General features: G+C 61.9%; 54 protein-coding genes (1 of these 54 only partly in view). 15 read left to right on the plus strand and 39 right to left on the minus strand.

Annotated features, from left to right (window positions below; all coding sequences use genetic code 11):
• From lpxB to tilS, 7 genes are all read left to right on the plus strand, one after another.
• Positions 1-595: the end of a lipid-A-disaccharide synthase gene (gene lpxB, locus DWU99_RS06105; protein WP_115477068.1), read on the plus strand. The gene continues 644 nt to the left of window position 1, outside the view; the window shows 595 of its 1,239 coding nt (coding positions 645-1,239); its start codon lies off the left edge, out of view; it ends in the stop codon at positions 593-595.
• A gap of 66 nt (positions 596-661) precedes the next feature.
• Positions 662-1,258 (plus strand): ribonuclease HII, encoded by a 597-nt coding sequence (gene rnhB, locus DWU99_RS06110; RefSeq protein ID WP_199535721.1) that lies wholly within the window; start codon positions 662-664, stop codon positions 1,256-1,258.
• Positions 1,259-1,490: 232 nt separating this feature from the next.
• Complete coding sequence (locus DWU99_RS06115; protein ID WP_115477070.1) at positions 1,491-1,697, plus strand: hypothetical protein; 207 nt, start codon at positions 1,491-1,493, stop codon at positions 1,695-1,697.
• 206 nt (positions 1,698-1,903) lie between these two features.
• The gene (gene dnaE, locus DWU99_RS06120; RefSeq protein ID WP_115477071.1) at positions 1,904-5,446 is read left to right on the plus strand and encodes a DNA polymerase III subunit alpha; all 3,543 of its coding nucleotides are present in this window, start codon (positions 1,904-1,906) and stop codon (positions 5,444-5,446) included.
• 202 nt (positions 5,447-5,648) lie between these two features.
• Entirely contained in the window at positions 5,649-6,605 is a 957-nt protein-coding gene (locus DWU99_RS06125) for an acetyl-CoA carboxylase carboxyltransferase subunit alpha (protein WP_115477072.1), read from the plus strand.
• A gap of 90 nt (positions 6,606-6,695) precedes the next feature.
• Positions 6,696-7,448 carry an NYN domain-containing protein gene (locus DWU99_RS06130; protein ID WP_115477073.1) on the plus strand — a complete coding sequence of 251 codons (753 nt, stop codon included), beginning with the start codon at positions 6,696-6,698 and terminating at the stop codon, positions 7,446-7,448.
• Entirely contained in the window at positions 7,441-8,745 is a 1,305-nt protein-coding gene (tilS, locus tag DWU99_RS06135; RefSeq protein ID WP_233510891.1) for a tRNA lysidine(34) synthetase TilS, read from the plus strand. Before DWU99_RS06130 ends, tilS begins: the two co-directional genes overlap by 8 nt.
• A gap of 342 nt (positions 8,746-9,087) precedes the next feature.
• Here the strand turns inward: tilS and DWU99_RS06140 are convergent, their stop codons facing one another.
• Positions 9,088-10,383, minus strand: coding sequence for an MFS transporter (locus DWU99_RS06140; RefSeq protein WP_199535703.1), 1,296 nt, complete (start codon positions 10,381-10,383; stop codon positions 9,088-9,090).
• Positions 10,384-10,575: 192 nt separating this feature from the next.
• Between DWU99_RS06140 and DWU99_RS06145 the strand changes: the two genes are divergently transcribed.
• Both DWU99_RS06145 and DWU99_RS06150 read left to right on the plus strand, forming a co-directional pair.
• Positions 10,576-10,833, plus strand: coding sequence for an exodeoxyribonuclease VII small subunit (locus tag DWU99_RS06145; RefSeq protein ID WP_115477074.1), 258 nt, complete (start codon positions 10,576-10,578; stop codon positions 10,831-10,833).
• A 25-nt stretch (positions 10,834-10,858) separates the two neighbouring features.
• On the plus strand, positions 10,859-11,701 hold the full coding sequence (locus DWU99_RS06150) for a polyprenyl synthetase family protein (RefSeq protein WP_199535704.1): 843 nt from the start codon (positions 10,859-10,861) through the stop codon (positions 11,699-11,701).
• Positions 11,702-11,777: 76 nt separating this feature from the next.
• Here the strand turns inward: DWU99_RS06150 and DWU99_RS06155 are convergent, their stop codons facing one another.
• From DWU99_RS06155 to pmbA, 3 genes are all read right to left on the minus strand, one after another.
• The gene (locus DWU99_RS06155) at positions 11,778-12,149 is read right to left on the minus strand and encodes a DUF4870 domain-containing protein (RefSeq protein ID WP_115477076.1); all 372 of its coding nucleotides are present in this window, start codon (positions 12,147-12,149) and stop codon (positions 11,778-11,780) included.
• A gap of 55 nt (positions 12,150-12,204) precedes the next feature.
• The gene (locus DWU99_RS06160; RefSeq protein ID WP_115477077.1) at positions 12,205-12,639 is read right to left on the minus strand and encodes a DUF4870 domain-containing protein; all 435 of its coding nucleotides are present in this window, start codon (positions 12,637-12,639) and stop codon (positions 12,205-12,207) included.
• A gap of 82 nt (positions 12,640-12,721) precedes the next feature.
• Complete coding sequence (pmbA, locus tag DWU99_RS06165; RefSeq protein ID WP_115477078.1) at positions 12,722-14,092, minus strand: metalloprotease PmbA; 1,371 nt, start codon at positions 14,090-14,092, stop codon at positions 12,722-12,724.
• A 105-nt stretch (positions 14,093-14,197) separates the two neighbouring features.
• On the opposite strand from pmbA, the gene DWU99_RS06170 reads away from it, so the two are divergent.
• On the plus strand, positions 14,198-14,428 hold the full coding sequence (locus DWU99_RS06170; protein ID WP_115477079.1) for a DUF1653 domain-containing protein: 231 nt from the start codon (positions 14,198-14,200) through the stop codon (positions 14,426-14,428).
• The gene (gene yjgA, locus DWU99_RS06175; protein ID WP_115477080.1) at positions 14,425-14,961 is read left to right on the plus strand and encodes a ribosome biogenesis factor YjgA; all 537 of its coding nucleotides are present in this window, start codon (positions 14,425-14,427) and stop codon (positions 14,959-14,961) included. Before DWU99_RS06170 ends, yjgA begins: the two co-directional genes overlap by 4 nt.
• Positions 14,962-15,081: 120 nt before the next feature.
• Here yjgA and tldD read toward each other — a convergent pair whose 3' ends face one another.
• From tldD to rng, 3 genes are all read right to left on the minus strand, one after another.
• Positions 15,082-16,521 carry a metalloprotease TldD gene (gene tldD, locus DWU99_RS06180; RefSeq protein ID WP_115477081.1) on the minus strand — a complete coding sequence of 480 codons (1,440 nt, stop codon included), beginning with the start codon at positions 16,519-16,521 and terminating at the stop codon, positions 15,082-15,084.
• Positions 16,522-16,598: 77 nt separating this feature from the next.
• A complete protein-coding gene (locus DWU99_RS06185; protein ID WP_115477082.1) occupies positions 16,599-20,486 on the minus strand; it encodes a YhdP family protein in 3,888 nt (1,295 codons plus the stop codon).
• A 12-nt stretch (positions 20,487-20,498) separates the two neighbouring features.
• Entirely contained in the window at positions 20,499-21,989 is a 1,491-nt protein-coding gene (gene rng, locus DWU99_RS06190; protein ID WP_115477208.1) for a ribonuclease G, read from the minus strand.
• A 187-nt stretch (positions 21,990-22,176) separates the two neighbouring features.
• On the opposite strand from rng, the gene DWU99_RS06195 reads away from it, so the two are divergent.
• The 3 genes from DWU99_RS06195 to DWU99_RS06205 all read left to right on the plus strand — a co-directional run bounded on the left by DWU99_RS06195 (position 22,177) and on the right by DWU99_RS06205 (position 27,296).
• Entirely contained in the window at positions 22,177-22,728 is a 552-nt protein-coding gene (locus tag DWU99_RS06195) for a mismatch-specific DNA-glycosylase (RefSeq protein ID WP_115477083.1), read from the plus strand.
• Between the two features lie 181 nt (positions 22,729-22,909).
• Positions 22,910-26,095 carry an efflux RND transporter permease subunit gene (locus DWU99_RS06200; protein ID WP_115477084.1) on the plus strand — a complete coding sequence of 1,062 codons (3,186 nt, stop codon included), beginning with the start codon at positions 22,910-22,912 and terminating at the stop codon, positions 26,093-26,095.
• 10 nt (positions 26,096-26,105) lie between these two features.
• On the plus strand, positions 26,106-27,296 hold the full coding sequence (locus DWU99_RS06205) for an efflux RND transporter periplasmic adaptor subunit (protein ID WP_115477085.1): 1,191 nt from the start codon (positions 26,106-26,108) through the stop codon (positions 27,294-27,296).
• Between the two features lie 2 nt (positions 27,297-27,298).
• Here DWU99_RS06205 and DWU99_RS06210 read toward each other — a convergent pair whose 3' ends face one another.
• Both DWU99_RS06210 and DWU99_RS06215 read right to left on the minus strand, forming a co-directional pair.
• Entirely contained in the window at positions 27,299-28,585 is a 1,287-nt protein-coding gene (locus DWU99_RS06210; RefSeq protein WP_115477086.1) for a cytochrome c, read from the minus strand.
• A complete protein-coding gene (locus DWU99_RS06215; RefSeq protein ID WP_233510925.1) occupies positions 28,582-29,262 on the minus strand; it encodes a c-type cytochrome in 681 nt (226 codons plus the stop codon). The genes DWU99_RS06210 and DWU99_RS06215 overlap by 4 nt, the downstream gene beginning before the upstream one ends.
• 166 nt (positions 29,263-29,428) lie before the next feature.
• Here DWU99_RS06215 and DWU99_RS06220 point away from each other — a divergent pair, with 166 nt between their 5' ends.
• Entirely contained in the window at positions 29,429-31,045 is a 1,617-nt protein-coding gene (locus tag DWU99_RS06220) for an amidase (protein WP_115477088.1), read from the plus strand.
• A 77-nt stretch (positions 31,046-31,122) separates the two neighbouring features.
• Here DWU99_RS06220 and DWU99_RS06225 read toward each other — a convergent pair whose 3' ends face one another.
• From DWU99_RS06225 to DWU99_RS06370, 30 genes are all read right to left on the minus strand, one after another.
• Positions 31,123-32,493 (minus strand): class II 3-deoxy-7-phosphoheptulonate synthase, encoded by a 1,371-nt coding sequence (locus tag DWU99_RS06225; protein WP_115477089.1) that lies wholly within the window; start codon positions 32,491-32,493, stop codon positions 31,123-31,125.
• Positions 32,490-33,002 (minus strand): disulfide bond formation protein B, encoded by a 513-nt coding sequence (locus DWU99_RS06230; RefSeq protein WP_115477090.1) that lies wholly within the window; start codon positions 33,000-33,002, stop codon positions 32,490-32,492. The genes DWU99_RS06225 and DWU99_RS06230 overlap by 4 nt, the downstream gene beginning before the upstream one ends.
• 153 nt (positions 33,003-33,155) lie before the next feature.
• Positions 33,156-33,539: a 50S ribosomal protein L17 gene (gene rplQ, locus DWU99_RS06235; RefSeq protein ID WP_115477091.1), complete on the minus strand. Its 384-nt coding sequence runs from the start codon at positions 33,537-33,539 to the stop codon at positions 33,156-33,158.
• 206 nt (positions 33,540-33,745) lie between these two features.
• Positions 33,746-34,744 (minus strand): DNA-directed RNA polymerase subunit alpha, encoded by a 999-nt coding sequence (locus tag DWU99_RS06240; RefSeq protein ID WP_115477092.1) that lies wholly within the window; start codon positions 34,742-34,744, stop codon positions 33,746-33,748.
• Between the two features lie 16 nt (positions 34,745-34,760).
• The gene (gene rpsD / locus DWU99_RS06245; protein WP_115477093.1) at positions 34,761-35,387 is read right to left on the minus strand and encodes a 30S ribosomal protein S4; all 627 of its coding nucleotides are present in this window, start codon (positions 35,385-35,387) and stop codon (positions 34,761-34,763) included.
• An 11-nt stretch (positions 35,388-35,398) separates the two neighbouring features.
• On the minus strand, positions 35,399-35,785 hold the full coding sequence (gene rpsK, locus DWU99_RS06250; RefSeq protein WP_115477094.1) for a 30S ribosomal protein S11: 387 nt from the start codon (positions 35,783-35,785) through the stop codon (positions 35,399-35,401).
• A 29-nt stretch (positions 35,786-35,814) separates the two neighbouring features.
• Positions 35,815-36,171, minus strand: a complete 357-nt coding sequence (gene rpsM, locus DWU99_RS06255) for a 30S ribosomal protein S13 (protein WP_115477095.1) — start codon at positions 36,169-36,171, stop codon at positions 35,815-35,817.
• A 122-nt stretch (positions 36,172-36,293) separates the two neighbouring features.
• The gene (secY, locus tag DWU99_RS06260) at positions 36,294-37,616 is read right to left on the minus strand and encodes a preprotein translocase subunit SecY (RefSeq protein WP_115477096.1); all 1,323 of its coding nucleotides are present in this window, start codon (positions 37,614-37,616) and stop codon (positions 36,294-36,296) included.
• Positions 37,617-37,622: 6 nt separating this feature from the next.
• Positions 37,623-38,054, minus strand: coding sequence for a 50S ribosomal protein L15 (gene rplO, locus DWU99_RS06265; protein WP_115477097.1), 432 nt, complete (start codon positions 38,052-38,054; stop codon positions 37,623-37,625).
• A gap of 5 nt (positions 38,055-38,059) precedes the next feature.
• A complete protein-coding gene (gene rpmD / locus DWU99_RS06270) occupies positions 38,060-38,248 on the minus strand; it encodes a 50S ribosomal protein L30 (protein WP_115477098.1) in 189 nt (62 codons plus the stop codon).
• Positions 38,241-38,750 carry a 30S ribosomal protein S5 gene (rpsE, locus tag DWU99_RS06275; protein ID WP_115477099.1) on the minus strand — a complete coding sequence of 170 codons (510 nt, stop codon included), beginning with the start codon at positions 38,748-38,750 and terminating at the stop codon, positions 38,241-38,243. The genes rpmD and rpsE overlap by 8 nt, the downstream gene beginning before the upstream one ends.
• A gap of 75 nt (positions 38,751-38,825) precedes the next feature.
• Positions 38,826-39,179, minus strand: coding sequence for a 50S ribosomal protein L18 (rplR, locus tag DWU99_RS06280; protein ID WP_115477100.1), 354 nt, complete (start codon positions 39,177-39,179; stop codon positions 38,826-38,828).
• 48 nt (positions 39,180-39,227) lie between these two features.
• Positions 39,228-39,755 (minus strand): 50S ribosomal protein L6, encoded by a 528-nt coding sequence (rplF, locus tag DWU99_RS06285; RefSeq protein ID WP_115477101.1) that lies wholly within the window; start codon positions 39,753-39,755, stop codon positions 39,228-39,230.
• A gap of 10 nt (positions 39,756-39,765) precedes the next feature.
• Positions 39,766-40,161, minus strand: coding sequence for a 30S ribosomal protein S8 (rpsH, locus tag DWU99_RS06290; RefSeq protein WP_115477102.1), 396 nt, complete (start codon positions 40,159-40,161; stop codon positions 39,766-39,768).
• Between the two features lie 223 nt (positions 40,162-40,384).
• Entirely contained in the window at positions 40,385-40,690 is a 306-nt protein-coding gene (gene rpsN, locus DWU99_RS06295; protein ID WP_115477103.1) for a 30S ribosomal protein S14, read from the minus strand.
• Positions 40,691-40,707: 17 nt separating this feature from the next.
• Complete coding sequence (gene rplE, locus DWU99_RS06300; protein ID WP_115477104.1) at positions 40,708-41,247, minus strand: 50S ribosomal protein L5; 540 nt, start codon at positions 41,245-41,247, stop codon at positions 40,708-40,710.
• 12 nt (positions 41,248-41,259) lie between these two features.
• Positions 41,260-41,574, minus strand: a complete 315-nt coding sequence (gene rplX / locus DWU99_RS06305; protein WP_115477105.1) for a 50S ribosomal protein L24 — start codon at positions 41,572-41,574, stop codon at positions 41,260-41,262.
• 14 nt (positions 41,575-41,588) lie between these two features.
• Positions 41,589-41,957: a 50S ribosomal protein L14 gene (rplN, locus tag DWU99_RS06310; protein WP_115477106.1), complete on the minus strand. Its 369-nt coding sequence runs from the start codon at positions 41,955-41,957 to the stop codon at positions 41,589-41,591.
• Positions 41,958-41,972: 15 nt separating this feature from the next.
• On the minus strand, positions 41,973-42,233 hold the full coding sequence (rpsQ, locus tag DWU99_RS06315; RefSeq protein ID WP_115477107.1) for a 30S ribosomal protein S17: 261 nt from the start codon (positions 42,231-42,233) through the stop codon (positions 41,973-41,975).
• Between the two features lie 12 nt (positions 42,234-42,245).
• The gene (rpmC, locus tag DWU99_RS06320; RefSeq protein WP_115477108.1) at positions 42,246-42,431 is read right to left on the minus strand and encodes a 50S ribosomal protein L29; all 186 of its coding nucleotides are present in this window, start codon (positions 42,429-42,431) and stop codon (positions 42,246-42,248) included.
• The gene (gene rplP / locus DWU99_RS06325) at positions 42,431-42,844 is read right to left on the minus strand and encodes a 50S ribosomal protein L16 (protein ID WP_115477109.1); all 414 of its coding nucleotides are present in this window, start codon (positions 42,842-42,844) and stop codon (positions 42,431-42,433) included. The genes rpmC and rplP overlap by 1 nt, the downstream gene beginning before the upstream one ends.
• Before the next feature lie 12 nt (positions 42,845-42,856).
• Positions 42,857-43,615: a 30S ribosomal protein S3 gene (rpsC, locus tag DWU99_RS06330; protein WP_115477110.1), complete on the minus strand. Its 759-nt coding sequence runs from the start codon at positions 43,613-43,615 to the stop codon at positions 42,857-42,859.
• Between the two features lie 13 nt (positions 43,616-43,628).
• Positions 43,629-43,964 carry a 50S ribosomal protein L22 gene (gene rplV / locus DWU99_RS06335; protein WP_115477111.1) on the minus strand — a complete coding sequence of 112 codons (336 nt, stop codon included), beginning with the start codon at positions 43,962-43,964 and terminating at the stop codon, positions 43,629-43,631.
• Complete coding sequence (rpsS, locus tag DWU99_RS06340; protein WP_115477112.1) at positions 43,964-44,236, minus strand: 30S ribosomal protein S19; 273 nt, start codon at positions 44,234-44,236, stop codon at positions 43,964-43,966. The genes rplV and rpsS overlap by 1 nt, the downstream gene beginning before the upstream one ends.
• A 12-nt stretch (positions 44,237-44,248) precedes the next feature.
• Entirely contained in the window at positions 44,249-45,070 is an 822-nt protein-coding gene (gene rplB / locus DWU99_RS06345; RefSeq protein WP_115477113.1) for a 50S ribosomal protein L2, read from the minus strand.
• A gap of 17 nt (positions 45,071-45,087) precedes the next feature.
• Positions 45,088-45,381 (minus strand): 50S ribosomal protein L23, encoded by a 294-nt coding sequence (gene rplW, locus DWU99_RS06350; RefSeq protein WP_115477114.1) that lies wholly within the window; start codon positions 45,379-45,381, stop codon positions 45,088-45,090.
• Positions 45,378-45,980 carry a 50S ribosomal protein L4 gene (gene rplD, locus DWU99_RS06355; protein ID WP_115477115.1) on the minus strand — a complete coding sequence of 201 codons (603 nt, stop codon included), beginning with the start codon at positions 45,978-45,980 and terminating at the stop codon, positions 45,378-45,380. The genes rplW and rplD overlap by 4 nt, the downstream gene beginning before the upstream one ends.
• Before the next feature lie 11 nt (positions 45,981-45,991).
• Positions 45,992-46,633 carry a 50S ribosomal protein L3 gene (gene rplC / locus DWU99_RS06360; protein ID WP_115477116.1) on the minus strand — a complete coding sequence of 214 codons (642 nt, stop codon included), beginning with the start codon at positions 46,631-46,633 and terminating at the stop codon, positions 45,992-45,994.
• Between the two features lie 20 nt (positions 46,634-46,653).
• Positions 46,654-46,965 carry a 30S ribosomal protein S10 gene (gene rpsJ, locus DWU99_RS06365; protein WP_014402136.1) on the minus strand — a complete coding sequence of 104 codons (312 nt, stop codon included), beginning with the start codon at positions 46,963-46,965 and terminating at the stop codon, positions 46,654-46,656.
• Positions 46,966-47,362: 397 nt separating this feature from the next.
• The coding region (locus DWU99_RS06370; RefSeq protein WP_484488887.1) for an EF-Tu C-terminal domain-related protein at positions 47,363-47,453 on the minus strand (91 nt) is incomplete at its 5' end.

Raw genomic sequence — 47,453 nt, forward strand, 5'->3', positions numbered from 1 at the left:
ACGATTGGGTGCACCCTTCCTCGATGCAGCCAGGCGCGTCGCCGCCGCGCTGCCTGGTTTGCGCATCGTCATTCCCGCGGCCAATGCGCGTTCGCTCGCGACGCTCAAGACCATGCTCGCACGCGGCCCGCACGACGAAATGATGCCGATCCTGCTCGATGGCCACGCGCATGAAGCCATGCTCGCTGCCGATGTCGTGCTGCTCGCGTCGGGGACCGCCACGTTGGAAGCCATGCTTGCAAAGCGTCCCATGGTTGTCGGTTATCGCGTGTCGCCGGTGAGCTATCGCATCGCGCGCATGCTCAACATGCTCAAGACAGACGTCTATGCATTGCCCAACATCCTGGCTCGCGCCTGCGGCATGGGCCCCAAGGCGATGCTGGTTCCCGAACTGATGCAAGAAAATTGCACCGCTGCAAAACTCGCGGACGCCACGCTGGCCCTGTTCCGCGACAGCGATCGGCGTGGTGCGATCGTCAACGCATTCGAGCAGCTGCACGAAATTCTGCGCGGCGAACTCCATGGCCGCGCCGGCGATCATGCCGCGGCAGCCATTGTCGAGTTGTTGAATGCATCTGCGGCAACGGCCCGATAAGGCAGGCGTTACATGAAGCCGAACGCCAGCCCAGCTCCTTCATCGCAGCACCATCGTCCGAACGACATGAACGAACAAACAGGGCCGTTGATTGCGGGCGTCGACGAGGCAGGACGAGGCCCGCTGGCCGGCCCCGTCGTCGTTGCGGCGGTGATACTCGATCCGCAACGCCCGATTGATGGCCTGAATGATTCCAAGAAACTCAGCGAGGCGAAGCGCGAGTCGCTTTTTCCGCTGATCCTGGAGCGCGCCAGAGCGCATTGCATCGTGGTGATCGAACCGGAAGACATCGATCGCCTGAACATCTTCCAGGCCACCATGACCGGCATGAGCCGCGCCGTGAAGGGATTGTCACTGACCGCCACCGAGGCATGGATCGACGGCAACCGCCTGCCCAAGGATCTTCCCTGTCCCGGTCGCGCCATCGTCGGCGGCGATGCGCTGGAACCGGCCATCAGCGCAGCGTCGATCCTTGCCAAGGTCAGTCGCGATCGATTGATGGTCGCGATGGAAACGCAGCATCCCGGTTACGGATTCGCCGTGCACAAAGGTTATCCCACGCCCGCGCATCTTGCCGCGTTGGAACGGCTGGGACCCTGTCACCAGCACCGTCGCAGTTTCGCGCCCGTCAAGCGTTTGCTGGATCAGGCGAAACTTTTCTGACCGCAAAACGCGTTCGTTTTTCGCGCGGCCCCGTTCATCTATCTATGCAACCTTTCCTATTGCGCGTGCATCCGAGCAGGTATAGGAATGGAGTTGCAACATCGCTGCGGCAGATCGCATGCACTGACGCAACGCTACTTCCGCAAGGACGCCAACAATAATCGTCCTATGCCCGCCCAGCGCGTGGAACGTCCACCGCGTCTCATGCACAGCGGACTCTAAGGAGAGTGTCATGATGCTTCCTTTCCGCCGCCGCCCAACGTCGCCGAAGCCTTCGCCCAAGAACGCCGACACAAACGTCGAAACGCTCGAAGCACCACCGGTCCCTGCTGGCAACGTCAACCCGTACCATCTCGACTACAACCATGAACCACTGAAGGTGGAGGGACTTTCGCACTACTTCCAACCGATAGGTGATGAGCGGTTCCGCGTGCACTGACCACGTCACTGCACGACTCGTCCAATGAGCTGAACCGGCAGATCTCCAATGGCCGGGTGCGCGAAAGGCGCTATCCACCGCCGTTAGTGCCGTTCGCGGCCCGTCGCCGGACCGGGGATAAACCGGCTCCCTCAAGCGCGGGCTTGTCAATTCTTGCCCGCTACCGACCACACCGTTAGGCTGGGGCATTGCTTCGCGTGCGAGCCATGTCCCTCCGTTTCGCTCATCTGCATCTGCACAGCGAGTATTCGCTGGTCGACTCGACCATCCGCATCAAGGCGCTGGTCGACGCCTGCGTGCGCGACGGTGCGCCAGCGGTGGCGCTCACCGACGAATGCAACATGTTCGCGCTGGTGAAGTTCTACAAGGCCTGCAGCGCGGCCGGCATCAAGCCCATCGGCGGATGCGACTTGTGGATCAGCGCGCCGGACGATCCTCGCCCGTGGCGTCTCACCGTGCTGTGCCAGAACCGCGACGGCTATCTCAACCTTTCCCGCCTGGTGTCGCGCGCGTGGCGCGAAGGTCAGCAAGGTGGTCGCGCCCTGGTCGACGCCACCTGGCTCACCGCCGATGCGACGTCGGGTTTGATTGCTTTGCTCGGGCGTGAGAGCGAAATCGGCCGCATCGCAGTCCATCAAGACACCCACACCGCCATGCCGCGCCTGCAAGGGCTGGCACGGCTGTTCTCCGATCGCCTGTACCTGGAACTGACCCGCTGCGGCCGCGAAGGCGAGGAAGCGTGGAACAACGCCGCGCTGACGCTCGCCACGGGACTCGACCTCCCGGTGATCGCCAGCAACGACGTGCGTTTCATCAAGCCGGAAGATTTCGAAGCGCATGAAGCGCGCGTGTGCATCCACCAGGGACGCGTGCTGGCCGATCCCAAGCGTCCGCGCGACTACAGCGAGCAGCAGTATGTGAAGCGCCAGGACGACATGGCCGCGTTGTTCGCGGACGTCCCCGAGGCTCTCGAAAACACCATCGAACTTGCCAAGCGCTGCAACCTCGAGCTGACCTTCGGCACGTACTACCTGCCCAACTTCCCGGTGCCCGAAGGCCACGACCTGGCCAGTTACATCCGCGAGATTGCGCGCGAAGGCCTGAAGGAACGCCTTGCCACCGCACCGCTGGCCGAGGGTTACACGCTCGCCGATTACGAAGCGCGACTGGAACGCGAGCTGGACGTCATCATCGAGATGGGCTTTCCCGGCTACTTCCTGATCGTGGCGGACTTCATCAACTGGGGTAAGCAGAATGGCATTCCGGTAGGCCCGGGCCGTGGTTCGGGCGCGGGCTCGCTGGTGGCGTGGGTGTTGAAGATCACCGATCTCGATCCGCTGCAGTTCAACCTGCTGTTCGAGCGCTTCCTCAATCCCGAGCGCGTGTCGATGCCCGACTTCGACATCGACTTCTGCATGGATCGCCGCGACGAGGTAATCGACTACGTCGCGCGCAAGTACGGTCGCGATCACGTCAGCCAGATCATCACGTACGGCTCGATGGCGGCGAAGGCCGTGCTGCGCGACTCTGGCCGCGTGCTCGGCATGGGTTACAACGCCGTCGACCGCATCGCGAAACTGATTCCGCCACGGCCGCTCGATCTCACGCTGTCGTGCGTCCTGGGCCGCTCGGAAAAGGCGCAAAAAGAACCCGATCGCGTCGTCAAGGAATTCTGCGAGCTGTATGAGCAGGACGAAGAAGCGCGCACGTTGATCGATCTTGCGCTGAAGCTGGAAAACCTTACCCGCAACGCGGGCAAGCATGCCGGTGGCGTGGTGATCGGTCCCAAGCCGCTGACCGAATTCGCGCCGCTGTTCTGCGAACCGGGCGGCGCCGGTGTCGTCACGCAGTACGACAAGGACGACGTGGAAGCCGTCGGCCTGGTGAAGTTCGACTTCCTCGGCCTGCGCACGCTCACCATCATCGACTGGGCGGTGAAAGCCATCAACGCGCGCCGCGAGAAAACCGGCGAAGCGCCCATCGATATCGCCACGCTGCCGCTGGACGATCCCGCGCCGTACGAACTGCTGAAAAAAGCGCAAACCGTCGCCGTGTTCCAGCTCGAATCCTCCGGCATGCAACGCATGCTCAAGGATGCCAAGCCGGACCGCTTCGAAGACATCATCGCGCTGGTGGCGCTGTATCGCCCCGGCCCGATGGATCTGATTCCCAGCTTCGTCGCGCGCAAACACGGCCGCGAGGATGTCGAATATCCCGATCCGCGCGTCGAACCTGTCCTGAAAGAGACCTACGGCATCATGGTCTATCAGGAGCAGGTGATGCAGATGGCGCAGATCGTGGGCGGCTATTCGCTCGGCGGCGCCGACCTGCTGCGCCGCGCGATGGGCAAGAAGAAAGTCGAGGAAATGGCGAAGGAACGCGCCAAGTTCCGCGAAGGCGCCGCCAAGGATGGATTAAGCGGCGAAAAGGCCGACGCCATCTTCGACCTGATGGAAAAGTTTGCAGGCTACGGCTTCAACAAGTCGCACGCAGCCGCGTACGCGTTGGTGTCGTATCAGACCGCGTGGCTCAAGGCGCACTATCCCGCCGAATTCATGGCCGCCACGATCTCGTCGGACATGGACAACACCGACAAGGTGGTGACCTTCCTCGACGAATCGCGTGCCATTGGCCTCACGATTCTTCCGCCGGATGTGAACGCATCGGTGTTCATGTTCGTGGCGGTCGAACCCAGGGTCATCCGCTACGGACTCGGGGCGATCAAGGGTGTCGGCCAGGGCGCCTGCGAATCCATCGCCCAGGAACGGCACCAGGGCGGCGCTTACAAGGATCTCGCCGACTTCTGCCGGCGCGTCGATCCCGCCAAGCTAAACCGGCGCGTGCTGGAAGCGCTGATTCTCTCCGGCGCGCTGGATGCGCTGGCGCCCACCCGCGCCAGCCTGATGCTGCAGTTGCCCGACGCCATCAAGGCGGCCGAGCAACACCTGCGCGACCGCCAGTCCGGCCAGAACGACATGTTCGGCGCCGCCATGGGTTTGACCGCGCCAGTCGTGCAGGTGGACCTGCCGACCGCGCCCGAATGGCCGCTGGAGCAGAAGCTCCAGGGCGAACGCGACACGCTTGGCCACTACCTCTCCGGCCACCCGACCGATCCGTGGCGCGAGGAACTGGCACAGCTGGCCACCTGCCCGCTCGGCGAGATCGCCGACCGCTACCAGCCGCCCAAGCCGCGCCGTAACGACGGCGACGACGGCAACCGCTTCCGCCGCGGCCCCGATACGCCGTGGACGGTGGCAGGCATGGTGGTGGCCGTGCGCAAGCGCGGCGACAGCGACGCCTTCGTGCGCCTGGAAGACGGCACCGGCAGCGTCGAAGTGAGCTTCTTCGGCGAGATCTACCAGCAGGTCGCACCACTGCTGACGCGCGATGAGCTGTTGGTCGTCGAAGGCGGACTGCGCATCGACGAGTTCTCCGGAGGCGGTTTCCAGCTGCGCGCACGCAGCGCCTATACGCTTGCCGACGCCTGCCGCCGCTTCGCGCGGCTGCTGCGCGTGAAGGTCAACGGTATCGGCCCCGATTTCATTGCCCAGTTCCGCCAGGCCCTCGCCGGGCACCGGGGCGGCAACGCCAGCGTGGTGCTCAGCGGCTATCACAACGCGATCGCGCAGGCGGACTTCGAATTCGGCCAGGACTGGAAAGTACACGCGATTCCCGAACTGCTGCGCGCCGTACGCGGCGTGCCGGGCGTTGCGGGAGCCGGAGTCAGGATCGTCAAAGGAGACAGCTAGCCCGCCTTAACTCCCGTCCCTGCGTTCGGCCGGAGCGGGTTGGGGAGGGGGCAAGCCCCCAACGTTGCCGCAAGATTGAAATACCGTCTCCAGACCTGCCCCTGCAAGCAGAGGGAGAGGCAAGGACCGCCATACGCCCCCGTTCTCGCGACGTCACGCACCCCGGGTATACTGCCCCGCTTCTGTGCCACCTAGTGCCCGAATGAATCACAATTTCCTCGATTTTGAACAACCGATTGCCGAGCTGGAGGCCAAGATCGAGGAGCTCCGGCATGCCAGCAGTGGCCAGGCTTTCAATATCGACGAAGAGGTCGGCCGTCTTCGCGAAAAGCTCAAGATCAAGACGGCGGACATCTTCCGCACGCTGACGCCTTGGCAGGTCACCCAGTTGTCGCGCCATCCGGCGCGGCCGTACACGCTCGACTACATCGGCGTGATATGCGAGGAATTCCACGAACTGGCCGGCGACCGCGCCTATGCCGACGACGCCGCCATCGTGGGCGGCCTGGGCCGCATCAACGGGCGTCCGGTTGTCATCATCGGCCATCAGAAAGCACGCGATACCAAGGGCAAGGTACGCCGCAACTTCGGCATGCCAAGGCCGGAGGGCTATCGCAAGGCGCTGCGCCTGATGAAGCTGGCGGAGCGTTTCAAACTGCCACTGTTCACGCTGATCGACACGCCCGGCGCGTATCCGGGCGTCGGTGCCGAGGAACGCGGCCAGAGCGAAGCCATCGCACGCAACCTGCTGGAAATGGCCGAGCTGAAAGTGCCGATCATCTGCACGGTCATCGGTGAAGGCGGTTCGGGCGGTGCGCTGGCCATCGGCGTGGGCGATCGCACGATCATGCTGCAGTATTCCACCTACTCCGTGATCTCGCCGGAAGGCTGCGCCTCGATTCTTTGGAAGAGCGCGGACAAGGCCAGGGATGCGGCGGAAGCGCTGGGCCTGGTCGCTCCGCGCCTGCTCGAGTTAGGCCTGATCGACAAGGTCGTGCGCGAGCCCCTGGGTGGCGCGCACCGCAACCCGCAGTCCATGGCCATACGCCTGAAAGCCGTGCTGCTCAACGAGTTGGACAAGCTCGAAGCCATTCCCGTACCCCAACTGCTCGAACAGCGCTATCACCGCTTGCGCAGCTACGGGGCGTATCAGGAATAAGTCGAACGATCTTCCCTACTACGAGGGAAGATATACATCGCTCATCACGCCCGCGCGCTACCATCCCGGCATTCCTCGGGACGCATGCCCATGGCCAACGATCAAACCACCAAACTTGCCGTACTGATCGACGCCGACAATGCCCAGCCTTCCATCGCCGATGGATTGCTGGCCGAAGTGGCCAAATACGGCACGGCGCACGTGAAGCGCGCCTACGGCGACTGGACCGGCAATCATCTGAAAAGCTGGAAGGAACAACTGCTCACGCAGTCGATCCAGCCGATCCAGCAATTCAGCTACACGAGCGGCAAGAACGCCACCGACTCGGCCATGATCATCGATGCGATGGATCTGCTTTACTCCGGCCGCTTCGACGGCTTCTGCATCGTCTCCAGCGACAGCGATTTCACCCGTCTCGCCGCGCGCATCCGCGAATCGGGCCTGATCGTCTACGGATTCGGCGAGCGCAAGACACCGGAACCTTTCGTCGCCGCCTGCGACAAGTTCATCTACACCGAAATTCTCGTTGCCAAGCCCGACGAGGAACAACCGCTCAAGCCGCGTACCGCCGCACAACTGAAACAGGACAGCGGTCTGATCAACCTGCTGCGCAACGCCATCGACGCCGCATCGGACGACGAAGGCTGGGCAGGCCTCGGCGGCGTGGGATCGATCATCACCAAGCAACGCCCGAATTTTGACTCGCGCAGCTACGGCTACGGCAGGCTCAGCGAACTGATCGAGGCCATCAAGTTGTTTGAGCTGGATCGGCGCAGCCCCGGTGACGGCCGCCCGAAAGCGATCTACGTGCGCAACAAGAAGAGCCCGGCGGCGCGTGGCTGACGAAGCAGCTCTGCAAGACATCCTGCGGCAAGCGTTGAACGCGCACCCGCAGGGATCGCTGTGCGTCGCTTACAGCGGCGGTCCGGATTCCACCGCCTTGCTGCATGCCTTGGCACACATGCGCGAAGCGCGCGCGCGCGGCTTGCGCGCCATGCACGTGGATCATGGCCTGCATGCAGAAAGCGCGCGTTGGGCCGCGCATTGCCGCGCCTTCTGCGCCGCGCTCGGGCTGGTGTGCGACGTGCATGTCGCCAGCGTGGATCGCTCCGCCGGCATCGGCCTGGAGGCCGCCGCGCGGCACGCACGCTACACGATCTTCGCCGAACACCTGCATGCGAACGAACGACTCGTCTTCGGTCATCATCAGGACGACCAGACGGAAACCGTGCTGTTGAAATTGCTGCGCGGCGCGGGACCGGAAGGACTTGGCGGCATGCGCGAGGAGCGACCGCTTGGATGCGGCACGATCTGGCGGCCCTTGCTCGATACACCTCGGCAGGTATTGCGCGATTATGTGACGGCGCACGACCTGGCATGCATTCACGACCCATCGAACGACGATCGGCAACTTGCGCGCAATCATCTGCGCCACGGCATCATGCCGCTTTTACAAACGCATTGGCCGCACGCAGCCATCTCCATTACGCACAGCGCCAGGCTGTGCCGCGAGGCAGCCGACACCCTGCAGCACGATTGGCGTGCCGCGTACGAAAGCTTGCGCGACGAAGAAAACAACAGCCTGGACGCGAAGGGCTGGCTTGCACTTGCGCCCGCCTTGCGCGATCCGTTGCTGGCACATTGGCTGCACGCTCAAGGTTTGTCTGCGCCGACCACGGCGCAACGCAAACAGATCGAACGCCAATGCACCGCGCAGCATGGTCAGATGCCGTGCATCCAATGGCCCGGAACCGAAGTGCATGTGTGGAAAAACCGGTTATGGGCCATGGCGCCACGCAAGCGTACCGACTGGCCTGCCGAGTTGCGCTGGCAAGGCGAACCGCTGACGCTACCCGATGGCGGCGTGTTGAGGATGGAGCCAGCCACGCAACTTCCCGTCACACTGAGCGTGCGCTGGCGCAGTGGCGGAGAACAAATCAAGCCGGCCGGCGATCGCCACACTCGTGATCTTCGCTCGCTGTATCAGACGGCAGCGATTCCCCCGTGGCAGCGCGACGGCTTACCGTTGCTCTACGAAGGCGACGAGCTGATTGCCGTGGCAGATCGTTGGTTGAGCGCGCGCGCCGAAGCGCTATTCCAACAACTCGGCGCACGCCCACGCTGGCAACCCGCGACATAAGTTGGGTCGCCCGGAATGCAATCCGGGCTAACCCAACCTACGCAGTCGGGATGCTCTGATTAATTCTTCGCAGGCGTCACCAGTCCTGTCTGTTCGCAGGCCGCAGGACCGTCGGCGAAGGCAGACTGGCTGTCTGTCGAGACGGCGGGCCGAAGGCATGCGGACAGACAGGACTGGCCCCAACGTGCTGAATTTAAGTGATGGGGTGATGTCCAGAAGGCCCGCAGGCTGCGCCGCGCGGCTTGGCAAGACGGCCAGTCTTCCCGGCGCCACGCACCACAGCCTGCGAGCCTTCTGGACATCATGCCGCCTACGAAGAATTAATCAGAGCATCCCTAGGCATCAAGGTTTCTGCCCAACCTTGCTTTCCAATCCTTGCGGCGCCGACATGGCTGCGGCACCCGCCACCCTGCGATTGACGAAATACATCAGCGTCAACGATATCAGCGTAGTACACACCAACACGTCACCCAGCACATCGAAGTGCAGAAGCCGGCCATCGCCGATCTGCACGACCACCAACCCACCCAGCACAGCGGCAAGACCGCCGGATACCTGCTGCAAGGACGAACTGATCGACATGTACGCGCCGCGATCGGACGGTTTAGGGAGCGCCGACATCAATGCCGACGACGAAATGATGCGCGAGAAAATGCCAAGCTGGAGCAGCGCACTGACACCAATCAACGGCCACAAGGCCAGATTAGACAGGCGGGTATAGATCACCACCATCACAATCGTCACTACGCAGCCGAAGGCAAACACGCGGTACTTGCCGAACTTGTCGCTCGCACGACCGATCAGCGGCCCTGTCACCGCCGAGATCAAACCGGTCACCAAATACACCAGCGTCAATTGATCCACCGAAATACCCACGTTATGCACCAGGAACAACGTGGAATAAGGCATCAGCAGAAAGCCGCCGATGGATAGCAAGGCGGTGGCGACGAAACCGATCAGGTAACTGCGCGAGGACAAGGTGTGCAGCAAATGGTGCAGCGGGTTCTTATCCTGGCGCAACGCCAGATGCGCGTTCACGGGGCGCAGCCGTCCTATGATCGCTCCGCCCACCACGGTACACACCGTCACGATCAAGAAGAACGGTGCATTCCAGCCCCAGTGACTGGAGAGAAACAAACTCATCGGCAAGCCCAGCACGGAACTGGCGGCGAATGCCGTCTGGATGAAACCCATCACGCGCCCGCGCATCGACAACGGAAACAAGTCGGTGACGATGGCCATGGATGCCGCGCCTACCACGCCGGCAAACAAGCCGGTCACCGAGCGCGCGATGAGCAAGCTCATGTAGTTATGCGCGAGCCCGCAAAGCAACGTGCCGAGCATGAAGCCGCCGTAGAAAACCAGCAGCAATTTTTTCCGGTCGAAGCGATCGGCAAAGCCGGCCGCGAGAAGGCCAGAGACGCCAGCCGCAAACGCATAAGCCGACACCACATCGCCGAATTGCCCGGGTGTGATGTGCAAGGCCGGCACCACCAACGCACCGAGTGGCGCCAGCAACATGAAATCCAGCACGATGGTGAACTGCAGGAAAGCCAGCACGGCCACCACGAATTTCTGGTAGCCGGAAAAACCCGTGCCGCCCGTTTCGGCGGCCTGCAACGACGAACTCCCGGTCACGACAACTCCTAGGCGACCCTCTGCAGGCGCCGCGCAATATTGGGGATAATGGCAACATAGGATTTCGATATATCGTTTTCAAGCCTCCCATTCGTCATGCCAGCGCCAACCCGTCCGTGCAGCCTTTCGCGCGTAGCCTGTGGCCTTCGCGGCAATTGATTCCACCCTTGCGCTGCGCTAGCGTTGCCGGCCATGGCCAAGCCCACTCCCGCACCCGCTGAAACCCCACCGGTCGCCGACTTCGAGCACTCGCTCGATGAACTCGAACAACTGGTAGCTCGCATGGAAGGCGGCGACATGAGCCTGGAAGAGTCGTTGAGCGCCTTCGAACGCGGCATCGGCCTCTACCGCCACTGCCAGCAGGCGCTGGATCAGGCCGAACTGCGCGTGCGCCTCCTGCTCGATCCCGACGCCCCCGATACCGCCCAACCGTTTGAACCCGAAGCATGAACTAAGTCCGGCCTTGCGGGCGCTGATGGCCCGCGCCGAGCATGCGTTGGACAGCATCCTGCCGCCCGACGATATGTCCCCCGTCGAATTGCATCGCGCCATGCGCTACGCCGCACTCGGCGGTGGAAAGCGGCTGCGCCCGCTGCTCACCTACGCCACCGGCCATGCGCTCGGCTACGACGGCCCCGAACTCGACGCGCCGGCCTGCGCAGTCGAGTTGATCCACGCTTATTCGCTGGTACACGACGATCTTCCGGCGATGGACGACGACGCCATGCGCCGAGGTCGCCCCACCTGTCACATCGTGTTCGGCGAGGCGATGGCGATTCTTGCGGGCGATGCCCTGCAGGCGCTGGCCTTCGAGATCCTCGCGCGCGGCAATCGGGAGCGCGGCATGGCAATGCTCAGCACGCTCGGCCACGCCTGCGGTGCCGAAGGCATGGCCGGCGGCCAGGCCCTGGACCTGTCGGCGACCGGCTGCCTGCTGACGCTGCACGAACTGGAACACATGCACGCCTGCAAAACCGGCGCGCTGATCCGCGCATCCGTGCGACTGGGTGCGCTCACGATCCATGCAGACGCCCCCACGCTTGATGCCCTGGATCGTTACGCCGCTGCAGTGGGCCTGGCTTTCCAGGTGCGCGACGACATTCTCGACGTCGAAGGCTCGACCACCGTCATAGGCAAAACCGCCGGCAAGGATGCGGCCGCGGGCAAACCCACCTTCCCCTCCATCATCGGCCTTGATCCATCGCGTGCGCGGCTGGACGAGCTGACCGATGCGGCGCTCGATGCGATCGCACCGCTGGGCGAGCGCGGCGAATGGCTGGGTGAATTGGCGCACTACGCCGCTCACCGCATTCGTTGAATCCATCCGACGTACATAAGAAGAAGCCCGCGTTGCCGCGGGCTTCTTCGTTGGCAGTGGGCAAAACAGCGGTGATTCAGTTGATCAGCCGCAACGCAAACGGATAGCGATAGTGGCCGTCGGAACTGACCTTCACGGCCGCCACGATGCAAAAAATCAGGTTCACAAACCACAGAACGCCCATCAGCAAAAAGCCGATCAGGATGACCTGCAAAATCGTGCAAGCTATCCCTGCAATCGTTATCGTGATCTGGAAATTGAGGGCTTCCTTGGCTTCACTCGTGAGATAGGCCTTGTCCGGGCGATCCTTGTGAATCAACCACACGATCAACGGCACGATGAAATAAAAAACAAATCCCGAAAGATGGGTAAGCATGGCCAGATTGCGATCGTTGCTGGATGCGATCGGCTCGGCCGGCGGCGAGACCTGATCGGACGGCGTGCTCATAAAGCTCCCTCCTTACATGGTTGTACCTGCGACGTGCCTGACGAGAACGCGCAGGCTACTTGATCAACCTCAGCGTGAACGGATACCGATAACGCACGCCTTCATTGGCCTTGACCGCGGCAATGATGGTGAGCACGAACCATCCGATACCGATGACCACCCACATCGGAATGGCAATGATCAGGCCGATACCGAACGTAATGGCGGACAGCACCACCAGCGCGAGCGTGATGATCGCCACACTGATGTTGAAATTCAGCGCTTCCTTTCCCTGATCGGCGACGAAGGGCATGCTGTCTTTCTTGATCAGCCAGATGATCAACGGGCCGAGGAAGCACGCAAAGCCGCCGCCGTGCATGGAAGTGACAACGGCTCCGAGCAGTGCCGAAAGGTGAGCGGCCATGGCCCAGGTGCGTTCCTGGGCGGGAATGTCGCTAGGCGATGATGGTTCGCTTGGCGGCGGGACGACGGACTCAGGCGGAACGCTCATGCGTATCTCCTTGCAAGTCGTGCAGACGCCGGCCCCCTACCGGTGAGGCCATCCTAGCAGGGCTCGCAGGATCTTGCCGGGCTTATTCCCCGGCAATCGTCATGCGATCGAGCAGGATGGAACCCGTGAGCAGATGCGATCGCCGATCCACATCGGCGCCCACGGCCACGATGCCCGTGTACATGTCGCGCAGATTGGCGGCGATGGTGATTTCTTCGACGGGATAAGCGATCTCGCCGTTCTCGACCCAGAAACCCGCGGCACCGCGCGAGTAGTCGCCGGTGATGGTGTTGACGCCCTGCCCCATCACTTCGGTAACGAGAAGGCCCGTGCCCAGGCGCTTGAGCATGCCGTTGAAATCGTCCGCCGCACCGCCGTCCGCATGGCCTGGTTCGACGATGAGGTTGTGAATGCCGCCCGCATTGCCGGTCGATTCCAGACCGAGCTTGCGCGCGGAATAGCTGCCTAGGACATAACGCGCGAGCACGCCGCTTTCGATCAGCGCGCTGTCGCGTGTCGCAACGCCCTCGGCATCGAACGCGCCAGAGCCTTGCCCGCGCAGCAGATGCGGACGCTCCACGATATTCATCCACGCCGGCATGACTTGCTTGCCCGCGTGATCGAGCAGGAAGCTGGCGCGGCGATACAGCGATCCGCCGCTCACCGCACCGATCAGATGCCCGATCAGGCCGCGCGCGACATCCGGCGAAAACAGCACTGCGCACTGTCGCGTGGACAGGCGGCGCGCACCCACGCGCGCCAGCGTGCGTTCGGCGGCTTTGTCGCCAAGTTCCCGCGCGCTCATGAAATCGCCTGCGCTGCGCGCACTGTCGTACCAGTAATCGCGCTGCATGCCCGCATCGTCGCCCGCGATCAACGACAGCGACAACGAATGCCGCGTACCGCGCTCGCGCCCGATGAAGCCATGCGAATTGGCGTACACCGACACGCTCTCGCCCATCTGCACGCCGGCGCCTTCGGAATTGGTAATGCCCGCATGCGCGCGGCCGGCCGCTTCGATCTCCTGCCCCAACGCAATCGCGTCGGCCGTGTCGATGGCCCAGGGATGCCACAGATCGAGTTCCGGGAATTGGGTCGCCATGCGCGACGCATCGGCCAACCCCGAAGCCGGGTCTTCTTCCGTATAGCGAGCGATGGCACAGGCCTGGTCCAGCGTGGCCTGGATCGAATCGGCGTTCAGATCGGCCGTGCTCGCGGAGCCCTTGCGCTTGCCGAAGTACACGGTCAGCCCGAAACCACGGTCGCGCGTGTGCTCGACCGTTTCCACCTCGCCCAGCCGCACGTTTACGTTGAGGCCGGTGTCGATGCTGGCCGATACCTCGGCCTGGCTGGCGCCGGCGGCACGGGCGCGGCGGATCACGTCCTCGGCCAGTTCCGCCAGACGGTCGAGTTCACGCCGGCTGGCGTCCTGGTTGATGGCAACGTCGCTCACTTGGGTTTCCTGGAGGAATGGCAGTTACAATAGTTGGACATGGGGCCGCCCAGACCCATTGCCAATATTGAAGTTGAAGCTCTAAAGGTTGCCACAGGAGCAGCCATGTCCATAGCCACCGGCATCTATCGTCACTACAAGGGCCAGAGTTACCGCGTGCTGGGTACGGCCCTGCATAGCGAAACCATGGAAGAACTGGTCGTCTACCAGGCGCTTTACGGCGACTACGGCCTGTGGGTGCGTCCCGCAGCCATGTTCGCGGAAACGGTCGAGCTGGATGGCGAGCCCATCCCGCGCTTTGCCCTGGTCGATGCACCTGATCGGAAAACATTGTGAACCGCACGTACACCGACAACCCCGACCACGACTACGGCCCTACCCGCACGCAACAACGTCGCGACGCGCTGGCCGTGCTGGCATTCGCCACGCAACTGTCGGAACTGCCGCCAAGCAAACTGGCGAGGGCCAACTTGCCCGAAGACGTGCTGCGCGAAATCGACAGCCTGCGCCGCATCACTTCGCATATTGCGCGCAAGCGCCAGCTCGGCTTTCTCGCGAAAGTGATGCGCAAGCACGACGACGAGGTGTTCGAAACGGTACGCGCGCTCATGGGCGAAAACCGCGAGCAGCAGCGCAAGGAAACCGCGGCGATGCACCGGCTCGAGGACTTGCGCGAGCGCCTGATGGCGCATGACGACGCACTGCAGGAACTGATCGATCAATATCCGAACATCGACCGGCAACACGTGCGCTCGTTGATACGGCAGGCACGCCTGGAGCGCGACGGCAACAAACCGCCACGCGCGTATCGCGAGATCTTCCAGCTATTGAAGACGGTTTCGACAGCCATGGACGAAGACGTCGAGTAATCGCGTATCTCTACTCCTCACCCTGCAAAGCAGGGGGAGGCTGGGAGTGGGTCGAGCTCTTCCGCAAGATTGCGTAACCCCTCCCCAACCCTCCCCTGCTCGCAGGGGAGGGAGCAAGAATCAGGATGCCGTGCCGCCCACCGTCATGGCTTCAACACGCAGGGTCGGCTGACCGACGCCCACCGGCACGCTCTGCCCTTCCTTGCCGCACACGCCGATGCCTTCGTCGAGCGCCAGATCGTTGCCGATCATCGACACGCGCGTGAGCACATCCGGACCGCTGCCGATCAGCGTCGCGCCCTTCACCGGCGCGGTGATTTTGCCGTCCTCGATGAGATAGGCCTCGCTGGCGGAGAACACGAACTTGCCGTTGGTGATGTCGACCTGGCCGCCACCGAAGTTCACGGCGTACAAGCCCTTCTTCACCGAGCGGAGGATCTCCTGCGGATCGTGCTGGCCGGCTAGCATGTACGTGTTGGTCATGCGCGGCATCGGCAACTGCGCGAACGACTCGCGGCGACCGTTGCCCGTGGGCGCCATGCCCATCAGGCGCGCGTTGAGCTTGTCCTGCATGTAGCCCTTGAGGATGCCGTCCTCGATCAGCGTGGTGCATTCGGTCGGCGTGCCTTCGTCGTCGACGCTGAGCGAACCGCGACGGCCCGGCAGCGTTCCGTCGTCGACCACCGTGACACCGGGCGCCGCCACGCGCTGCCCGATACGACCGGCGAAGGCCGAGCTGCCCTTGCGATTGAAATCGCCTTCCAGGCCGTGGCCGATGGCCTCGTGCAACAACACGCCGGGCCAACCCGGGCCCAGCACCACGGTCATCGTGCCGGCCGGCGCATCGATCGCATCGAGATTGACCAGCGCCTGGCGCACGGCCTCGTCGGCAAACGCCATCGCACGACCGTTTTCGAGCAGCTCGCGATAACCGTAGCGACCGCCGCCACCGGCATAGCCTTGTTCGCGACGTCCGTTCTGTTCCGCAATCACCTGCACGCTCAAGCGCACCAGCGGACGCACATCCGCCGCGAGCGTGCCGTCCGATCCGGCGACAAGCACCGTATCGAGCGTCGCGTTCAGGCTGACGATCACCTGCTGCACCCGCGGATCGCGCGCGCGTGCATACGCATCGACTTCGCGCAGCACGGCGATCTTGTCGGGATTGGGCAGGCTGTCGACCGGATCGATGGCTGGATACAGCGCCTTGCCGCCATGCAAGGCGAGCGGCTTGCCTGCGCCATGACCGCCTTGGGCGATCGCGCGTGCAGCCTTGGACGCTTCCAGCAGCTGCGGCAACACGATCTCGTCCGAATAGGCGAACCCGGTCTTCTCACCGCTGATGGCGCGGACACCCACACCCTGTTCGATGGAATGGCTGCCATCCTTGACGATGCCTTCCTCCAGCACCCAGGACTCGCTGCGCGAGTGCTGGAAATAGAGGTCGGCCGCATCGATGGACGGCCCCATCAGCTGCGTGAACACACGGTCGAGGTCACCGGTCGCCAATCCACCAGGGGTAAGGAGGCGGCTCTCGGCCTGTGCAATCAGGGAATTCATTCGGGGCTACCGTTGCGTTGCGTGTGAACTAACGAATTATGGGCAAATTCCGCGGCTTAAAGTGCACAGCCGAAAAATCAGGGATTCGCCGGCTTAGCAGCACCGGACACGGCAGGTGCCGTCGAAGCCGCACTCGCCGGCGCCGGCGCGGAACTGGCCGCAGCAGGAGCCGCCTGCTTCTCGGCGCCGCCCGACGTGATCACGGGTTTGTCCCAGCTGCCTGTAATGGTGTAGCGCTGAACGGCCATGTGGCTCAAACCCTTGCCCAGCACACCCTGCACCGCAAAACCCGCCGCCGCGCCAATCGGGCCGGCGACGACCGCGCCCACCACCGGCAGGCTGCTCCCGACGTGCGGGAGGATCACGACCTGCTGGTCGTAGTCGCGAGCGTGCAGCCCGGTACGACCGGTGATGGTGATTTCAGCCGCAGGTCCATGAATCTTCACGTTGTCGGTGTAGGCGTTGCCGTCCTTCAGCTGGAATTCGCCGCTAATCAAATCGAAGGCAAACCCTTTGCCGAACACGTCGTTGAAATTCAGCGACAACCTGCGCGGGAATTCGGCGATTGACGCGAGTCCGAAGAATCGTCCGCTGACACCGGGCGATGCTTTCGGAATCAGTCCGTTGGTGACGTTCACCTTCAGCGTGCCGTCCATGCTGCCGAGTTCGAAAGCCCACGGACCACCGGGCCATGTGGCGTCGAGCTCATCGTGTGTCTTGCCACCTTGGAAGATGTCTTCGTATCCGAATTCATTGAGCATGTCGCCCAGATTGTTGGCATCGAAGCTCACGTGCAAACGGGTCGCGCTCTTGGTGGGGGACCCGTTCCAATCGCCGCTTCCATTGATCTGCACGCTCTTGGAATGCGTGGACAGTTCATCGATGTGCATGCCAGAGGCCGTCGGCCACGTTTCCAGGCGTGCGTCGCCAAGTTTGGTATCGCCCAGGCGCAGGTCATGCACCCAGAAATGCAGGGGTGAGATGCTTATGGGATCAATGCCCGTATTGGCCGGGTCGCTTACGGGCACAGGCGCAGCACCTGGCTTCTTGGCTGGCATTGTCGGTTCTTTAGGCCAGTACATGCGCTGCAGGCGGGCAGTAATGCCGCGCTTGGCCAGCGACACGGTCGGTACGCTGAAATGGCCGGCTGCGGCGGCGCTATCCACATCCAATTCAAGCGTGTCGCCTTTGGGCGCCGCCGAGATATGCATTTGCGCGAAGTCGCGGCCGAATACCTGTGCGTGTTCGGTCGTGACATCGATGGTCTCCAGGCCGATGCCACTGCTGGCGCTGCCGCCGATGGATTGCCGAACCCAACCGGTAACGTCAAGTTGCGTCGCATCGCCACGGATGCGCATGCCTTTCACCGGAAGGCTGTCGGGTATCTGATTGCCAAACGCGAACGTTGCCGCCAAGGGCGATTGATTGTCCACTGGCAAACGCATGCGCCCGCTCATGACCGATCCCAGTGCCAACTGCAAATTGCTTCCCGCCATCGGAAGGCTCATGGTCAGGTGCAAGGGAAGATCGGTGTCGTCGTCGGCCTTGTTCAGCGGCACGGGGAAGTTCAACGCAACGCCGGTCATCGGCGAATCGATGCTGAGCGTCTGCGCGCCTGGCGCGTCGTCGGTGGCATGTGCAATCTGATAGCCGACAGTAAACTGACTGCGACCCGTAGCAATGTCGCCCAGCCACTTCAGTTGCGAATAACCTTGAATGAGTTCGGGAACGGTGTAGTTGCCGCTCAGCTTCGCAGCCACGACGGTGTTCGGATCGCCCGTGGCGCCGGCAATCGCCAGATCGAGCTGCGAGGGTTCGCCGCGAAATCCACCCGCCAATGGACCCGCATGAAAACCGTGCGCATCGAAGGTAGCCGGTCCGTTGAGCTTGTCCACCTGCAAATGCCAGTCCGGTGCGCTGAAATCGACGTCCTTGAATTGCGCGTTCCCGTCGAGCAGGAAATCGTGCATGTCCTTCATCGGCAGCGACAGATGGAAATCAAAACTGCCGGTACCGCCGAGCTTGATCTTGGCGAGCGCGTCGGCCTGCTTTCTTGCAATGGGACTGCTGCCGACGAAATTCAGCATGTCCGATGCGTTGCCGCTTCCGTTGACGTTGAGATCCAGCGTGGCATGCGCCAATTCGGGAATCACCGCGACGGCGTTGTTCACGTTCACATTCAGCGATTGTCCGCTGGTGGTCTGCACCACCATGCCCGCATCGATGAAATTGGCGACGCCCTGGATATGCTGCGCGACAGGCCAATCCTTGCCGTAGCTGAGCGTGAGATCGTTGAGCTCGGTGCGCGCTTCGAAGCGGCCTTCGTTGTGGTGAAACGGCCAATTCGCAAGACTGCCGCGCACCAGCACGGCGGTGTTGTCCATCTTGCCGGCTACAAACGCCTGGTCCAGCCATTCGATGGCCTTGGGCGACATGGAATCGATCGGCCAGAACAGCTTGGCCGCCGAGACATCGGCGTGCGTGAGCGCAATGTACAGGTCCAGGAACGGGCGCCCGCCATCGCTGGGCAGCTGAACTTCGCCTTGCGCGTTGCCGCCGTAAGCTTCGCCTTCGAAATCCATGTCGGCCACGCCGATATGCGTGGCATCCTCGTCGCGCCATGCTGCAAAGTCGCCGGCAAGCTGGCTCATGACGAAGGGCTTGCGGAAGGTATGCGGGAAGCTGATGGTGACAGCCTGCGCAGGCACCTCCAGCGACACCGCTTCGCCATCGCCGCGTGCTTCGCCGCGCAGATGATCGAGGCCCGGCAGTTTGCCGATCGGCGCAATGCCTACGTTGTCGAACGTCGCGTCCAGGGTCTGCAAGCCCGTCGCCGCATTCCAGTGGAACACGGCGTGTTGCAGCTCACCGTGCGCCTGCCCACCGGCCAACCACTGCGCCAATCCGGGTGATAGCCCTGGCTTCAGTCCAAGCCACGGCAGGAGCGGCGCCAGCTGAAGCTGACTGGCCACGGCGGCGATATCGCCCTGCGGCGTACCGAGATGGTTGATATCCACGCGCAGCGCGCCGCCGTCGTTGTCGGCCCAGCGCAGGGCGTAGCCGTCTTCGCGGCGGCTGAGTTCCGCCAGACCACCGAGGGCGGGAACGCTTGCCTTGACACCTGTCGGAGTGGTCACTGACAGATCGCGTACGTTGAGCTGGAACAGCTCGCGCACGATCTGGTCGTGGCTCCAATCCATCCAGACGGCCAAATCGCCGCGACCGCTGTCGATGGTGTACCCGCCGAGGCCGAAACCTGCTGCCAGGCCGTGCAGGTCGGCATTCTGCGCAGCCAGCCAAAACTTGCCGCCGGCACCGTCGTCGCGAAAACGGCCTGCCGCCTGCAACTCGCCCGTTGCGCCCACGCGATGCACGCGCGCGCCCACGCGAACGTGGTCGCTCTGATGCGTCAGGCGCAATTGGTCGGCGATCACCGTGTAGCGTTGGCTCAGCAGTTGATCGTTGATGTCGACGCGCAGATTGTCCAGCCACAGCTCAATCGAAAGCCGGCCGAACGAAATGTTCTGACGTTCCGAACCGCCCGCTACGCCGATGCCATTGATGTGCCACTGGCTGTTGGCGTCGCGCGTCAGATCCAGTTCCAGATCATGAGCCTGCAGGTTCAACAGATGCCGCGACGGAAACAGCCAGCCGCCGAAGTCCAGTTTCAGGTCGACCTCGGGTACATGCAGCGGACTGCCGCCGGCGCTCGATCCGATAGTGACGCCACGCATGACGAAGCGCGGGCCGGAAGGCTCCGATCGCCCCTGCAACGAGGCGAAGGTGACCGGCTGCTGAAGTTTGCTGCTGAGCTCCGCGGCCACCCATTCCGGATGCTGGGCCAGCAACGGCAGCAGCAACTGCGCGAGTGCGGCGCTTACCGCCAGCGCAATGACCAACACACCCACGACCCAGGCCAGGCCGCGCCCTATCCGGCGCACCCATTTTTGCAACGCGGTGCTCACCGACGGCCAGCGTCAAAGCAGTACGACATCGAACTGTTCCTGTGAGTAATGCTCCTCGGCCTGGAAGCGTATGCTTTTTGAAATGAACTCTTCCAATTCGGCCACTGCCGTGGACTCTTCCTCCAGGATGCGGCCGACCACCTTGGGACTGGCCATGACCAGCAACTTCTGCGCATTGAACTGGCGCACGGCACGGGTGATCTCGCGGAAGATCTCATAGGTGACGGTTTCGGCCGTCTTCACCGTGCCTCGCCCCATGCAGGCCGGACACGGCTCGCACAGCTGGCGCTCCAGGCTTTCGGTGGTGCGCTTGCGCGTCATCTCCACCAACCCCAGTTGCGACATCGGGTAGACGGTGGTCTTGGCATGATCGCGGGTCAAGCCCTTTTCGAGCATGCGGATGACTTGCCGCTTGTGCTCTTCGTCGGTCATGTCGATGAAGTCGATGATGATGATGCCGCCCAGGTTGCGCAGCCTGAGCTGGCGTGCCGCGGCCTGGGCTGCTTCGAGGTTGGTCCGGTAAACGGTCTCTTCGAGATTGCGTGTACCGAGATAGCCACCCGTGTTGACGTCGATGGTGGTCATGGCCTCGGTCTGGTCGACGATCAGGTAGCCGCCGGATTTCAGCGGCACTTCCTTGCGCAGCGCACGCTGGATTTCGTCTTCCACGCCGTACAGGTCGAAGATCGGGCGCTCGCCGGAATAGTGTTCGACACGATCGTCCAGGCTCGGCATGAACTTGTGCACGAACTTGGCGACTTTCTCGAAGGTCTCGCGAGAGTCCACACGCACTTTCTCGATATCCTCGTTGAGCAGATCTCGTAGTGCGCGCAGCGGCAGCGAAAGTTCCTCGTAGACACGCTCGCCGACTTTGGCCTTCGCGATATTTTCCTGGACGACGCGCCACACCTTGCCCAGATAGGTGACGTCGAACGCGAGCGACTCGGCGGATTGTTCTTCCGCATTGGTGCGCACGATGTAGCCCAGCGGGTTTTCCCCGATGAGCGGGGTCAGCACATCCTTCAAACGCTGCCGCTCGGCCTCGTCCTCGATGCGCGTGGAAATACCCAGTGTGCGGGCGTGCGGCAGCAGTACCAGGTAGCGCGAAGGGATCGACAGGTGCGTGGACAGCCGCGCGCCCTTGGTGCCGATGGGGTCTTTGACGACCTGCACCACGATCTCCTGGCCTTCGTGCACCAGTTCGCTGATCGACGGCATGTGGCCGTTGCCGCTGGTATTCCCTCCAGCCGGCACTTCGGCGCCATCGGGCATGGGCGGTCGGACGATGTCGGAGGCGTGCAGGAACGCGGCGCGCTCCAGGCCTATGTCCACGAATACGGCCTGCATGCCGGGCATGACCCGTTGGACCCGTCCCTTGTAGACGTTGCCGACGTACCCTCGCCGCGACGTTCGCTCGACATGCAGTTCCTGCAGCATGCCGTTCTCCACCACGCCGACTCGCGTCTCGCGTGGGGTGACATTGATCAAGATTTCTTCGCTCACCGACATCCCCAATTTCAGGCAACCTTTATAGCGGCTGCACGCAAGGCATGTCGATGCGCAACGCACAGAGCTAGCTGTACTCCCGCGTTCGGTAAAGTGAGGGCATGCTCATACCCTGGAGCCCTCCCCGGGCGATGGCTTATAGACCCCGAAACAGCGCCGGGCCCGGTTTTTCAGGTTGAGTGAGATGCCACGCACACGATCGATCCTGCCCGACATCCTGCGCCCCGGACTGGGACTGGTGTTCTGCGGCACGGCCGCCGGCAAGCGCTCGGCCGCCGAGGGCGCCTATTACGCCCACCCGGGCAACCTGTTCTGGCGCGCGCTGTTCCAGTCGGGCCTGACGCCGCGCCTGCTCGCGCCGCATGAATTCCCGCTGCTGCCCGACTGGGACATCGGGCTTACCGACCTGGCCAAGCGCCATGCCGGCAACGACGACGAGCTACCCAAGGAGGCCTTCGACGTTCCGGGGCTTCTGTCCAAGATCGAACGGTACGCCCCGGGCATGCTCGCCTTCACGAGCAAAAACGCGGCGCGCGCCGTGCTGGGAAATGATGTCCACTACGGTTTGCAGAAACAGGTATTCGGCAGTACTAAGTTGTTCGTGCTGCCGTCGCCGTCGGGTCAGGCGCGTGGCCACTGGAGTCTGGAACCATGGACGGAACTGGCCACGTTGATGGCTCGGACGATCAGGATGCAGGAATTTTCGACGCACGATAATTCGTCGCGGTTGTCATGACAGCGGACTAAGCGAAGCGCCTTGTCCTGAAACCCGCAAATACGTGCGAAAAAACGCATTGCCTCTGGCATATGGTTGCCGTCAGAAAAATTGTCTAGGCTACTATTTTCCCGGCAACCCCTTATGTCAGTCCCTTTCTGCGGCGCGCTGCCCGCTCGTGGGCTGATGGAAACCATCGGTTATGTGGATCGTCAAAATTGCGCTTGAGCGCCCGCTCACGTTCATCGTTCTGGCGCTGCTGCTGCTGATCCTCGGTCCGCTAGCCATTCTGCGTACGCCGGTCGACATCTTTCCGAACATCGACATTCCCGTGGTTTCGGTGGTGTGGCAGTACACCGGCCTGCCCGCCGACGACATGAACAATCGCATCGTGACGGGCTTCGAGCGTTCGCTCACCACCACCGTCAACGACGTCGAACACACCGAAACGCAATCGCTCAACGGTGTCGGCCTGGTCAAGGTGTTCTTCCAGCCGAACGTGAAGATCGACATGGCGGTGGCGCAGGTCACCGCGATTTCGCAGACAGTGCTGAGGTCGATGCCGCAAGGCACCACGCCGCCGCTGATCCTTGTCTACAACGCATCGACCGTACCGGTGCTGCAATTTGCGCTGTCATCGAAAGATCTGTCGGAAACCACGATCTTCGACGACGCCAACCAGATCGTGCGCACCTTCATCACCTCCGTGCGCGGCGCCGCCACCCCCTACCCTTATGGCGGCAAGCAACGCCAGGTGGAGGTGGATATCAATCCGCAAGCGCTGCTCGCGCATCGTTTGTCGCCCAGCGATGTCGTCACCGCCATCGGCAATCAGAACCTGATTCTTCCGGCCGGCACGGAAAAGATCGGCGACACCGAATACAGCGTGAAGTTGAACGGCAGTCCGCAGCAAATCGATGAGCTGAACAACGCGCCGATTCACACCGTCAACGGCATCACCACCTACATCCGCGACGTTGCGCACGTGCACGATGGTTCGCCGCCGCAGACGAATGTGGTTCGCGTCAACGGACAGCGCGCCGTGTTGATGTCGATCCTGAAGATCGGCAACGCGTCCACGCTGGATATCGTCGATACGCTCAAAGGCATGCTGCCGGCCATCCGCGCCGCCGTGCCGCAAAATCTCGATATCCACGCGCTGTCGGATCAGTCGCTGTTCGTGCGCGCCGCGATTTCCGGAGTGATTCGCGAAGGCGTGATCGCCGCGAGCCTCACCGGCCTGATGATCCTGCTGTTCCTGGGTTCGTGGCGCTCGACGCTGATCATCGCGATCTCGATTCCGCTGTCCATTCTCGCTTCGATCATCGCGCTGTCGGCGCTGGGCGAGACGATCAACATCATGACACTGGGCGGCCTGGCGCTGGCGGTCGGCATTCTCGTCGACGACGCGACCGTGACGATCGAGAACATCAATTCGCATCTGGAAGAAGGCAAGGAAGTCTACGACGCGATCATGGAAGGCGCGCACCAGATTGCGGTGCCAGCGTTCGTGTCGACGCTGTCGATCTGTATCGTGTTCGTGCCGATCTTCTTCCTCGGCGGTGTGGCGAAGTATCTGTTCGCGCCGCTGGCGGAAGCCGTGGTGTTCGCGATGCTCGCTTCGTACGTGCTATCCAGAACGCTGGTGCCTACGCTGTCGTTGTACTGGCTGCAGAAGCACGATCACGAGGCACAGCCGACAGGAGCTCTCGGCCGATTCCAGCAAGGCTTCGAACGGCATTTCGAACGGATTCGCGAAGGCTATCGTGACGCATTGGAAACAACCGAACGTCATCGCGGGCTGTTCGCGATTTTGTTCTTCGCCACCTGCATCTTGTCGGTCAGCCTGCTCGTTCCCTGGCTCGGGCGCGACTTCTTCCCTTATGTGGATGGCGGCCAGATCAAGCTGCACTTCCGCGCCCCCACCGGTTTGCGCATCGAGGAAACGGCACGGCTCGCCGACGGCGTCGAGAGCGTGATCCGAAGCACCATTCCGAACCAGGAGCTGGCCAGCATTGTCGACACGCTCGGCATTCCCTACAGCGGCATCAACCTTTCGTACAGCAATACCGGCGTGGTTGGTACATCGGACGGCGATATCTTCGTGACGCTCAATGAAGATCACCATCCCACGGTCGATTACGTGCGCAGCCTGCGCAAACAGCTGAAGGAAAAATATCCCAGCGTGGTGTTCGCGTTCCTGCCTGCGGACATGGTGGGACAGATCCTCAATTTCGGCTCGCCCGCGCCCATCGACGTTCAAGTGTCGAGCCACGACGCGAACGCATCGGCGAAGGTTGCGCAGGAACTGTATGGCGATCTGCTGCGCGTGCCGGGGCTGGTCGATCTGCGCATCCAGCAAGCGCTCAATCTCCCGCAGATCAACATCAACGTGGACCGCACGCGCACCAGCCTGGTCGGTTTGACCACGCAGGACGTGGCGAGCAACCTGCTCACGGCCTTGGCCGGCTCCACGCAGGTGAATCCGACATTCTGGGTCGATCCCAGAACGGGAATCAGCTACTCCGTCGCCACGCAGGCGCCGCAATACCGTATTGACACGTTGCAGGAACTGAAGAACCTGCCCATCAACAGTACCGGTTCGAGCGCAGCCACAAACAGCGCATCCAGCGGTGGCGCGTCGAGCCAGATCCTGGAGAACCTGGCCAGCTTTTCGCGCAGCACGGGCCCGGCCATCGTGACCCACTACAGCACACGCCCTACGATGGATCTGTATGGATCTGTCGACCAGACCGACCTGGGCAGCGTCGCGCGCGATGTACAACGCATCGTGGATGAACACTCCAAGCATTTGCCGCGCGACGTCAACATCGATGTCCGCGGGCAGGTGCAAACCATGCAGGCCTCCTACAGAGGCCTGCTGGGTGGGCTCGCCTTTGCGATCATTCTCGTGTACTTGCTGATCGTGGTGAATTTCCAGAGCTGGCTCGACCCGCTCATCATCGTCGCGGCGCTGCCCGCCGCGCTGGCCGGACTGGTCTGGATGTTGTTCCTCACGGGCACGCCACTCTCCGTGCCCGCTCTGATGGGCGCGATCATGTGCATGGGCGTGGCCACGGCCAACTCGATCCTGGTGATCAGCTTCGCGCGTGAACGACTCAGCCATCACGACGATCCCGTGCGTGCCGCCGTCGAAGCCGGCTTTGCGCGCTTTCGCCCGGTGCTGATGACGGCCTTCGCCATGATCATCGGCATGGTGCCCATGGCATTGGGCCTTGGCGAGGGCGGCGAGCAAAACGCACCACTCGGCCGCGCGGTGATCGGCGGCCTGCTGCTGGCAACTGCGGCGACGCTCTTCTTCGTACCTACCTTCTTCAGTCTGCTGCACCGGCACCGCAGGGCGCGCCGTGGTGCGGCTGCCGCCTGAGATTCCGAATATGTCCAGCGCACACGCTCCCGATCCTCATCGTTCCGCCCACCCATCGCATGGTGCGCGGCTCATCCTTATCGGCCTCGGCGTTGTACTGGTCGGACTGGGCGCCTTCGGCATCATCAAGCGCGTGCATGCACGCCATGAATTGACGGAAGCCACCGATCGCAATGCCATCGCCAGCGTTGCCACCCTGTCGCCCAAATCGGCACCGAACCAACAGGATCTGACGCTGCCCGGCACGGTTGCCTCCTGGCAGGATGCGCAGATTTACGCACGCACCACCGGCTACGTGGCCAAGTGGTACGTGGATATCGGTGCGAAGGTGAAGAAGGGCCAGCGACTGGCCGATCTGGACACCCCCGACGTCGACAACCAATTGCTGCAAGGCAAGGCGCAGATGCGCACCGACCAGGCGAACGAGAACTTCGCCAAGATCACTGCGGACCGCTACAACAAGCTCGTCACCCAGGGCCTGATCGCCACACAGACAGCCGATCAATTCGAGGCGCAATACAAGGCCGACATCGCGACTGTGGAAGCGGATGGCGCCAACGTGGCGCATCTGCAGAATCTGGAGGACTTCAAATACATCAACGCGCCCTTCGATGGCGTGATCACGCAGCGCAATCTCGATGTCGGTGCGCTGGTCGATGCGGGGTCCACGGGCAGCAACCTGTTCGTGATCTCCGACACCAGCAAGCTTCGCGTGTACGTGGATGTACCTGAAACCTTTGCCGCGAGCGTGAGTATCGGCATGCCGGCGCAGGTGAGCCTCAACACCTACGGCGCCAAACCCATCACCGGTGCCGTGGCGCGCACCGCCGAAGCGCTCGATCCGAATACGCGAACACTGCGCACGGAAATCGACGTGGACAACGCGAGCCAGGTGCTGGTGCCCGGCGTCTACGCCAATGTCAAGCTGGGACTGTCCACAGCCACGCATGATTTCATCGTGCCTGCCAACACGTTGATGTTCCGCGGTGAAGGACTTCGCGTGGCGCTGGTCGATGCGCAGCAGCGCATTCACCTGCAGCCGGTCACTCTTGGTCGCGATTTCGGCGGCACGGTGGAGGTGACGGAAGGCCTCAGCGACAACGATCGGATCGTGCTCAATCCGCCCGATTCGTTGTATGAGGGGCAGCAGGTGAACATCACTGGCAACGACAAATCTGCGCAGCCCGTTTCGCCCAAATAATTTCAGTCCATCGGCGTATGCCGATACTTGATCACATCACGCTCCTGCACTGCGGGCGCGTGGTTTGACCAGGACCGCCGGATAAAGGTGACGACGGCGGCCACTTCCGCATCGCTCAGCTGCTGCGCATAAGGCGGCATGGAATACGGACGCGGATTGCCTGATGTAACAGGCGCAAATCCACCCAGCAGCACCGCACGTGTAGCGTTGATGCCGGTGGGTTCCAGGACCGACGAATTGCCATCCAGCGGCGGATACACACCCGGCACGCCTTGGCCGTCGTTGCCATGGCAGCTCGCACAACGCTGCACATAGATGCTGTTGCCTTGATCGACCAGTGGCTTGCTGTCGAAGCTTGTCTTTTCGGCTATGGGCTCGGGGCGCGCGGGCAACGATTGCAAATAATCGGCGATGGCCTGCAAGTCTTCGTCGCTCAGATACTGCGTGCTGTTTGCAACGACGTCCGCCATCGGCCCGAACGCGACACCCTTGGACGACTGACCTGTTTTGAGCAAATCGACGACGTCCTGTTTGCTCCATCCCTGCAAACCACCGTGTGCCTGCGTGCTTAGATCCGGCGCATACCAGTCCATGCCTGGAATGCGCCCCCCAGACAGCTGTGCGCCCTTCTCCACGCCGCCCCATGCGCCGCGTGGCGCATGGCACTCGTTGCAATGCCCAAGCCCCTCTACCAGATAGGCACCACGGTTCCAGGATTCCGGATGCGCCGGATCGGCTTGATAGACGCCAGGTTTGAAGTACAGCGCGCGCCACGCCGCGAGACCGGCGCGTACGTTGTAGGGAAATCTCAGGCCCAGTGGCTTGGTTTCCTCATGAATCGACGGCAAGGATTTCAGATAGGCAAAGATCGCTATTGCATCCTCGCGCGTGATCTTGGTGAACGAGGTATAGGAAAACGCGGGATAAAGCAGTTCACCGTCGCGGCCGACCCCCGTGTGCAAGGCGCGCCAGAAGTCGTCGAAGCGCCAATGCCCGAGGCCCGTATCGGGATCGGGCGTGATGTTGGATGCCGGAATATTGCCGAATGGCGTAGGCAACAGGCGGCCACCCGCATAAAGCTGCCCGCTTTGCGCGGTGTGACACGACGTGCAGTCGCCGGCCGTGGCGAGATAACGGCCTTTGGCGATGGTGGAGGAATCCTTCAGCATCGCGGCGATCGCGGGATCTTCCGCTGCCGCAGATGCCGTGTTCGATCTGTGCGATTGCCACCACCACGCCGCAAGCGCCATCACGATCAGGACGACGGGAACCCATAACAGACGCTTCATGTGCCGCCTCCCTGGCCACCAAGCACACCGCAACTCAAAGGCGGCGTGATGGAACCGGCGGGTTGCGGATGCGTATCCGCAGGCACGTCATGGCTGGCCAGCCACGCCGCGACAGCAGTGATGTCCGCAGGCGTAAGACGATTGGCAATCGTGGCCATGCAATCGGGTGCCGCCGAGGCGCGCGTGCCGGTTCGCCAGGAGCCAAGTTGCGAACTGATGTAGTCGTAGGGCAGACCGACCAACCCCGGTACCGAGGGCTCGGTGCCGGTCAGCGCTTTGCCATGGCACGCCTGGCACGGTGGCACCTTGAGCGCAGGATCGCCCGTGGTGACCAACTGCTGGCCGCGCCGCAGAAACGATGGTGCAAGATCGGGAACGGGAGGGCGCTCATACGGTACCTGCTGCGCGGCGAAGTATTCGGCTATCTCGCGTATGTACTCAGGACTCAGCTGGCGCACCGTGTACTCCATCGGTGCGTACTTCCGGAGCCCACGTTGAAAGTTCTGGATTTGCAGTGCGAGGTATCCGGCCGGCTTTCCGGCCAGACGCGGGAAAAAACCGCTGCCCGGAGAACCCTCCCCGTGCGCACCATGACAAGTCGTACAGGCGGCAATGCGTTGTTGCAGCGTATCCGGCACCGAGGGCCGATCGGCATGGGCTAGGCCGCCAACAACCATACACACCAGCGGGAGCACCCACGGCATGGCGAGGCGGCAGCACATCGGCAAGACGGTTGTCTTCATGCGCGGAGTATAGGGTGGCTTCGTGCGCCAACCGCGTCATGTGCGGTTATGCTGCGGCATCGTGCCACAACCCTTATCCGGATTCTCTTTGGAGGTCGTCATGGTCCGTTCGTCGCTGCTGTGCACCGCATTAGCGCTTGCCCTTGCACCTGTCATTCCGCTTGCCGCCCAGGACAATGGTGGGGTGACGTGGCAAACCGTTACCCAGCTGCAACAACAAATGGATGCGGGCAAATTGAGCAGCAAGACGCTGGTCCAGGATGACATCGCGCGTATCCGGCATATCGATCAATCCGGCCCGACATTGCGTTCCGTGCTGCAGTTGAATCCTGATGCGCTGAAACTTGCCGCCGCGCTCGACAAAAAACACAGCGCATCGCACGGCCCGCTTTATGGCATCCCCGTATTGCTGAAAGACAACATCGATACGGGCGACCACACCCTCACCACTGCCGGCTCGCTTGCACTGACCGATGCGCCGGCCCCCAAAGACGCCGCGTTGGTGACACGGCTGCGCAATGCCGGCGCGGTCATTCTGGGCAAGACCAATCTGAGCGAATGGGCGGACTTCCGCTCCGCCCACGCCAGCAGCGGCTGGACGGGTCGCGGCGGACAGACACGCAACCCCTATGCGCTGGATCGAAATCCGTGCGGATCGAGCTCAGGCTCCGCGGTCGCCGTTGCGGCAGGGCTCGTTCCTGTGGCCGTAGGCACGGAAACGGATGGTTCGATCATCTGCCCCGCGTCGATGAATGGCATCGTGGGTATCAAACCTACGCTTGGCCTCGTCAGCCGCAGCGGCATCATTCCGATCAGCCACAATCAGGACACGGCGGGGCCGATGGCCCGCAACGTCACGGACGCAGCGATTCTGCTTAGCGCGATGGCGGGTAGCGACTCCAATGACCCTGCCACGGCCGATGCGGACAAACACGCCACCGATTACACCCGCTTCCTGGATCCGAATGGTTTGCGTGGCAAACGCATCGGTGTCGTGCGACAGCTCGCCGGTAACGAACCCAATGCCGACCGAGTGCTCGATGAAGCCATCGCCGCCATGAAAGCGCAGGGCGCGATCATCGTCGATCCGGTCACGCTGCCGCATCTGGCGGATCTGGGCGATCCCGAGATGACCGTGATGCTGTATGACTTCAAGCACGATCTCAACGCATATCTCGCGAATCGTACGGGTCTGCAGGTAAAAACGCTCGCCGACCTGATTGCCTTCAACCAACGCGAAGCGGATCGGGAGATGCCGTGGTTCGGCCAGGAATTGCTTGAACAGGCCCAGGCTAAAGGACCGCTCACCGACAAGGCATATACCGATGCGCTGGCGAAAGCCAAGCAGCTCTCGGGTCCTCAAGGCATCGATGCCGCATTGCAGGCCAATCACCTCGATGCGTTGCTATCGCCCTCGTGGGGACCGGCATACATGACGGATCTGGTGCTCGGCGATCACATCGTGAGCGGCAATCCCACGATAGGCGGCGCTTCGCAGCCGGCAGCGGTGGCCGGCTATCCCTCGATCACCGTTCCGGCAGGTTGGGCGCATGGCCTTCCCGTCGGCATCGTGTTCTTCGGTACGAAATGGAGCGAGCCCACGCTGATCTCCGTTGCTTATGGCTTTGAGCAGCATACGCACGCGTGGCAACCGCCCAAGTTCTTGGAAACGGTGGATGGCAAGTCGTATGCGCCGATTGCCGCGGCGAGCCATTAAGCGTCAGGAACCCATCTTTGCAGTCATTCCGGCCTAGGCCGGAATGACGATGAGGCATGGACAGATTGCTCGGTGCGCTATCGATTCACATGCACGGATTTGCGCACGATCAGCATCGCCAGCTCCAGCGATTGTTCGTAATTCAAACGTGGGTCCACCATCGACTTATAAGCGCGCTGCAAATCGGCTTCGCTCAGGTCGCGTGCGCCACCCATGCACTCGGTGACATCTTCGCCGGTCAGTTCCAAATGGACCCCGCCCAGCCGCGTGCCGGCGGCATCGTGAATGTCGAACGCCTGCTCGAGTTCGCCGCGGATGTTGTCGAAGCGACGCGTCTTGTAACCGATCGACGTACTTTCGGTATTGCCATGCATCGGATCGGCCACCCATAGCACACGCCGCCCTTCGCGTTTCACGGCTTCGAGCAAAGGTGGGAGTGCCTTGGCGACCTGTGCATGTCCCATGCGATGAATGAGCGTGAGGCGCCCGGGTTCATCTTCAGGGTTGAGCGCATCGATCAACGGCAACAGCTGCTCCGGCGTAACGGATGGGCCGACCTTCACGGCGATGGGATTGCTAATGCCGCGAAAATATTCCACGTGCGCACCATCCAACGCGGCGGTGCGCATGCCGATCCACGGGAAGTGCGTGGAGAGGTTGAACCATCCACGGTGGCGCGGAACCTGTCTCGTAGTGGCCTGTTCGTAATGCAGCAACAATGCTTCGTGCGAAGTGAAAAAATCTACACGCGTGAACCCGGCAATCGGACCGGCCAGCGTTTCCATGAAACGCAGCGAATCACCAATGCCCGCCACCATGCGACGGTATTCCGCAGCAAGCGGTGAATGTTCGACCCATGCCAAATCCCAATACTCGGGATGGTGCAAATCAGCGAAACCGCCGTCGATCAGTGCACGTACGAAATTCATCGTCAGCGCAGAATGGGCGTGTGCGCGAATCAGACGCTGCGGATCGGGACGACGCGCCTGGGCGGTGAATTCAGGGCCGTTGATCACGTCGCCGCGGAAGCTTGGCAGCGTCACGCCATCCCGCGTCTCGGTGTCTGCCGAGCGCGGCTTGGCGTACTGGCCGGCGAAGCGTCCCACGCGCAATACCGGCTGTTTGAGTCCGTGCACCAGCACCAGACTCATCTGCAGCAGCACTTTCAGACGGTTGGAGATGATCGGACTGGTGCAGTCGGCGAAACTCTCCGCGCAGTCGCCGCCCTGAAGCAGGAAACGCTTGCCTTCCTGCGCCTCGGCCAACGCCTGCTTCAGCGAAAGCACTTCCCAAGACGTGACCAGCGGCGGCAGACGCGTCAGCTCTCCGATCGCCTGAGCGAGTTCGGCAGCGTCCTCGTAGTGCGGCTGCTGCAGGGCAACGCGTTGCTGCCAGGACGTCGGGGTCCAACAGGGAGAGTCTTGCTTGGTGCTTACTGCTTGGGTCATAACCGCAATCTCTGGGGTGCTCGCTGCAGGGTCGCGCGAATAGCCCACACCGACAAAAGGATGTACCACAACAGCGTCCAGAATGGCATCGGCAGACCAAGAATCGGCTGAATCTTGGCGCATTCGCCAGAGCCGGTGAACACCATTTTGAGCACTTTTGCGAAGGGGAAGGCGTCCATCATGTAAGCCAGATTGGGGCCGCAGGACGGAAGCTGATCGGGGGGCAGCGACTGGATCCACAGATGACGCCCCGCCACCGCCAGACCGAACAGCGCACCCAGCAGGACGAACCCGGTGTAAAGCCAGCGGCCGCCCCTGCGCGGCGCATGCAAGGCACCCAGCAGGAAGAAAACGCCCATCACGATAAAGCCAATCCGTTGGAAGATACACAACGGACACGGCTCCATACCCCATACGTGTTCAGCATAGAGCGCAAAGCCCAGCAGGGCCGCACAGATCAGGAAACCGACGAAGAAACTGGCGCGGTACGACCAGCGAAGAGGATTCATGGCAGGCGTTTGTGGGTAGGGACGGAGCGTTGACATTACCCGCTCGCCGACACGCTGTCAGTAGGGCCAAACTCATAGGAACTAAAAGCACAAACCCCGGTCAGTTGCCCGACCAGGGTTTGTATTTGGACGTCCAAACGACGCTCGACTAAATTATTCGGCGTCGACCGCTTCAGTGCGCGGACGATCGACCAGTTCGACATACGCCATCGGTGCGTTGTCGCCCGGACGGAAGCCGCACTTGAGGATACGCAGGTAGCCGCCGGGACGCTCGCGGTAACGCGGGCCGATTTCCACAAACAGCTTGCCGACGGCCTGCTTGTCGCGCAGACGGGCAAACGCCAGACGGCGATTGGCCACGCCATCGACCTTGGCCAAGGTGATCAGCGGCTCGGCGATGCGGCGCAGTTCCTTGGCTTTCGGCAGCGTCGTGCGGATCAGCTCATGCTTGATCAGCGACGAGGCCATGTTCTTGAACATCGCTTCGCGATGACTGCTGGTTCGGTTGAGCTTACGCCCGGATTTCATGTGACGCATGATGAGACTCTCTTGTCTGTTGTTATGAAAAACCGGTCCGTTATGGCCGGTTTCCCGCGGGTTTCCCGCTATTGAAGCCCTTGGTGGAACGGGCTCTTATAAGAGTGGCCGTGATGGCCGCTTCTGGAGTCAGGCGGGAGCGCCATACGCTTACCCGCCTTCTCTCCATTTCACCGGCGATCAAGAACGACCGCCAAAACGAACTATCAACCCAACTGCATGCCGTGCGAGAGGCCCGGCGGCGGCCAGTTTTCAAGCTTCATGCCCAGAGCGAGACCACGCACGCCGAGAACATCTTTGATTTCCGTGAGCGACTTCTTGCCAAGGTTCGGCGTCTTCAGCAGCTCCACTTCGGTCTTCTGAACCAGATCGCCGATGTAGTAGATGCTCTCGGCCTTCAGGCAGTTCGCCGACCGCACGGTGAGCTCCAGATCGTCGATCGGACGGAGCAGCAGCGGATCGAAACCGCCCTTTTCCGCCTTGTCGGTGGCGCTTTCGCGGCGCGAGAAGTCACCGAACACCGACAGCTGGTCGTTGAGGATTTCAGCGGCCTTGCGCACCGCATCTTCCGCACCGATGGTGCCGTTGGTTTCGATGTCCAGCACCAGCTTGTCGAGGTTGGTGCGCTGCTCAACACGAGCCGCATCCACTTCGTAAGCCACACGCAGCACGGGCGCAAACGACGCGTCGAGCTGCAGACGACCGATCGGGCGAGCCTCGTCATCGGGATGCTGACGCAGGCTGGCCGGCTGGTAGCCGACGCCACGACGCACCTTCAGGCGCATGTTCAGCGCGATGTCCTTGGTCAGGTGACAGATCACGTGTTCGGGATTGATGATCTCCACCGAATGATCGACGGTGATATCGCCCGCGGTGACCACGCCCTTGCCCTTCTTGGACAAGGTCAGGGTGACTTCGTCACCCGTGTGCTGACGAATCGCCACTTCCTTGAGGTTCAGCAGGACTTCGATCACGTCCTCCTGCAGACCTTCCAGAGTGGTGTACTCGTGCAGCACGCCATCAATTTCAACCTCGACGATGGCGCTGCCAGGGATCGAGGAGAGCAGCACGCGACGCAGCGCATTGCCCAAGGTGTGGCCAAAGCCACGCTCGAGCGGCTCCACCACTACCTTGGCGCGATTCGGTCCGAGCTGTTCAACACTGAGGCCGCGAGGCCGCAGCACGCTAGTTGACGAAACTGCCATGCATGGCTCCGGTTGATTACTTCGAATAAAGCTCGACGATCAGCGCTTCGTTGATGTCGGTCGGCAGATCGGCGCGATCCGGTACGGACTTGAAGGTGCCAGCGAACTTCTTGCTGTCCACTTCCACCCACTGCGGGCGCAGATCCATCGTGTCGAACACGGTGCCGGCTTCCTGCACGCGCAGCTGATTACGCGCACGCTCGGTCAGGGCGATCTCGTCACCCGGGCGAACCTGGTAAGACGGAATGTTGACCTTCTTGCCGTTGACCAGGATGGCCTTGTGCGAGACGAGCTGACGAGCCTGGGCGCGCGTAACGGCGAAACCCATGCGGTAGACGACATTGTCAAGACGGCTCTCAAGCAGGCGCAGCAGGTTTTCACCGGTGTTGCCCTTGAGGGTCGACGCCTTGCTGTAGTAATTGCTGAACTGACGCTCAAGCACACCGTAGATGCGCTTGACCTTCTGCTTTTCGCGCAACTGGACAGCATAGTCGGACATGCGGGCGCGCTTGTTGGCGCCGTGCTGACCGGGCTTGTTTTCCAGCTTGCACTTGGAGTCGATAGCGCGCGCCGGGCTCTTCAGGCTCAGGTCCGAACCCTCACGACGCGCGAGTTTGCAGGTAGCTCCACGATAACGTGCCATGGTTGTGCTCCTTAGACGCGACGTTTCTTGGGGGGACGGCAGCCGTTGTGCGGAATCGGCGTGACATCGATGATGTTGAGAACCTTGTAGCCGAGTGCGTTCAGCGAACGCACTGCCGACTCGCGGCCCGGGCCGGGGCCCTTGATACGCACTTCCACCGTCTTCACGCCGTAGTCACCAGCAGCGCGGCCGGCCTTTTCAGCGGCAACCTGAGCGGCGAACGGGGTCGACTTGCGCGAGCCGCGGAAACCCGCGCCGCCGGCAGTCGCCCACGACAGGGCATTGCCCTGGCGATCGGTGATCGTGACGATGGTGTTATTGAAGGATGCCTGCACGTGGGCCACCGCATCGGTGACAACACGCTTGACTTTCTTCTTGGTCTTAACTGGCTTTGCCATGTTCGGAATCCAAATCTCTTAAGAGGCGATCACTTCTTGATCGCACGACGCGGACCCTTGCGGGTGCGTGCGTTGGTACGCGTGCGCTGGCCGCGCACCGGCAGGCCACGGCGGTGGCGCAGACCGCGGTAGCAACCCAGGTCCATCAGGCGCTTGATGGCGATACCGACCTCACGGCGCAGATCGCCTTCCACCACGTACTTGGCGACTTCGTGGCGGATCTTCTCCACCTCGCCTTCGCTGAGGGACTTGATCTGCACGTTCGGGTTCACACCCGCCGCTTCGCAGACCTTCTTGGCCCGGCTGCGGCCGATGCCAAAGATGCTCTGCAGGCCAACCCAGACGTGTTTCTGGACCGGCAAATTGACACCCGCAATGCGCGCCATGATGTACTTTCTCCGATGCTTTCTTGCGCGGTAAACGCGCAATTCTAACCTTAATCAAACTGTCAGGAAAGCCCTGCGACACCTCGGTGCCGCCCCTTTCCACCCGGGACCACCCTGCCGCCTCAGCCGCGGCGCAGATTGGCCTTTTTGAGCAAACCTTCGTACTGGTGGCTGACCAGATGCGCCTGCACCTGAGCCGTAAAGTCCATCACCACCACCACCACGATCAGCAGCGACGTGCCGCCGAAGTAGAACGGAACATGCCAGGCGTTCTGCATGAACGTTGGCACCAGACAGACCAGCACGAGGTAGAGGGCACCCACGCCGGTCAGACGGGTCATCACGGAATCGATGTAGTCAGCCGTCGAGCGACCCGGGCGGATACCCGGAATCAGCGCGCCAGACCGCTTGAGGTTATCGGCCGTGTCCTGCGAGTTGAAAACGATCGCCGTGTAAAAGAAGGCGAACGTGATCACCAATACTGCATAAATGATGTCGTACAGCGGCTCGCCAGGGGTTAGCGCTTGCACGATGTTCTGCAACCAGCGCGCCTGATGGCTGGCATTGCCCCAGGTCGCCGCCATCGCCGGGAACATCAGAATACTGTTCGCGAAGATGGGCGGAATCACACCCGACATGTTGATCTTGAGCGGCAGATGCGACGTCTGGTTCATGTACGAACGCTGCCCGCCGGACCGCCGCGCATAGTTCACAGTGATGCGACGCTGCGCACGCTCCATGAACACCACGAATGCGGTAACCAGAAGAACCAGCGCCGCCACCATGACCAGCTTGATCGTGCTCAGCTCGCCATTGCTCGACATCGACAACGTGTGCACGACGGCATTCGGCAAACCGGCCACGATACCCGCGAAGATCAGCAGCGAGATACCGTTGCCTATGCCGCGCTCGGTCATTTGCTCGCCGAGCCACATCAGGAACATCGAACCAGCCGTCAGACCAACCACCGATGACAGGATGAAGCCAAAGCCAGGCATGTAAACCACAGGCATGCCGCCGCTGGACTGCTTCATCAGCGCCACAGCGATGCCGAAGGCCTGGAAAGCCGACAAGCCGACCGTGCCAAAGCGGGTATACATCGTCAGCGTACGCTGACCAGCCTGACCTTCCTTGCGCAGCGCCTGCAGACTGGGAATGACCGACCCCATCATCTGGACCACGATCGAGGCCGAGATGTAAGGAATCACGCCCAACGCAAACACCGAGAAACGACCCAGCGAACCGCCCGAGAACATGTTGAACATGTCCAGCAGGCCACCGCTCTGACCGATCAGGGCAGCCATCGCGTCCGGGTTAACACCCGGGACCGGGATGAACGAGCCGAGGCGGTACACGACCAGCGCACCAATCACGAAAAAGATGCGCTGACGCAGCTCGGTCAATTTACCGAGCGATCCGACCGATGTGCCCTTGGCTGCGGCCACGTGTGATTACTCCACGCTGCCGCCGGCCGCTTCGATGGCAGCCTTGGCGCCGGCCGTAGCCAGCAGACCCGACAGCTTCACCTTGCGGCCGATCTCGCCCTTGGCGACGACCTTGACCTTCTTGGCGCGGCTATCGATCAGGCCGGCCTGATGCAACACAACCGGGTCGATCACGTCGGCTTTCAGGGACGCCAGCTGATACAGGAATACTTCCTGGCTCTCGGCCTTCTTCAGCGAACGGAAGCCGACCTTCGGCAGGCGGCGCTGCAGCGGCATCTGACCGCCTTCGAAACCATACTTATGGGTACCGCCGGCGCGAGCATGCTGACCCTTGTGGCCGCGGCCAGCGGTCTTGCCCAGGCCCGAACCGATACCGCGACCGACGCGCAGGCGCGTCTTGCGCGAACCAGCAGCCGGCTTGATGTCATTCAGACGCATGATGCTTACTCCTCAACCCGCACCAAGTAGTAGACCGTGTTGATCAGGCCGCGCACCTGCGGGCTATCCTTCAATTCACGGACATCGTTGAGCTTATTCAGGCCGAGCGCCTTGACGCTCTGGCGATGACGATTCTGTACGCCGCGCAGGCCCTTGACCAGGCGGACGCGGACGGTCTTATCGTTGTTAGCCATTGCCCAACACCTCTTCCACGGTCTTGCCACGCTTGGCAGCGATCTGCTTCGGCGAGGCAACGGCCTGAAGGCCCTTGATGGTGGCGCGCACCAGATTGATCGGGTTACGCGAACCGACGGCCTTGGCCAGCACGTTCTTCACACCGACCACTTCCAGCACCGCGCGCATGGCGCCGCCGGCGATCACACCGGTACCTTCGGAGGCCGGCTGCATGAACACACGAGCTGCGCCGTGGTTGGCCTTGATGGCGTACCACAGGGTGCCGTTGTTCAGATCGATGCTCACCATGTTGCGGCGAGCGCGTTCCATGGCCTTGGAGATGGCGACCGGCACTTCGCGCGCCTTGCCATAGCCGAAGCCAACCTTGCCCTCGCCGTCACCGACCACGGTCAGCGCGGTGAAGCTCATCTGGCGGCCACCCTTGACGGTCTTGGCCACGCGGTTCACGGCAATCAGCTTCTCGAGCAGGCCGTCTGAATTTTCACGATCGGTAGAAGACATATCTTTTTCCGTATGCCCGGACCATCCGGGACTTTTGCTTGCGGCTTTGCCGCTTGGAGTTGTTGTGTTTGTTGCTTAGAACTTCAAACCAGCTTCACGAGCAGCATCGGCAAGCGCCTTGATGCGACCGTGATAGCGGAAACCGGAGCGATCGAACGCAACAGCTTCGATACCCGCAGCCTTGGCGCGCTCGGCAATCGCCTTGCCCACTGCGGCAGCGGCCGCCAGATTCTTGGTGCCCTTCAAACCTTCTGCGACCGACTTCTGCACGGTCGAAGCAGCGGCCACCACCTTCTCGCCGGAGGCATCGAACACCTGGGCGTAGAGATGCTGACCGGTGCGGTGCACCGACAAGCGCGCTACGGCGAGCTTGCGGATGTGAGCGCGCGTGGACTTGGCGCGGCGCAGACGGGCTTCATTCTTGTTCATCATGTGTCTCCAGAAAGCGGATCGGCTAGTTAGCGGAGTGATCCGCCATTACGCCTTCTTGGCTTCCTTAATGGTGATCTTCTCGCCCGAGTAGCGAACGCCCTTGCCCTTATAGGGTTCCGGCGGACGGTAACCACGGATCTTGGCGGCGACTTCGCCCACCAGTTGCTTGTCCGAACCCTTGATCAGGATTTCGGTCTGCGACGGGGTTTCAATGCTGATGCCTTCCGGCGCATTGAAGACCACCGGGTGGGAGTAGCCCAGACTGAGGTTCAGCGCCTTGCCGGCCATCGAAGCGCGGTAACCCACGCCGACGAGCTCCAGCTTGCGCTCGTAACCTTCGGACACACCCTTGATCATGTTTGCCAGCAGCGCGCGGGCGGTACCGCCGAACTTGTCCTCGGCGCCTTCGGCGACCTGGATGTTGACGGTGCCGTTGTCGTTGGCCACTGTCACCCCCGGCAGGGCATGGATGGACAGGGAGCCCTTCGGACCCTTCACGGCGATGCTGTCGTCTGCAACCTTGAGCTCAACGCCCTTGGGCAGGGAAATCGGTTTCTTGGCAACACGGGACATCGGAAGCTCCTTACGCGACCAGGCCGATGACTTCGCCGCCCACGCCTTGAGCGCGAGCCTGCTTGTCGGTCAACAGACCGGCGGAAGTCGAGATGATCGAAATACCCAGGCCGCCGAGCACCTTCGGCAGGTCACCCTTGCCGCGGTACACGCGCAGACCCGAACGGCTGACGCGCTCGATGCGCTCGATGGCCGGACGGCCCTCGAAATACTTGAGCTTGATCTCGAGCACCGGCTTGCCCTCCTGGCTGGAGGATTTGGCGTCGAGGATATAGCCCTCGTTCTTGAGAAGGTTGGCCAGGGCCACCTTCAGCTTCGACGACGGCACGCTGACAGTCTGCTTGCCCGTAGCCTGGGCGTTGCGGATGCGCGTAAACAGATCGGCGATGGGATCAGTCATGCTCATGAAAACTTCCTTCAGAGTGCACCGATATCCGATAAAACCGGAAATCAATATTGAGTTGTAAACCGCCACGCGAGGCGGACTGCGATACGCAGACCGTCAAGTATAGCAGCCTTCTCCGGCTTTTGCGAATACCGATGCTTCAAAGTCGCATCAACGGCGGCGCGTCACCACGCCGCCGGACTTGGCGCCCTGCCCTTTGAAGGGCAAGGCCGCCTTGGAACGATTACCAGCTGGCCTTGCGCAGGCCCGGCACGTCGCCACGCATGGTGGCTTCGCGCAGCTTGTTACGGCCGAGGCCGAACTTGCGGTACACGCCACGCGGACGGCCCGACAGTTCGCAACGGTTGCGCTGGCGGCTCGGGCTGGCGTCGCGCGGCAGCTTCTGCAGCTTGGTCTGCGCTTCCATCTTGTCCTCGTAAGAGGACTTCGGGTTCAGCACGATCGCCTTCAGTTCGGCGCGCTTGGCGGCGTACTTCTTGACGAGCTTGGTCCGCTTGATATCGCGGTTAACCATGGAGGTCTTTGCCATAATTCTCTCGCGATCTCTTAGTTGCGGAACGGGAAGCTGAAGGCTTCCAGCAGCGCCTTGGCTTCTTCGTCGGTCTTGGCGGTGGTGGTGATGGAGATGTCCATACCGCGCATCGCGTCGACGGCGTCGAAATCGATTTCCGGGAAGATGATCTGTTCCTTGATGCCGAAGTTGTAGTTACCACGGCCATCGAAGGCGCGACCCGACACGCCGCGGAAGTCGCGGACGCGGGGCAGCGAAATGTTGATCAGGCGATCCAGGAATTCCCACATCTGGGCACGGCGCAGGGTGACCTTGCAGCCGATCGGCCAACCGTCGCGGATCTTGAACGAGGCGACAGACACGCGCGCCTTGGTCGTGATCGGCTTCTGGCCGGCGATCTTGGCCATGTCGGCCACGGCGTTCTCGAGCACTTTCTTGTTGCCCGCCGCTTCGCCCACGCCCATGTTCAGCGTGATCTTGGTGATGCGAGGAACCTGCATCACGTTCTTGTATCCAAAACGCTCGGTGAGCTTCTGGATGACCTGGTCTTTGTAAAAATTTTCAAGGCGCGTCATGACTTGTGTTCCTTACGCGTCCACGACCTCGCCATTCGAACGGTACACGCGGACCTTGCGCCCATCACTGAGCGTCTTGGCACCAACGCGTTCACCCTTGTTCGTGGCGGGGTTGAACAGCTGCACATTGGAGATATGGATCGAAGCTTCACGTTCGACGATGCCACCGGCCTGGTTGGCCTGCGGATTCGGCTTGGTGTGGCGCTTGACCAGATTGACGTTGGAGACGAACACGCGATCGCCCTCAACGCGCAGCACGTCGCCGCGCTGACCTTTGTTTTTGCCGGTGATCACGAGGACCTGATCACCCTTGCGGATACGGTTCATGGTTCTTCTCCGCCTCAGAGCACTTCGGGTGCGAGCGAGACGATCTTCATGAACTTCTCGCCGCGCAGCTCACGAGTCACGGGCCCGAAGATACGGGTGCCGATCGGCTCGAGCTTGTTGTTGAGGAGTACGGCCGCGTTGCCGTCGAAACGGATCAGCGAACCGTCGGCGCGGCGCACGCCCTTGGCGGTACGAACCACCACGGCGTTGTAAACCTCGCCTTTCTTCACTTTGCCACGTGGGATGGCATCTTTCACGGTGACTTTGATCACGTCACCGATCGCGGCGTAACGGCGCTTGGAGCCGCCGAGCACCTTGATACACATCAATTCCTTCGCGCCACTGTTGTCGGCGGCGGAAAGCGTGCTTTGCATCTGGATCATGGCTGCACCCTCCCCTTACGCTTCGGCGCGCGTGACGATTTCGACCACGCGGTGATGTTTGGTTTTGGAAAGCGGACGGCATTCCGCGATGCGCACCACGTCGCCCTCGTTCGCGCCAATGTCGTTCTGCGCGTGGAGCTTGGTGGAACGGCGCACGATCTTGCCAAGCAGCGGATGCTGCACCTGGCGCTCGATCAGTACGGTGACCGTCTTTTCCATCTTGTTACTGATAACGCGACCTTCGAGGGTGCGCGCTTGTTTGGTGTTGTCGCTCATGTCGGCCGTCCCTTACTTCTTGCCGCCGAGCACGAACTTCGTGCGGGCGATATCGCGCCGAACTCGGCGCAGCTGGTGCGGCTGGGTGAGCTGGCCGGTACCCTTTTGCATGCGCAGGTTGAACTGCTCCTTGCGCAGGTCCAGCAGGTGCTGCTTCAGCTCGTCGGCCGACTTGTTGTTGAGATCTTTGGTGGCCATCACATCACCGCCCTGGAGACAAACTGGGTCTGCACCGACAACTTGGCAGCGGCCAGGCGGAATGCCTCGCGCGCGGTTGCCTCGTCGACACCCTCGATTTCATAGAGCATGCGGCCTGGCTGGATCGGTGCGACCCAGTACTCCACGCCACCCTTACCGGCGCCCATTCGGACTTCGATCGGCTTCTTGGTGATCGGCTTGTCCGGGAACACGCGGATCCACAGCTTGCCGCCGCGCTTCACGAAACGCGTGATGCAACGACGAGCCGCTTCGATCTGACGCGCGGTGAGAGCACCGTGCGTGGTGGCCTTCAGGCCGTATTCGCCAAAGCTGACGAGGTTGGCGCTGAATGCCAGGCCGTCATTGCGGCCCTTGAACTGCTTGCGGTATTTGGTTCGCTTGGGTTGCAACATGGCAACTCTCCCTTACTTCGTCCGCTCGCGGCGGCCTTCACCGCCCTCGCGACGACCTTCACGACGGCCTTCGCCACCTTCGCGCTCACGGCGCGGCTGGGAAGCCTGCTGTTCTTCCTTCGGCTCCTGGCCAACCTGCGACAGGTCGAAGATTTCGCCCTTGTAGATCCAGACCTTGATGCCGATGATGCCGTAGGTGGTCTTCGCCTCGGCGGTACCGTAGTCGATGTCGGCGCGCAGCGTATGCAGCGGCACGCGACCTTCACGGCTCCACTCGGAGCGAGCGATCTCGGCGCCGTTCAATCGACCGGACACGTTGATCTTGATACCCAGCGCACCCAGGCGCATCGCATTGCCCACGGCGCGCTTCATCGCGCGACGGAACATGATGCGGCGCTCGAGCTGCTGAGCGATCGATTCGGCGACCAGCTGCGCATCGATTTCGGGCTTGCGCACTTCGTTGACGTTGATGTGCGCCGGAACGCCCATCATGTCGCTGACTTCCTTGCGCAGCTTTTCGATGTCTTCGCCCTTCTTGCCGATCACCACGCCCGGACGGGCGGTGTGAATCGTCACGCGGGCCGTCTTGGCAGGACGCTCGATCAGGATCTTCGAGATACCGGCAGCGGACAGCTTCTTGCGCAGCATCTCGCGGACCTTGAGGTCGGCAGCGAGGTACTGAGCGAATTCGCCCTTATTGGCGTACCACTTCGAGTTCCAGTCCTTGGCAATGCCGAGGCGGATACCGGTGGGATGAACTTTATGACCCATCGTCTACGTCCTCTCAGTTACCAACGACCACAGTGATGTGGCTGGTGCGCTTCAGGATGCGCGAACCGCGGCCTTTGGCGCGGGCGTGCATACGCTTCATGGCCGGACCTTCATCGACGAAGATCTTCGAGACTTTCAATTCATCAACGTCCGCGCCGAGGTTGTTCTCGGCGTTGGCGACGGCCGACAGCAGCACTTTACGAACCATGTGCGCGGCCTTCTTGTTGGTGAACTGGAGCACGTCGCTGGCGCGGCCCACGGGCATCCCGCGGACCAGGTCAGCTACCAGGCGTGCCTTCTGCGCTGAGATGCGAGCGCTGCGCAGGATCGCTTTGGCTTCGGTGCTCATCACTTGCCCTTCTTATCGCCGCCATGGCCCTTGAAAGTACGAGTTACCGCGAACTCGCCGAGCTTGTGCCCGACCATGTTCTCGTTAACCAATACCGGCACGTGCTGGCGACCGTTGTGGATGGCGATGGTCAATCCCACCATTTCCGGCAGGATCATGGAGCGACGCGACCAGGTTTTGATCGGACGCTTGGAGTTGGTGGAAACCGCAGCTTCCACTTTCTTCACGAGGTGAAGGTCGACAAAGGGACCTTTCTTCAATGAACGCGGCATGTCGGTTTCCTATTACTTACGACGACGCACGATGAACTGCTGCGTGCGCTTGTTGTTACGGGTCTTGTAACCCTTGGTCGGCGTGCCCCACGGGCTGACCGGATGACGGCCACCGGAGGTACGGCCTTCACCACCGCCATGCGGGTGATCGACCGGGTTCATCACCACGCCGCGGACGGTCGGGCGAATGCCCTTCCAGCGGGTGGCACCGGCCTTGCCAAGCTTGCGCAGGCTGTGCTCGGAATTGCCGACTTCACCGATGGTGGCGCGGCAATCGACCGGCACGCGGCGCATTTCGCCGGAGCGCAGACGCAGGGTGGCGTAACCGGATTCGCGAGCGATCAGCTGCACCGAGGCACCGGCCGAACGCGCGATCTGCGCACCCTTGCCAGGCTTCATTTCCACGCAATGCACCGTCGAACCGACCGGGATATTGCGCAGCGGCAGGCTGTTGCCAACCTTGATCGGCGCGTCGTGACCCGAGACCAAGCGGTCGCCCACTGCCACGCCAGCCGGCGCGATGATGTAGCGACGCTCGCCGTCGGCGTAGCACAGCAGCGCAATGTGCGCGGTGCGGTTCGGATCGTATTCAAGACGCTCAACCTTGGCAGCGATGCCTTCTTTGTCGCGCTTGAAGTCGATGATGCGGTAGGCCTGCTTATGACCGCCGCCGCGATGGCGCGTGGTGATGCGACCAAAATGGTTGCGACCACCCGTCTTCGACTGGCTTTCGGTCAGCGGCGCGTACGGCGCGCCCTTGTGCAACCCTTCGGTGCGGACGCTAACAGCGTCGCGGCGACCGGGCGAGGTTGGCTTGTGAGTGATTAGTGCCATCTGTCAAAACTCCTGGCTCAAGGCTTCGCCGACACGTCGATCGTCTGGCCTTCGGCGAGACGGACGTAAGCCTTGCGCTTGCCCTGACGGTTGCCCGCGCGGAAACGGAAGGACTTGACCTTGCCCTTGGCGTTGACGAGGTTCACCTGCTCGACCTTGACGTCGAACATCTTCTCGACAGCCGCACGGACATCGGCCTTGGTTGCTTCGGGAGCAACCACGAAAACGTACTGGTTGCCCTCGGCAAGACGGGCCGCTTTTTCAGAGATATGCGGCGCGCGCAGCGTATTCAGAATGCGTTCGTTGCTCATGCCAGCCACTCCTGGACCTTCTTGACCGCTTCAACGGTCATCACCACGTGATCGGAACCGACCAGGCTGACCGGATTGAGCGCAACCACATCCACCACGTGGAGGTACGGGATGTTGCGCGAAGCCAGGAAAAGCGCTTCGTTCGCATCTTCCGAAACCAGCAGCACGCGGCCGGAAACCTGCAGCTCGGCCAGCTTGGCGACCATCGACTTGGTCTTCGGGGTCTCGATGCCGAAGCCTTCGACGACCTTCAGACGACCCTGGCGATTGAGCTCCGAAAGAATGGAGCGGATCGCCACACGATAGGCCTTGCGGTTGACCTTCTGCTCATAGCTGCGGGGCTTGGCTGCGAACGTCACACCACCGCCCACGAAGATCGGGGCACGATAGTCACCGTGACGGGCGCCACCGCCCTTCTGCTTCTTGAACTTCTTGGTCGTACCGGACAGTTCGCCACGCGAAAGCTGTGCCTTGGTACCAGCGCGACCGCCTGCCTGATAGGCAACGACCACCTGGTGAATCAGGGCCTGCTTGAACTCGCCACCGAACACATCGTCCGACACGCTGAGCGGCTTGGCGCCAATTACATTGAGTTCCATGCCGTCTCTCCTCAACCCTTGGTGGTCGGACGGATCACGACGTCGCCACCGGTTGCACCCGGTACCGCGCCCTTCACCGCGATCAGATGACGCTCGGCGTCGATCTTGACCACTTCCAGCCCCTGCTGGGTGCGGTTCACCGCGCCCATGTGGCCGGACATCTTCTTGCCCGGGAACACGCGACCCGGGGTCTGACGCTGACCGATAGAACCCGGCGCACGATGCGACAGCGAGTTACCGTGGGTAGCGTCACCCATCTTGAAGTTGTGGCGCTTGATCGTGCCCTGGAAGCCCTTACCCTTGCTGACGCCAGCCACGTCGACGATCTGGCCGACCTGGAACACTTCGTCAGCCTTGATTTCGGCGCCGACGGCATACTTGCCGGCATCGGCCGAATTCAGGCGGAATTCCCACAGGCCACGACCCGGCTCGACTTTCGCCTTGGCGTAGTGACCCTTTTCCGGCGCCGTCAGCAAGCTGGCGCGCTTGACGCCAACGGCGACCTGCACCGCGCTGTAACCATCGTTATCTTCCGTCTTCACCTGCGTCACGCGGTTCGGCGTCGCTTCAATCAGCGTCACCGGAATCGAGCGGCCGTCTTCGGTGAAGAGTCGGCTCATGCCGCATTTGCGGCCAACCAGTCCGATACTCATGTTCGTATCCTGTCTCTCGCTCAACCAAGCTTGATCTGAACGTCAACGCCAGCGGCGAGATCGAGCTTCATGAGCGCGTCCACGGTCTTGTCGTTGGGATCGACGATGTCCAGCACGCGCTTGTGGGTGCGGGTTTCGTACTGATCGCGAGCGTCTTTGTCGACGTGCGGCGACACCAGAATGGTGTAGCGCTCGATCTTGGTCGGAAGCGGAATCGGACCGAGAACCGTAGCGCCGGTGCGCTTGGCCGTCTCGACGATTTCGCTGGCCGAACGGTCGATCAGACGATGATCGAACGCCTTGAGCCGAATGCGAATCTTTTGGTTCGCCATAAACCGTGTCCTGTTATCTAAAGAACAAAACTGTGAATCGAGGTGGCTTCTCACCATCTCGCACAACCCAATGCACTACAGGTGTTGCAACGAGTCGACCGGAGAAACGCATCACCCGGAAGACTCCAAAACGTCGGGCAGGCCGTATGCCGGCCTGCCCAGACAGATAACGTACGCGGAAACCCTTTTAGCTACAGAGACTTAGGCTCTACAACCAGGGGACCCCGCAACATCCTTGTTAGCGAATTCGAAGCACTTCCTGTGCCTCATTTCGCGGTAAGTCGACCAGCACTAGGACTAATCGACGAGTTAGGTTGTCGACTATAGCGTATCTAACGCCACAGGACAACTACCTGTAAGAAACCGCCTGCGTGGCAGGCGGTTTCCGTACAGCGACTTACTTGACGATCTTGGCGACGACGCCGGCGCCCACCGTACGACCGCCTTCGCGGATCGCAAAACGCAGGCCTTCGGTCATCGCGATCGGC

The organism is Dyella psychrodurans (assembly GCF_003363265.1).
Lineage (GTDB): Bacteria > Pseudomonadota > Gammaproteobacteria > Xanthomonadales > Rhodanobacteraceae > Dyella_B > Dyella_B psychrodurans.

Excerpts from the sequence above, each read along its gene's own strand:
- rnhB (WP_199535721.1), top strand. The coding sequence starts at position 662 with ATGAACGAACAAACAGGGCCGTTGATTGCGGGCGTCGACGAGGCAGGA.
- DWU99_RS06115 (WP_115477070.1), top strand. The coding sequence starts at position 1,491 with ATGATGCTTCCTTTCCGCCGCCGCCCAACGTCGCCGAAGCCTTCGCCC.
- dnaE (WP_115477071.1), top strand. The coding sequence starts at position 1,904 with ATGTCCCTCCGTTTCGCTCATCTGCATCTGCACAGCGAGTATTCGCTG.
- DWU99_RS06125 (WP_115477072.1), top strand. The coding sequence starts at position 5,649 with ATGAATCACAATTTCCTCGATTTTGAACAACCGATTGCCGAGCTGGAG.
- DWU99_RS06130 (WP_115477073.1), top strand. The coding sequence starts at position 6,696 with ATGGCCAACGATCAAACCACCAAACTTGCCGTACTGATCGACGCCGAC.
- DWU99_RS06145 (WP_115477074.1), top strand. The coding sequence starts at position 10,576 with ATGGCCAAGCCCACTCCCGCACCCGCTGAAACCCCACCGGTCGCCGAC.
- DWU99_RS06150 (WP_199535704.1), top strand. The coding sequence starts at position 10,859 with ATGGCCCGCGCCGAGCATGCGTTGGACAGCATCCTGCCGCCCGACGAT.
- DWU99_RS06155 (WP_115477076.1), bottom strand. The coding sequence starts at position 12,149 with ATGAGCACGCCGTCCGATCAGGTCTCGCCGCCGGCCGAGCCGATCGCA.
- DWU99_RS06160 (WP_115477077.1), bottom strand. The coding sequence starts at position 12,639 with ATGAGCGTTCCGCCTGAGTCCGTCGTCCCGCCGCCAAGCGAACCATCA.
- DWU99_RS06170 (WP_115477079.1), top strand. The coding sequence starts at position 14,198 with ATGTCCATAGCCACCGGCATCTATCGTCACTACAAGGGCCAGAGTTAC.
- tldD (WP_115477081.1), bottom strand. The coding sequence starts at position 16,521 with ATGAATTCCCTGATTGCACAGGCCGAGAGCCGCCTCCTTACCCCTGGT.
- DWU99_RS06195 (WP_115477083.1), top strand. The coding sequence starts at position 22,177 with ATGCCACGCACACGATCGATCCTGCCCGACATCCTGCGCCCCGGACTG.
- DWU99_RS06200 (WP_115477084.1), top strand. The coding sequence starts at position 22,910 with ATGTGGATCGTCAAAATTGCGCTTGAGCGCCCGCTCACGTTCATCGTT.
- DWU99_RS06205 (WP_115477085.1), top strand. The coding sequence starts at position 26,106 with ATGTCCAGCGCACACGCTCCCGATCCTCATCGTTCCGCCCACCCATCG.
- DWU99_RS06210 (WP_115477086.1), bottom strand. The coding sequence starts at position 28,585 with ATGAAGCGTCTGTTATGGGTTCCCGTCGTCCTGATCGTGATGGCGCTT.
- DWU99_RS06215 (WP_233510925.1), bottom strand. The coding sequence starts at position 29,262 with ATGGTTGTTGGCGGCCTAGCCCATGCCGATCGGCCCTCGGTGCCGGAT.
- DWU99_RS06220 (WP_115477088.1), top strand. The coding sequence starts at position 29,429 with ATGGTCCGTTCGTCGCTGCTGTGCACCGCATTAGCGCTTGCCCTTGCA.
- DWU99_RS06225 (WP_115477089.1), bottom strand. The coding sequence starts at position 32,493 with ATGACCCAAGCAGTAAGCACCAAGCAAGACTCTCCCTGTTGGACCCCG.
- DWU99_RS06230 (WP_115477090.1), bottom strand. The coding sequence starts at position 33,002 with ATGAATCCTCTTCGCTGGTCGTACCGCGCCAGTTTCTTCGTCGGTTTC.
- rplQ (WP_115477091.1), bottom strand. The coding sequence starts at position 33,539 with ATGCGTCACATGAAATCCGGGCGTAAGCTCAACCGAACCAGCAGTCAT.
- DWU99_RS06240 (WP_115477092.1), bottom strand. The coding sequence starts at position 34,744 with ATGGCAGTTTCGTCAACTAGCGTGCTGCGGCCTCGCGGCCTCAGTGTT.
- rpsD (WP_115477093.1), bottom strand. The coding sequence starts at position 35,387 with ATGGCACGTTATCGTGGAGCTACCTGCAAACTCGCGCGTCGTGAGGGT.
- rpsK (WP_115477094.1), bottom strand. The coding sequence starts at position 35,785 with ATGGCAAAGCCAGTTAAGACCAAGAAGAAAGTCAAGCGTGTTGTCACC.
- rpsM (WP_115477095.1), bottom strand. The coding sequence starts at position 36,171 with ATGGCGCGCATTGCGGGTGTCAATTTGCCGGTCCAGAAACACGTCTGG.
- rplO (WP_115477097.1), bottom strand. The coding sequence starts at position 38,054 with ATGCGTCTGAATGACATCAAGCCGGCTGCTGGTTCGCGCAAGACGCGC.
- rpmD (WP_115477098.1), bottom strand. The coding sequence starts at position 38,248 with ATGGCTAACAACGATAAGACCGTCCGCGTCCGCCTGGTCAAGGGCCTG.
- rpsE (WP_115477099.1), bottom strand. The coding sequence starts at position 38,750 with ATGTCTTCTACCGATCGTGAAAATTCAGACGGCCTGCTCGAGAAGCTG.
- rplR (WP_115477100.1), bottom strand. The coding sequence starts at position 39,179 with ATGAACAAGAATGAAGCCCGTCTGCGCCGCGCCAAGTCCACGCGCGCT.
- rplF (WP_115477101.1), bottom strand. The coding sequence starts at position 39,755 with ATGTCCCGTGTTGCCAAGAAACCGATTTCCCTGCCCAAGGGCGTTGAG.
- rpsH (WP_115477102.1), bottom strand. The coding sequence starts at position 40,161 with ATGAGCATGACTGATCCCATCGCCGATCTGTTTACGCGCATCCGCAAC.
- rpsN (WP_115477103.1), bottom strand. The coding sequence starts at position 40,690 with ATGGCAAAGACCTCCATGGTTAACCGCGATATCAAGCGGACCAAGCTC.
- rplE (WP_115477104.1), bottom strand. The coding sequence starts at position 41,247 with ATGACGCGCCTTGAAAATTTTTACAAAGACCAGGTCATCCAGAAGCTC.
- rplX (WP_115477105.1), bottom strand. The coding sequence starts at position 41,574 with ATGAACCGTATCCGCAAGGGTGATCAGGTCCTCGTGATCACCGGCAAA.
- rplN (WP_115477106.1), bottom strand. The coding sequence starts at position 41,957 with ATGATCCAGATGCAAAGCACGCTTTCCGCCGCCGACAACAGTGGCGCG.
- rpsQ (WP_115477107.1), bottom strand. The coding sequence starts at position 42,233 with ATGAGCGACAACACCAAACAAGCGCGCACCCTCGAAGGTCGCGTTATC.
- rpmC (WP_115477108.1), bottom strand. The coding sequence starts at position 42,431 with ATGGCCACCAAAGATCTCAACAACAAGTCGGCCGACGAGCTGAAGCAG.
- rplP (WP_115477109.1), bottom strand. The coding sequence starts at position 42,844 with ATGTTGCAACCCAAGCGAACCAAATACCGCAAGCAGTTCAAGGGCCGC.
- rpsC (WP_115477110.1), bottom strand. The coding sequence starts at position 43,615 with ATGGGTCATAAAGTTCATCCCACCGGTATCCGCCTCGGCATTGCCAAG.
- rplV (WP_115477111.1), bottom strand. The coding sequence starts at position 43,964 with ATGAGCACCGAAGCCAAAGCGATCCTGCGCAGCGCTCGCATCTCAGCG.
- rpsS (WP_115477112.1), bottom strand. The coding sequence starts at position 44,236 with ATGCCGCGTTCATTGAAGAAAGGTCCCTTTGTCGACCTTCACCTCGTG.
- rplB (WP_115477113.1), bottom strand. The coding sequence starts at position 45,070 with ATGGCACTAATCACTCACAAGCCAACCTCGCCCGGTCGCCGCGACGCT.
- rplW (WP_115477114.1), bottom strand. The coding sequence starts at position 45,381 with ATGAGCAACGAACGCATTCTGAATACGCTGCGCGCGCCGCATATCTCT.
- rplD (WP_115477115.1), bottom strand. The coding sequence starts at position 45,980 with ATGGAACTCAATGTAATTGGCGCCAAGCCGCTCAGCGTGTCGGACGAT.
- rplC (WP_115477116.1), bottom strand. The coding sequence starts at position 46,633 with ATGAGTATCGGACTGGTTGGCCGCAAATGCGGCATGAGCCGACTCTTC.
- rpsJ (WP_014402136.1), bottom strand. The coding sequence starts at position 46,965 with ATGGCGAACCAAAAGATTCGCATTCGGCTCAAGGCGTTCGATCATCGT.